A 42,583-nucleotide genomic window follows, 5' to 3' on the forward strand; every position below is an offset into this window, starting at 1 on the left:
CGGCAACTTTCGACTGGCTGGTCAAAAGGCAGAATGCTATCGCATCTGACCCTTTGACTTTTTATTCAATGTTGCTCTTCGTACTTGAATCCGCCGTATATTTTTTCATATACTCCCCTTATTTTTAAATTTACAGCAATCAATGGCTGACAAATCTACTCAAGAACATTCTCAAATCGGTACTCAGCCACTGCAAGCCTTGTTTGTACATGGGATGGGGCGCTCATCGCTGTCGGCTACACCGATGCTGCAACGTTTGCGGGCGCATGGTCTGACGACCAGCAGTTTTAATTATTTTGTGGCGCTGGAAAGCTTTGCGGGAATCCGGGACAGGCTCGTTAAAACGATCACGGCAGTTGCGGCCAAGGGCGATTATGTTTTGATTGGGCATTCGCTCGGCGGTGTGTTGTTGCGCGGTGCGATCAATGTATTGCCGGAAGATTGCCGTCAGCCCCGGCAATTGTTTTTACTCGGCTCGCCCATTACGACCTCCAGAGTGGCGGGACGGGTGCAACATCTGTTGCCATTCAGAGTGGCGACAGGAGATTGCGGACAATTGTTATCAAGTGCTGAGCGCATGGCAGCGATTGCACCTGTCAAAACACCGACGATTACGATCATCGGCACCAAAGGAATTAAGGGCAAATACAGCCCTTTCGGCGATGAAGACAATGACGGCGTGGTGTCTATATCAGAGGCGTATGCACCATGGGCAGAAAAAGAAATCTTACTACCCATCATGCACACGCTGATGCCATCAAATCGCCTCGTGAGTGAGGCGATTCTGGCCCACCTTCCAGCCTGACTAAGTCGCTAACTAAGTTGCTAACTTAGTTTACAACCTAGTTGCCAACTGAATTGATAGCAACAGTAACCGAATCTTCCTCCGCCTCACGGCGATGCACCATCCGGTACAGCAAGGGCAATACCAGCAAAGTCAGCAAAGTAGACGACAAGATTCCGCCGATCACGACCGTTGCCAATGGTCGTTGCACTTCTGCTCCCGTACCGGTCGCAATCGCCATCGGAATAAAGCCCAGCGAGGCAACCAACGCCGTCATCAATACTGGTCGCAAGCGGGTCAAAGCTCCGAGCTGAATCGCTGCATCCAGCCGCATCCCCTCCTCGCGCAAACTTCGGATAAAAGCAATCATCACCAAGCCGTTGAGTACCGCCACACCAGACAGTGCGATAAAACCAACTCCCGCCGAAATTGATAAAGGAATATCGCGCAACCAAAGTGCAACGATACCGCCAGTCAACGCAAACGGCACACCAGTAAATACCAGCAAACCATCTTTCAGATTATTGAACATCGCAAACAGCAATAGTAATACTAAGAATAAAGCGACAGGCACCACAATTTTTAATCGCTTAGCCGCTGATTCCAGCTGCTCAAAAGTGCCACCCCAAGTAGTCCAGTAGCCAGTTGGAATGGCGACTTTTTCGGCTAACTGCTGTTGTGCCTCATTGATGAAAGAGCCGATATCTCTGTCTCTGACATTCGCCGTGACGACGACACTGCGCTTTCCATTTTCCCGGCTGATCTGATTCGGTCCTGGAGCAAAATTAAAACTTGCCACATCGGCTAACTGGACAAAGGACGCATGCATTGCAGCATCTGAACGAAATGACGAAGTTGATGACAAAATTGATGACGAAGCAGAGGATGCCGCTGGCAGTCGAACAGGCAAACGCTTTAGTGCCTCGATATCACTACGGAGTGCCTCTGGCAAACGAACCACGATATCAAAACGCCGGTCTCCCTGAAACATCGTGCCCGCCTCTTTGCCGCCGACGGCAGTGGCAATTACCTCTTGCACATCTGCCACGTTCAATCCCATTCTGGCCGCTTTTTCGCGATCAATCTGTATCGTTAGCATTGGCAAACCGGTGGTTTGCTCCACCTTAACGTCGGCGGCGCCAGGAATTTTTTCCAGCACCGCAGATATCTTATCGGCTGTACTGTTCATAACCTCCATATCGTCGCCAAAGACTTTGACAGCCACGTCACTGCGCACACCAGATAGCAACTCATTAAACCGCATCTGGATAGGCTGCGTGAACTCGTAATTATTACCCGGCACTTGCGACACTGCCGCTTGCATCGCTTTGATCAGGTCTGCTTTGCTGCGTTTGGGATCTGGCCAAGCGGATGTCGGCTTTAAAATAATAAAGGTATCCGCCACGCTCGGTGGCATGGGATCGGTTGCGATTTCTGCCGTGCCGATTTTGGCAAATACCTTATCGACTTCAGGGAATTTCTTAATCGTCTTCTCCAGCTCGGCTTGCATCAGAATCGCCTGAGATAAGCTGGTGCCGGGTATTCTTAAGGCATGCAATGCAATATCGCCTTCGTTCAGACTCGGTACAAACTCGCTCCCCATGCGACTCACCAATAGCCCGCTTAAAACGACAATCACGCCAGCAATAGTCAGGACTAATGCTTTATTCATCATCGTAAAAGCCAGCATCGGTTGATATGCCTGCTTTGCCCAGACCATCAGCTTATTTTCCTTTTCGCTGACTTTGTCACCGATCAGTAAAGCGACCGCTGCTGGGATAAAAGTAATCGATAAAATCATCGCACCCAGCAAAGCAATCACCACAGTAAACGCCATCGGATGGAACATCTTGCCCTCAACACCTGTGAGCGCAAAAATCGGCAAATACACGACCATGATGATGAGCTGACCAAACAGCAATGGTCTGCGTGCTTCTTGCGCAGCAGCAAAGACTTCCTGATAACGCTCTTTGCGGGTTAATAAGCGTCCTAAGCTGGTTTGCGCATGCGCCAGACGCCGCACACAGTTTTCTACGATCACGACTGCGCCGTCAATGATGATGCCAAAATCCAGCGCGCCCAAACTCATCAGATTGGCGCTGACCTTATTGCCCACCATACCGGTAAAAGTGAACAACATCGCCAAAGGGATCACCAATGCGGTGATTAGCGCGGCGCGAATATTTCCTAAAAACAGAAATAAAATTGTGATGAGCAATAATGCACCTTCCAGTAAATTTTTCTTCACGGTGCTGATCGCTTTATCCACCAGTGTAGTGCGGTCATACACCGTTTTAGCGATCACGCCTTTGGGCAAACTGAGATTAATTTGATCCAATTTTTGATCTACAGCGCGAGCCACAGTACGGCTGTTTTCACCAAGCAGCATGAATACCGTTCCGAGCACAACCTCTTGCCCGTTTTCGGTCGCGGCACCAGTACGCAGCTCTTGCCCGATACCGACTTCGGCAATATCTTTAATGCGTACTACACCCGACTGTTGGCTGCCGACGATCATATTATTGATATCGCTGATGGAATCCACCTGACCAGGTGCGCGGATCAGATATTGCTCACCCCGCTTTTCAATATAACCTGCGCCGACGTTGGTATTGTTGCGCTCTAGTGCGGTAACCACATCTTGTAAAGTGAGACCGTAAGACCGCAACTTATCAGGACTCGGCGCCACCTGAAATTCTTTGGTAAAACCACCAATCGAGTTAATCTCCGTCACCCCGGGGACATTACGCAATTGCGGTTTGACAATCCAGTCTTGAATTTCGCGCAGATCAGTGGAGGTATAGGGCGTGCCATCGGCTTTTAAAGCACCTTCTTTGGCCTCAACCGTCCACATGTAAATCTCTCCCAAGCCGCTTGAAATTGGCCCCATGCCAGGTTCTGCATCGACCGGTAACCTGGCCTTGGCCTCCTGTATCCGCTCATTGACGAGCTGGCGCGCAAAGTAAATATCAGTACCATCTTTGAAGATCACTGTCACTTGCGACAAGCCGTAACGTGATAAAGATCTTGTCTGCTCCAGACGTGGCAAACCCGCCATTGCAGTTTCTATCGGAAACGTAATACGCTGCTCTGCCTCTAATGGTGAATATCCGGGTGCAGAAGTATTGATTTGCACCTGTACATTAGTAATGTCGGGTACCGCATCGATGGGCAGTTTTTGGTAATTATAGAATCCCAATAGCGCCATCGTTAATGTCAGCATCAGAATCACCCACCGTTGGGCGATGGAAAACTGTATGATTTTTTCAAACATATTGTTCTCCTTAATGATCGTGGCTTGCGCCGGATTTGCCAATATCGGCTTTAATCAGAAAGCTATTTTTTGCTGCATAGCGTTCACCCGCGTTGAAGCCTTTAAGTACTTCTACAAATTTGCCATCGCTACGTCCCAAGGTAACCGGGCGCGCTTCAAAATCATTGCCATATCGGCCGAATACGGTGCTTGTTTCCTTTAGGCTCTGTATCCCGTCAACGGCAACTGCGACGGGCACTTCTACCTCATCGGACACCAGGTTGATACTGACTTGTAAGCCAGGGCGCCATAATCCCTTGGTGTTAGGCAGTACGACGCGCGCAATTGCCGTACGCGATTGTTCACTGACTAACGATCCAATATAGGACAAGTTACCGTTAGCTTCCGCGACAAATGCAGTGGCAGTGACTTTGGCTTTTTGTCCTGATTTGATGAGATTAATATCTTTGGCAGGCACGGTCATTTCTACCCAGACAGTGCTTAAATCCGCAACGATAAAAATCGGCGTGTCATCTTTGAGTGATTGTCCCGGAACGATATTTTTTTCGGTCACGGTACCGGCAATCGGAGAACGTATTTCATACCTTGTCAGGTTGCCGCCAGCACTCGCAGTGGCACCGAGCGATACCAACTTTTGCTGTGCACTTTGCAGAATAATTTCTGCCTCTTGCATGGCATTACGGGCTTGCAAGTAATCCTGTTCTGCGGAGATTTTTTCTTCCCATAATTTTTTTTCACGTTCAAAATTAGTGCGGGCTAATCCCAGGCGTTTTTGCGCGGCCAGCATATCGCTGCGCTGATCTACCAGCGCCTGACTAGATATGACGGCTAATACCTGCCCTTTTTGTACTTTGTCACCGGCATTAGCCGACACCGTTTCGACAATACCGGTCAGACGTGGCACGACTTGGATCATGCGATCCTGATTGAAACGAATTTCACCAGCCAAGGTCAGCGCACTTTGTATCTTCGCAGGTCCGGCAGTGGCCAGCACTACTCCATTTTGCTGTAATTGGGATTCGCTCATACTGATACGTGCCTCCACCTGTTCATAAGCAAATTGATAGGACTGATTATTGTATTGAGCTGCGATGGTGACCTTGAAAGAATGCGGTTCATCTACGGTGGCACTCCCTTTGAAATAGTCCTTCTCCGGCACAAATGTAAAGGTTTGCGGCGCGCGCCCTAAGCGCTCTAAAACGATGTTGAGTTTGCTTGCTGCTTGTGCATCAGGTACCAGAGCTTTGCCATCTTTATAGGTGTACAGTCTGAATTCCGGCTCCACCCCAGTCTCGAAAATAGTGAGCTCCAGACCAAAGCCGTCTTTGGCAAATAATTTACCGCCGTGTGGCCCTTTTAAAAACTCACTTGGCGATGTTTTTTGTGCAGAAGAAGCGGTCGTACTTGTTACCAGATTTGCCTGATTTCCCTTAGCATTTTCAGCGACGTCAGCATGTGCTTCGTTACCATGTTCTTCGCTATGCTCGTCCGCTCCGGTACGACTTCCCTTACCCATCAAAATCAGACCAGCCAACACAGCGGCGATTACCAGCACCACGGCAATGGCGAGGCGCTGATGTCTATTTTTTTGATTATTTTTATTCATCTTGTTGTCGGTATTTAAGTCCATCTTCAGCTCCTAAAATGGGGATATGGATGCTGCCTGATCCGAGATCAGCACAGCAATCAAAGTAGCGTCACCGGTAAGACGTACCATCTCAGCAGCGGCGCGGTGGGTGTCGGATAAAGTACGCAAATACTGGGATTGTGCTTGCAGCAAAGTACGTTGTGCATCGAGTACATCCAGAAAGCTGAACTTGCCAAATTCAAAGCCTTTAAGCGATGCGTCGTACGCTGTTTGCGCTCCCGGCAACAGGTCTTTTTGCATCAATGTGGTCTCCTCGCGCGCCACACTCAGGCGCTGATGAGCTTGCATCAGTTCGCTGCCCAGACGCAGTTCTGTCGCGCTTAACTCATCACGCGCTTTATCGGTTCTGCTTAAGGCTTCTTGCAGATTGCCCTGGTTACGATCGAATAAGGGAAGCGGTATTGAGACACCAAAGATCGCCTGGTTACGCCCTAATTGCTCATCACGTTTAGCACCGGCGCTAAGGGTAATATCCGGTACCCGACGGCTGCGTTCTACCTGCGACAAGGCAAGACGTCGATCCACTTCTGTCCTTGCTCGCAGCAAAATGGGGGAGCGCTGCATACTTGCCATGATCTCCGGCAGGCTTGGAACGTTTGGCAAATTCAGCTGACTCATTAAGTTAGGCCGAGTTAGGTGACTTGTTGCGCTGGACGACTGAGCGGCTACCGTCTCAACTATGGACAAATGACTCCCCATCACGGCAGCAAGTTGCTGGCGTGCGGTGATAAGGTCGCTATTGGCTTGCGCAAGTTCAATACGAATAGCCGACTCAGCAACGCGCGCTTTAGTCTCTTCCAGCGGTGAGATTTTTCCGGTTAACACCCGCTTAGAGGCTGCTTGCGTTACCGTTTGTGCCAGTTCGGTAGAGCTACGCGCCAGACGTTGTCGCTCTTGTGCGATCAATACCTCATAAAAATACGAGACTACTGCGGCGTGAATCTCCGCACGTTTCATCGCCAGTTCAATCACAGCAATATCATATTGACGCTCTGCTGCAGTCATCCGCGCAGAGCGTTTGCCGCCCAGTTCTATTAATTGATTCAGTTGGACGGTGGTGGTTCTGGTCGCTTTTTGCGTATCTTCTACAGTCGCGGCCAGCTCAGGGTTGGGCAACATACCCGCCTGACGCCTGACGCCCTGTTGCGCTTGCACCTCACGCATTGCAGCGGCGATCTCCGGATTGGCTTTAAGAGCGCGATCAAGTGCCACTGGTAAGGTGAGTGATGAGGTTGATGAGGTAGCTGGCGAGGTAACTGCGGAAGTGACCGATAAAGTGTGTAATGGCGCAGACGGCTCTGCTGAGAATGCCTGGGTTGAAGCGATGGAAGATGTAGCCGGACACAAAATCCCGGCAGACAAGGCCAGGGGTGAAAATATTTTAAAAAATGGTGACATAGGATGATCCTGCGTATTCGATAAAACCGAAAACAGCTCGACAACGTCTCGGAAAAAATTCCGACAATCGAGCAGGGAAAATCCAGCGAAGTCGCGTCTACGACGCCATAGTCAAACTATATTTAGCGTGTAAATCAGTAAAACAAAATGGGGGACTAACGATGCGCTGGAACTAGGCAGCGATCATCCATTTGGGGCGCAGAGGCTTGCCCAGATAAGGAGCCGTTGGCTCCGTCTTTGAAGTATTAACTTGAAAAGCAATCGGTGACGGCTTGACCAGTTCGTTTTGCAATGAATACGCAGCAACCGGGCTATGTGCACACGATGCGCAATCCGGGTGGAATGCTATTTTTGAGTCAGATTTCTTTTCAGCAGAATTGCTTGGCTGATCTGCTTGTTTTTCAGCCGGATTACCTGCTTGTTCATCGGCATGATGTTGATGCGGATGATGTCCAAAATGCTGTGATGATTTGCCAGTCTCATGCATGCAATAGTCACTTGCCACCGACCAGCTGAGCTGGAGTGTGAAAGCAACGATGAGCAGGATGATGAACTTTTTTAACATTTGCGGATTATAAACCAATTTTATGGATCGTTTAAGATTACAGCCAATACTCCAAAATGGGCTGCTATATCTGTTGTCTTACTTTAACTTCACCTATCTTGTTAAGTCTTGTTAGTGAATATGACCATGATGCAAATCCGGGACATGAGCGTGACGGTGCTGCAAAATATTATGTCTGTGCGGATCGCTGTGTGGCCCTTCTGGCATGTTGTCGTGGGAATGGTTATAAAAATTATTTTAAGCTTTTATTTCTTAATCCCAGCCATCAGCACTTGATTAGCTTTTCTGTCTGCATTGATTGTTTGCATATGAGGACGTTCAGAAATCATTTTGACGTAATCGCGCACTGGCAAATCAGCTAAAAAATCACGTCCGTAAATCGCTTTAGTCGCCATTGATACTAAAGGAAAATGTACTGCTGCAGCACAATCAGCTATCGTAAATTCATCTCCGGCGACAAACGGAGCAAACTTAAGCATAGGCGTTAAAGCATTGATATTACGCGTCAATTGCTTCTCAACTCTGAGCTTAACCTCATCGGACACCTTACCGCCAAAAAACGCCTCTCCATATAACTCGCGAGCAACTAGCTCCAGATGCAACTCTAAAAAAGTAATTAACTCTTTTACTTTTGCCGCAGCAAAAACATCTTTTGGAATTAATGGATGCTCAGGATAAGTGACTTCCAGATAATCCAAAATATTTTGAGATTCGCACAATGAGCCCTGCTCAGTCTGAATAAAAGGTACTTTGCCCAATGGAGAATGGGCTAAGAGTTCTGGAGAACGATCAGTCCAGACTAAGACTTCTTCAAAAGGAATCTGTTTTTCGAGGAGGGCTAATTTGACTTTGTTGTAATAGTTACTAACTGCAAATCCACATAATTTAATCATTTGTCACCTGTCTATAGTTAAATTTTTATTAATTTTGAATGTAATTTTTAGTAATCTAAATTAAGTTTTCTTTTTAAAATCGATGGATTCAAAGTCAATGGAATTTGAATCTGGCCTGCCAAATGAATCCGCAACAGGCTTATCCAAGGTACTTACATCATGTGCACCAGTCCAACCGCTACCCATTACGCTGCCTATTGTCTTAGTACGTTCAAGTTCATTGGCTATGGCAATTAACAATAAAATATCGCGATACACAGGCAGTTCAAATCCCATGCGTTTACCGTCTCTGTCATCGACTAACAAACTTTGCAGGAACGGCAAGATATCATTATTGCCCCACATAGAACAAATGCGCTCAGTCAAATGAACGAAGTCTTCAAGCTGCCGATTCTCGCTCGCCACAGGGTCAGTTTCAAAATCTGGAATATTGGCATTAAAATGAAGAATAAAACGACTGCGCATAACATCGTATTTTTCTCTGTTATTGGTTGAGCGATATAGATCTAGCAGATATAACCAAGGTACCGGAGAGTCTGGCTGCAATATGTCAGCTTGTGGTTCTAGTATTTCAATCGCTCGCTGCGGATCGTTGACAGAAATCCAGAATTCAGCCTCCTGAGTCACATCTGAAATCTCTTCTACTTTGACAGAACTACCTCGGGTGGAGAAAAAATTAAATGTGCTGCTGTTGCTTTCTTCCAGTGTCGGTGTTCTGGCGGTATTGCTTTTAACACTCTGATCTGTTCCGGCCCAAACCGCATCACTATCACTTGAGGCTTTCTCAAATTTATTAAGATGTGAATTTTGCGGATTCATTTCATAGGTTTGGAAAGTGCCCGCATCGTTTGAGTCATAAGACGCCTGCACACTATTCACAATTTCTTCTATGTTCTTTTTCGGCTCAGCATTTTTTTGTGCGTTCTGCTCCCACCAGGAAAATTCAGCACGTTTATGCAAACGATTAATATAAATGATCAACATCGCGATGATTAGTACGCCAGCAAGAATAAATGCTGAGAGACCGATCATCCAATTACGAGAAAAGCTGCTGTCTTTCATATCATCCAGCGCTGCTTTGTCTATCTGGCTTTGCTTTTTTAGCTGGGTCGCTTCCATCTGCAAGGCTTGTATTTTTTGCTGTCTGCTTTTTAACTGCGCCTCAGACTCAACATCCGTATTATCTCCGCGCATTAAAGCCGCAAAATGAGCCTGAGCAGCCTTTAGCTCAGCCATATTGCTAGCACTTTGTTGCTCTAACGGTGCTGAGGACAAGCTATCGCTTAAATGCAAACCCTGCTGCGGCAAAACGATAGAGTCATCGGACAGCTTTAAAACGTCTTTATGTTCTTTAGGTGGTGTTTTGACAGCCTTTGTCGACAATGTACTTGTTGAGTGCAGCGATCCTTTGCTGAAAGCAGCTTCACTCTTAACCGAAGAGTCTGCCTTCACTTTTGGTTTTTTTCTTACTATGGATTGATCTGGAGCTGAATCTTTGGTGTCAGGAAAAGCTTGAACTGAGGGCAGTGTTATAGGACTGTTGCGTTCTGTCGCATTGAATTGCGGGGGATCAAGCAGCACCATATATTCACGATGGAGTTGCGCTTCGCAAGCAATATCAATCGTAATTTTTACAGCGGGCTCTGCCAGACTTTGGCGAGTAAAAATTTGCACTGATTTAGGATTACCGACCTGGTTCAGTGAAATGTTCCCCATCGCTAAAAACCCACCATCAGAGGATTCTACTTTGGCAGTGATACAAGATTGGCTGACATTATTGCTGTCTAAGCCAAGCAAACCAACATTGGCTTTGAGTGGCTGCCCTAAGCCAGACTGGACACGTAATTCACCCAAACCAAGAGCGTGAACAGGAGCCGCCGCACCAATGAGTAATGCGGCAAGCAAAAATAGAAATAACAAAAATCGGTTGGCTTGAAGAAAAATAATAATACCTCGGTCGTCATCGAACTAAAAATACAGCGAAAACTAATCAAGCTATGGATTTATATAGTCACAATCTTACTTGCTTTATAACAAACACAGAAGCAAATAGCCGAAGAAAATAAGATAAAGCGTTTCAATTTCAACTTATTTATCAATTTAAGCAACAAAAGTAATTTAATTAATTACTAATCAGAAACTTCAATTCAATCTTAAAAATTTAGTGCGCTAGCAATTCACGTAATTTGATTTCAGCCTACTTTTGATTCCAATATTTTTTTCGCAATACCTCTAAGTATATTCACTTCTTCCGCCTCTAGTTGAGCACGAGAAAATAAGCGTTTAAGTCTTGGCATCAATTTTTTAGGGTGGGCGGGATCAAGGAAATTAATTGCAATCAAAGCTTTCTCTAAATGCACGTACATACCCTCAATATCATCAGCGGACGCCATCGCACCTTGAAAACCAATATCCGTTACTGGCATCTTGTCGCCTATTTCGGCAATCCGGCACTCATAGGCAAGCAATTGCACGGCTTGCGCCAGGTTCAGTGAGGAATAATCAGGATTAGCAGGGATATTGATCAAGGCATTGCACTTAACCACGATCTCGTTAGGCAAGCCGAAACGCTCATTACCAAACACCAAGGCCACAGGTCCTGATAATTCAGCGCTCTGCGTTAAACGCTGTGCGACCTCGCGCGGCGTGCAGATCGGAGGAGAAAATTCTCGTAGTCTGGCGCTGACAGCAGCGACAAATTGGCAGCCCGACAAAGCAGCATCGATCGAATCCACGATTTGAGCAGAATCCAGAACATCTTGTGCCCCGCTGGCAAACGCGATGGCGTCAGGATTGCTTAATGCATCAGGAAAGCGTGGATTGACCAGGACAAGCTCAGCAAAGCCCATGGTTTTTATTGCACGAGCCACTGCGCCTATATTGCCAGGATGGCTAGTTTCTACCAGGACAAAGCGCAGGCGTTTGAAAAGAGATGTGTTAGTTTGGGGCAAGTTCATTTAAAATAGCGTTATTACGCGTTAATCTATGCGGTTTATTTGCCGCAGTGATATGTTTTATGGTTACACGCGACGCTCTTTAATTCATTTTTGTGTGACATCTTACTTGCAAACTTCATTACTGATGTATGCATCGACAATGCCGCCATTTTAACGGAAACCCTTATGCACCCAATGCTCAATACGGCAATTAAAGCCGCTCGCCGTGGCGCGACTATTATCAGCCGCGCTTCCTTCGACCTAGATCGCGTACAGGTCTCGGAAAAACAATATAACGATTTTGTGACCGAAGTAGATCGTGCTGCTGAAGCTGCCATCATTGAGGTGCTGACCACTGCCTATCCAGATCATGCGATTCTGGCAGAAGAGTCCGGGGCTTCCGCCAATTTACACGACGAGAATGACAACGTCTGGATCATCGATCCGCTCGACGGCACCACCAACTTCATCCACGGTTTTCCTCAATATTGCGTCTCAATCGCTCTGCAACAACGCGGCGTAATTACGCAAGCGGTTGTGTATGACCCTGTCCGCAACGAAATGTTCACTGCCAGCAAAGGCGCGGGTGCCTTTCTGAACGACAAACGTATCCGCGTTACCCGCTGCGACAAAATCGCGGATGCGCTGATCGGCACGGGCTTCCCTTCCCGCGACTTTTCCAATCTGGACGAGTATGTCGAAATGTTCAAAATCATAACGACCAAATGCCAGGGCTTGAGAAGAGCTGGTGCTGCGGCCTTGGATTTAGCCTATGTTGCATCCGGTCGTTTGGACGGCTTTTTTGAAAAAGGTCTGGCACCGTGGGATATCGCTGCCGGCTCCTTGTTAGTCACAGAAGCTGGCGGAATCGTCGGCACCTTCTCTGGCGACAGCGATTATTTGCACAAAGGCGACGTACTTGCAGGCACACCAAAAGTATTCGGCCAGATGGTCGGCGCTTTCCAACCGTTTTCAGTAAAATAAGTAAATAGCTCTTTCAATAAAGACAGAAAAAAAAGGGGAGTATTGTCATAAATACCCCTTATTGTCCAGAGAACGTATGGACAATAAAAAATACTCTAGCCGAGTATGTAAGCATAGGTAAATCACAAGCAAGAATATTGCAGCAATCATTTGCCTATGTCCATTCAGTAAAATTAAGTCGAAGTTAGATAGAAATAAATTATGTCATTCTCAGAACTCGGTTTGTCCGAGAACATCGTTCGTGCCGTCAGCGAACAAGGCTACACCACCCCTACCCCAATCCAAAAGCAAGCCATACCCGCCGTGATCAGCGGTGGTGATTTATTGGCCGGTGCGCAAACTGGCACGGGTAAGACCGCTGGTTTTACGCTACCTATTTTGCAGCGTCTGTCCACTTCGGCCGTCACACCAAAAAATAAATTAGATCGTCGCCCGATCCGCACTCTGGTGCTGACCCCGACCCGTGAACTGGCAGCGCAAGTTGAAGAAAGTGTCCGCATCTACGGTAAATATACCAACCTGAACTCCGGCGTTATTTTTGGCGGCGTGGGCATCAATCCACAAATTAAATTGCTGAAAAATGGTGTCGATATTCTGGTAGCGACACCAGGTCGCCTACTCGATCACCACCAGCAAGGTACGATCGATTTGCGCCAGGTAGAAATTTTGGTATTGGATGAAGCCGACCGTATGCTCGACATGGGCTTTATTCACGATATCAAAAAGGTGCTGGCGATTTTGCCTGCAAAGCGTCAGAACTTGTTGTTCTCTGCGACCTTCTCAGACGAGATCAAAACTCTAGCAGATCGCTTGCTGAATAACCCGGCCATGATCGAAGTCGCACGTCGCAATTCCACGGTGGAAGTCATCGCGCAAAAGGTTCATCCGGTTGACCGCGATAAAAAGCACCCTATGCTTGCACACCTGATCAAAACACATAGCTGGAATCAGGTCTTGGTGTTCACCCGTACTAAGCACGGCGCAAACAAACTGGTAGAGCAGCTCGGCAAAGATGGCATCAACGCGATGGCCATTCATGGCAACAAGAGCCAATCAGCCCGCACCAAAGCGTTGGCAGAATTTAAGGACGGTAGCTTGACCGTTTTAGTCGCCACCGATATCGCCGCGCGCGGTATTGATATCGACCAGCTGCCGCACGTTGTGAATTACGATTTACCAAATGTGCCAGAAGATTATGTTCATCGTATCGGCCGCACCGGCCGTGCCGGCGCAACTGGCGAAGCCGTATCACTGGTATGCGTGGATGAATTCAAACTCTTGGCAGATATTGAAAAACTGATCAAACGCCAATTACCACAAGAAATCATCGACGGTTTTATTCCCGATCCTCATGCCAAAGCGCAACCAATACAATTGCGCAGTGGTGGCGGAGGTCAAGGTCAATCACGCGGCGGCAATGGTGGTGGTAATGGCGGCGGCGGAAATCGCCAGCGCGCACCATCCACATCTTCCGCACCACGCAGTAGCGCCAGTAAAAGCAGCACTGGCGCAGCCCAAGGCAAACCAGCGCAACGCAGCGGCGATGCACGTCATCCATCACGACCTGTCGTCAATCAATCGACACCACGTCGCTCTGGCGGACGCGGGAATAGTAACGGCGGCGGCAACGGATAATTGTATGAAGTGATCAAATTCCTTTTCTAAAGGACTACAATGCGCTTGCTACCAAGCGCATTTTTTATTGCCCTTCCTTTCAACTAGCGAACACCATCAATGACCACTACTTCTGCGATCACAAATTCAGAAAAACATACTCCAATGATGCAGCAATATTTGCGCATCAAAGCAGATCATCCAGACACGTTGGTGTTTTATCGCATGGGTGATTTTTATGAATTATTTTTTGAAGACGCAGAAAAAGTAACCCGCTTATTGGGTATCACCTTAACCCAGCGTGGCACCTCCAATGGCGCGCCGATCAAGATGGCGGGTGTGCCTTTTCACTCACTAGAACCGTATCTCGCAAAATTAGTGAAACTGGGTGAATCCGCTGCAATCTGTGAACAGATTGGCGACCCAGCGACGAGTAAAGGTCCGGTAGAACGCAAGGTCATGCGCGTCATCACACCGGGTACGTTGACGGATACGGATCTATTGCCTGAGAAATCTGAGCGCCCTTTGTTAGCACTATGTTTGCTGCAACAACGTAAAACCGTCACTGTCGGTCTGGCATGGTTATCACTCGCCAGCGGCGTGCTGAAATTAATGGAATTCAGCACAGATGAAAAAGCACTTCTCAACCGCTTGCAGCAAGAGTTAGAACGTATCTCCCCAGCCGAGGTATTGTTGTCAGCTGGCAGTTTGTTGCTAGACCAATCGCAAGCGACCTTACCGGGCAAATTCTCTGAAGTACCTGACTGGCATTTCGATCTGAAGCAGGGTCAAAAATCGCTGCAAGATCAATTATCGACGACTTCGTTAACCGGATTTGGTGCAGAAAATTTAAGTGCGGCACTGGGCGCATCCGGTGCTTTATTACGCTATGCAGAAGCGACTCAAGGTCGTGGCCTTAAGCACATTAACAGTCTGACCGTAGAAACCGAGAACGAATTTATTGGCCTAGATACAGCAACCCGCCGCAATTTGGAATTGACTGAAACCTTACGCGGACAAGAATCCCCTACTCTGTTTTCTTTACTCGACCATTGCCGGACTGCGATGGGCTCGCGATTATTGCGTCATTGGTTGCATCATGCGCGGCGCGATCAAACCATTGCACGATCGAGACATGATGCGATCAAAGCGCTGATTCAGGCAGATTCTACGGCAGGTCTGTCCACCACTTTAACCTCAGTACCAGACATAGAACGCATCACTACCCGCATCGCTTTGCAATCAGCGCGGCCACGTGACTTAGCAGGTTTGCGTGACGGCTTGCAGCATTTGCCGACGGTAAGATCCTACGTCGCAATGTGCATCGCCGACAATCAAACCAGCTTACTCACTAAGATTTTAGTTGATCTGGCAACGCCAACGGAGTGCCTTGATTTACTGGAACGTAGCCTGATGTTGCAACCTGCGACCATGGTACGTGATGGCGGTGTGATTGCGACTGGCTTTGATGCCGAATTAGATGAACTGCGTGCCTTATCTGAGAACGCGGGTCCGTTTTTGATTGACCTGGAAACCTCAGAGCGCGCCAGAACCGGGATTGCCAACTTACGTGTTGAATACAACAAGGTACATGGCTTTTATATCGAGGTCACGAATGGCCAGACAGACAAAGTGCCGGATAACTATCGCCGTCGCCAGACCTTAAAAAATGCCGAGCGCTATATCACACCAGAGCTAAAAGCCTTTGAGGACAAAGCACTGTCAGCACAAGAACGTGCTCTGGTTCGGGAGAAAGTCTTGTACGAAAAAATGCTGCAAGATTTATTACCATACATTACGACCTTACAAGCAATCGCACATGCAGTTGCGCAGCTTGATACGCTGGTGAGTCTGGCGAAACACGCGAGCAAAAATAACTGGTGCGCGCCACAACTGGTCGCAGAACCCATGCTGCAAATCGAGCAAGGTCGCCATCCGGTGGTTGAAAATCAGATTGAGCGCTTTATCGCCAACGATTGCCAGCTATCCGACGAGCGTAAATTGCTGTTAATTACGGGTCCTAATATGGGTGGTAAGTCAACCTTTATGCGTCAGGTAGCGCTGATTACTTTGCTGGCCTATGTTGGCAGCTATGTCCCCGCAAATACAGTCGTGATTGGCCCGATTGATCGCATCTTCACGCGTATTGGTGCGGCAGATGATCTGGCTGGCGGTCGCTCCACGTTCATGGTGGAGATGACTGAATCTGCGGCAATTTTGCACGGAGCAACCGAGCAGTCACTTGTCTTGATGGATGAGGTCGGGCGTGGCACGTCGACCTTTGATGGTTTGGCACTGGCTTGGGCCATTGCACGCCATTTAATTTTGGTATCCAAAAGCTATACATTATTTGCCACCCATTATTTTGAACTGACGCAGTTACCCGAGCTACACCCCAGTGCTGAGAACGTCCACCTGTCCGCCATTGAGCATAAAGAGAATATCGTCTTCCTGCACGCGGTACAGGCAGGTCCAGCGTCACAAAGTTATGGCTTGCAGGTAGCGCAGCTAGCAGGCATTCCGCAAGGCGTAATACGCGCCGCCAGAAAGCATCTGGCGGAGCTGGAGGCACACTCTCTACAAGCGACGCCGCAGTTTGATCTGTTTAGCGTTAATACAGCCATCAAAAGCGCCGATACAGCCTATGAACATAATGAAATAGCAGCTGACACACCAATACTGGATGCTATCAGCGAGCTAGACCCCGATGCGATGACGCCGAGAGAAGCTTTAGAGGCCTTGTATGCGTTAAAGCAATTAGCAAAAGAGCACCTTTGAACCCAGATTTTCCATTGAAACAGCGACAAGTGTACCTTTGGTGGACTGACTGACTGGCTAGACGCGACGACGACGCAAGCTGCATCTTGCTAGGAGGAGCAACAACGCCAGGCGGTTCGCCAAAGGTGCAATTGTCGCTGTAGCACTCCCACTCAAATCGCGGTAGTGCTATCCCTATAAACGCCGTATTCCGTCTGCGTTTCTACGAGGTGGTAGCGGTTTAATGGAAAATCTGGGTTGAACTAACTATCAACTTGAAAAATGAACGTCCAATGTTTATCCGGCTCCCAGAGCATAATTGGCTTGTAAGGCTTATACACAATGGACAATCATTTTTGAGCATACAAATTAAAAAGCCACAGAATTCACACTCTGCGGCTTTTTTAAAATCAAAAAAACGATTAATGAATAGGATGACTGCGATATTCATCGCCAGAATCATCTTCATCTTCGTCGTGATGGTGTCCATTTGCACCGTGTACATGACCATGCGCCAATTCTTCTTCCGTCGCAGCGCGTACATCAGCCACTTCTAACGTAAACCGTAAAGCCATGCCAGCTAGCGGATGGTTACCGTCTAAAACTACTTTATCGTCAGCGACATCTGTCACAGTAAAAATCACTGCGTCATCTTCTTCATCGCCGTCTTGCATGCCTTCAAACTGCATACCGACCTCTAACGGTGTCGGTAGACGATCACGTGGTTCGACTTTAACCAGCGTCGCATCATACTCACCGAATGCATCATCTGGCTCAACCTGGAGCACTGTTTTGTAACCAACGTCTTTGCCATCCAGGGCTTCTTCAATTTTTGGCAGTGTGTTTTCGTAACCACCATGCAAATACACCATAGGCTGTTGACCATCTTCGATCAAGTTGTCTTGTGCATCTGACAGTTTATAGTTAACAGTAACAACTGTATCTTTGACAATCTTCATGATATTCCTTAAAAATAATGTGCAGCCGAATTATACCCGTCTGGCTAGTTGAACAAGCCACGACTATAATTCGGACATGAAAAATTTATCTTCCAAATTGCCCTTGCTTGGCAACATCATGCCCGATCAATTTCTTGCCGAATACTGGCATAAAAAACCTTTACTGATACGACAGGCAATTCCTGGCTTCAGCCCGCTGCTTCCCAAAGACGCTTTATTTGAACTGGCGGCGCAAGACGACGTTGAATCACGCCTGATCAGTTTTTTCGGTAAACACTGGGAAATGCAAAACGGCCCGTTCAAGCAATTGCCCGTCAAAGAAAAAAAAGACTGGACCTTGTTGGTTCAAGGTGTAAATTTACATCATAAAGATGCAGATGCTTTACTACGTGAATTCAGTTTTATTCCAGATGCGCGGCTAGACGACTTGATGATCAGCTATGCAGAAGACGGTGGAGGCGTTGGTCCCCATTTTGATTCTTACGATGTATTTTTGCTCCAGGCACACGGACAACGTCGCTGGAAGATCGGCGCGCAAAAAGATTTAAGTTTAATCGAGGGGATGCCGCTCAAAGTATTGCGCAACTTTAAACCGGATCAAGAGTTTGTACTGGAGCCAGGCGATATGCTCTACCTGCCACCACAATACGCCCATGATGGCGTTGCGATTGGTGAATGCATGACATATTCGATCGGTTTCCGTGCGCCTTCCTACCAAGAGCTAGGCGAGTCATTTTTACAGTTTATGTCCGACTCAATTGATTTGCCCGGACGCTATGCCGATCCAGATTTAAAAGCCAGCCTGCGCTCCGCAGAACTTAGCTCAGCGATGGTGGATAACATTGCAGAGCAAATCGCAAAAATCAAGTTTACTGAAGACGATATTACGATTTTTATTGGCGAATATCTAACAACGCCAAAATCAAACGTATTTTTTACTTCACCAGCCAAACCATTGACACCAAAACGATTTACACAGAGTGCACAAAAAAATGGCGTCTCACTCTCTTTGAAAACACAGATGCTTTATAAGGGCAAGCACGTATTCATCAACGGAGAATCGTTTGCCATCGGTAAAGAAGATAAAGCGAGCTTGGTGAAACTAGCAAATCAAAGACAACTTGATGGTAAGGATATGGCCGAAGTTTCTGATGATGTGATGGAAGCACTATGCATGTGGTACGAAGATGGCTGGCTAAATTTAAGTTGATAATCGACTAAAAATGACTAAAAGCCTTTGTAACAAAAGTAATCAAAAAGGCTAATTTGATGAAAATTTTTCGACTATTTAGCTAGAAATTGAATATTGCCAATAAAAAATTGTTTTTATTCCTAAATAATGAGCAAATTGAGCATAAAAGCGAATCTAAACCTATTCCATTGCATGAAAAATCATTATAATTCTGGGTTAGGAAACTTTCGTAGGGGCCGCCATTCCTTTTGGGGAATTAAGCTCTCGAATTAACCTATAGAGCGATAATTACCGGTAATTATTCATCGCAAAGTTCTGATCTTATTTTTGATCTATTTATTGAAAGTACAAACATGAAAAAATCACTCTTGCTCGTTTCTCTGTTAGCAGTTGCTTTGGCAGCTTGCGGTAAAAAAGAAGAAGCTCCAGTTGCACCAGCAGCATCAGTACCAGCAGCTTCCGCTCCAGCAGCAGCTTCCGCTCCTGCCGAAGCACCAATGCCAGCTCCAGCAGCTGATGCAGCTCCAGCATCTGGTGCAGCTCCAGCAGCTTCCGCTCCAGCAGCAGCTTCTGCAGCAGCATCCAAGTAATTTTTTTATTGCTTGAAAAAACCGACCTGCGGGTCGGTTTTTTTTGCCTGCAATTTCATCCATTTATTTATAGAACTTACACGAAATTGTCTCAGCAAAGCGTAGCGACGAGGGCAGTCTTTTAGTACGGCTAAGCACTACAACGGAGATAGGACGGTTTTGCGTAAGTCCTAATCTAATTGCGGACATAAAAAAACGGCATCATAAAAATATGATGCCGTTTCTTAATTAGATCTGATTTACTTCAGTTGTTCACTCAGTAAATTCAATATTTTATCAGCGGTGGAAGATGCTTCTAATTTACCGTCGTTACCGTAAATACTGATCTGACTGATTTCGCCTTTGCCATTCACAAGAATGCGGTATTTTTTTGTATTCTTGGCAGCGTCACTAGAGCCGAATGAGAATAACTTAGAGAAGAAGCCTTCACTAGCGCCTTTTGTTTTTGCATCAATGTCTTGGTCAATGTAACGAACATAGTACAGACCTTGCGAGCGATCACGATCTTCTACCGTAAAACCGATACGGTCTAAAGCTAAACCTACGCGACGCCATGAACGATCAAAACCTTCATCCGTCTCGATGTAAGTTGCATCAGCCGTCTTAATCAATTTTGCACGAGTTTTCGACTCTACCGGAGACGACACTGCAACTTTAGCGCGCTCGCCGTCAGCACCCAAACGTACCATTAAGCGAGACAAAAACTCTGCCTCCAAACCACTATCATTTGGACGTGGCGTCCAGACAGTACTATCTTTTTGCGAACCAACCAAAACCTCCTGGGCACCGCGATGGCTGATATAAATTTCTACATTGCCATCCGCTGTTCGCTCAAGACGGGTACGGAACTTGTCTCGCTCGCCAGTGGAATACAGCGAGTCAAGCACTTTACCCAAGGTGTTACGGATAATATCTTGTGGAATCTTGGCACGATTTTCTGCCCAATCAGTCTCCATCACACCTGCGTCCTGGGACTCAACATTAATGAGGAAGCCGGAATCTTGCCAAAAATCTTTGATCTGTGGCCACAAGACTTCAGGAGTTTGATTAACGACCAACCATCGCTGAGAACCATCTCGTTCGATACGCATGGATTTAACTTGCAAAGGCGCGATCACTGCGGCTGTAGATTGAGCAGCATTGCCCTTTTGTAAGTTGTAGCTAGAGGCTGTTGCACTGCCTTGTGTACTATTTGGAACAGAGAATCGATTATCGCGACGAATCTGTGTCAAGTCAGGAGGAACTTCCAGAGAAATAGTGGCAGCCTTGCTGGCGCTTTTGTAATCAATTTTATTTGGCTCAAGGACATTACCAACAAAAGTACAAGCACTTAAGCTGATAACACCAGCCAGCGCTAATGCACTGTTGATCCCATTTTTAGCAACAAAGCTTTTTGCCATGTGAAAATCCCTACGATTTTTAATCAATTGAATGTATATAAAACATGAATAAGACACACGCACTTTAATGTGCATCGTATCTAGGCGACGCTATTGTAATACACCTGACTCGCGCAAAGCTGCACGAACAACATCATGATATTGCACCGACATCGGCACTAGCGGCAAACGCAGTCCACTTGGTATCAGCCCCATCTCTTGCATTGCCCATTTAACAGGCAAAGGGTTAGGCTCGATAAATAATTTATTGTGTAAAGGAATTAAGCGATTATTGATCGCAATTGCCGCTTTAGTATCACCATTCATTGCCGCAACGCATAACTCATGCATAGCACGTGGTGCGATATTGGCAGTAACTGAGATATTTCCTTTACCACCGCAAAACATCAACGCCATTGCCGTTGCATCGTCACCGGAATATACGGCAAAAGAAGATGGGGCGAGGCGAATCAAATCCGTATCGCGCGCAATATTACCTGAAGCTTCTTTCACACCGACGATACCAGGCACGTCTGCCAGACGCAAAATAGTCTCATTCGACATATCGGCAACGGTACGTCCCGGCACGTTATACAGAATGACAGGTATCTCAACAGATTCAGCGATCTTTTTAAAATGCTGATACATACCTTCTTGCGTAGGACGATTGTAGTAAGGCACGACTTGCAGAGATGCGTCAGCACCGATTTCTTTAGCAAATTTGGTCAAGGCAATCGCTTCTGCCGTTGAGTTGCCGCCAGAACCAGCGATGATAGGAATACGTTTATTCGTATGTTCAACAGCAACGCGGATCAGCTCGCAATGCTCTTCTACAGTCACCGTCGGTGATTCACCAGTAGTACCAACGATCACAATGCCATCGGTACCTTCGGCAATATGCCAATCAATCAATTTGCGCAGGCATGGCAAATCCAGACTGCCGTCAGCATGCATGGGGGTCACAATAGCAACCAGACTTCCTTGAATCTTAGTCATCGTACTCGTCGTCATTGTCATGTTGGTGCGATAAAAAGTAAAACCTTGATTGTAGCGGATCGATCATCGCTATGGGCGCGAATCGTTTGAAAATCGCTTGAAATGCCATCAAATCTTGTCAAGCGACTGTATTGAGGGAGGATTACCAAGCTTCGACATTGATCGTACGCATATCCGCTGCATCATGGCGGGACGTGGATTCTCTACATAACCATGTTCATAAGCAATCACATGATTTTGTTGACCGCTCTGTGGATCAGACTCTAATTGCTGCAAAAGTTCCCCTGAGCGCAATAAAAAATCTGGATTGCGAGGTCTTCCAAAAGCAGCATTTCCCTCGCAAAAGGTTTCGTAAATCAAAATACCATTGTTGGACAAAGCAGATTTAAGAAAAGGGAAAAGTGGGCGATGCAAATAATCGCACACCACAATACCTGCAAATGAGCCTAGCGTAAAAGGCCAATAAACATTGAGCGGGGATGAATGAGGCTCCGATGGCGACACTGATGGTGGCAATGACGTCAGCGGCTCCGGCGCTGCTTCAAGATCAGCATGAAAAACACGCGCACCTGATTGAGCAAGTGGCTCTAGCAAACTAGCATCTTTGTCTAATGCCCACACCTCATATCCTGCATCAAGCAATAAGCGAGTGTGACGACCGCTGCCGCATGCAAGGTCGAGTACCGGCCCTTGATTATGAGGAATCAAAGAAGCGAAACGCTGTACCCAGGCTGAGCAGGGCGAGGACGAAAATTCATTCGATGACGGCGTATTTGCGGAGACAATCATGGATGATCAGCCGAGCAGCATAGTAATTGGTGAGATTAATACATGCAGCAACATCTCTGCGACCATCATCACCGGCGCCATCCAAAACTGTAATACGCGCAACATCACCAATACCATCACAATAAAGAATCCGTATTGCTCTAACTGAGCAAATTTAACCGCTAGCTTGTAGGGCAGCAAACTCATTAAAATACGACCGCCATCTAACGGCGGAATAGGGATTAAATTAAATGCAAAAATCAACAGATTAGTAAAAATCCCTGCATCCGCGATCAACTTTAGAAATGGCTCGCTTACGCCAAATACTTGTAAAGCAATTGCAAATAACATCCAAAAAAAAGCCATTACAAAATTAGCCGCTGGCCCGGCTAAAGCAACCCATGCCATATCTCTTTTTGGATTTCGTAAATTAGCAAAGTTCACTGGAACTGGTTTAGCGTAACCAAATAAAAACGTACCCTGAGAAATAAAGTACACCGCAATAGGAATCACAATCGTGCCGAGAGGATCGATATGATTCATAGGATTAAGTGTCATTCGCCCCTGGCTATAGGCGGTTGTATCACCGAAGTACTTAGCAGCAAAAGCATGCGCTGCCTCATGGAGGGTAATAGCGAAAATCGCTGGCAACGCATATACCGCAATAGTTTGTATCAGATCATTCATGCGAAATTTCTATTAAAAAGGGTGAAAGTCAAAACAAGAAAACCGGTAAAAGCATGAAGATTAGAATTTACAAACCAAAAATAGCAGGATCACCCCTACCCTGCCGGATCAGTTCTGGCGCATCATTGGTCATATCGATCACCGTGGTCGGGATTAAGCTGCAAGCGCCACCATCGATGATTAAATCCACTTGTTTTTCTAAGCGTTCACGAATCACTTCAGGGTCTGTCAACGGCTCTTCGTCACCAGGCAAAATCAGCGTAGTTCCCAGCAAAGCCTGACCTAATTCTTCCAACAAGGCATGGGTAATACGGTTCTCTGGCACACGTAAGCCTATCGTTTTACGTGAAGGATGGCTTAAACGGCGCGGGACTTCTTTCGTCGCTTCCAAAATCACTGTGTATGCACCCGGCGTCGCAGCTTTCAGCATACGATATTGGCGATTATCAACCTTGGCATAAACCGCAATCTCGGACAGATCACGGCATAACAAAGTCAGATGATGTTTTTCATCCACGGCACGGATACGACGCAAGCGGGTAACGGCATCTTTATCATCCAGGTGGCAGACCAACGCGTAGCAGGAGTCCGTAGGCAGCGCCACGATACCGCCCTGATGAATAATCTGCGCCGCCTGTTTGATCAAGCGTAACTGCGGATTATCTGGATGTAATTGGAAAAATTGGCTCATTCGAACTTATAGATAAAAGTAGAAAAGCGGTAGCGGGAAAATCCCCGACTACCGCCGACATGTTGATCTGTTTCAGGGTATTTAAACAGATACCCTGCCAGATCAAATTTACTTCAAATTCTGCAAATTTTGTAATGCAGCGATCCGTTGCTCCATCGGTGGATGGGTTGAAAACAAAGCACTCCAACCGGCCTTATCGCTGATACCCGCTGCTGCCATCGACTTCGGCAACTCACCCGGTTGCAAACCACCCAAGCGTGCTAAAGCGTGAATCATCGGCAATTGATTGCCCAACAATTTAGCAGAACCTGCATCAGCACGGAATTCACGCTGGCGTGAGAACCATGCCACGATCACCGATGCGGCAATACCAAACACAATCTCGCAAACAAACACAGTCACCATATAACCAATCCCAGGCCGGTCATTGTCACCATTGCGGAACACGGCCTTGTCGATTGCGTAACCGACGACACGCGCCAAAAATACGACAAAGGTATTTACCACACCTTGGATTAAAGTCATTGTCACCATATCGCCATTGGCAATATGGGCAACCTCATGTCCTAACACTGCCTCCACTTCTTCTTTGGTCATGCTTTCCAGCAAACCCGTCGACACAGCGACCAAGGCAGAGTTTTTGAAGGCACCTGTGGCGAATGCATTCGCCTCACCTTCGTAGACTGCGACTTCTGGCATTTTGATGCCAGCACGTTCTGACAGCGCTCTGACGGTGTTCACTAACCATAATTCAGTGGAATTAGATGGCGCATCAATCACGCGCGCGCCTGTGGACCATTTCGCCATGGGCTTGCTAATCAACAAGGAGAAGAAAGCACCGGTAAATCCAACAACTAATGAGAACACCATCAATGTCCCCATCTGCAAACCATTTGCTGTCAGATAGCGATTCACGCCCAACATCGACAATACTGCCGACATCACCAGCATGACAGCCAGATTAGTCGCAAAAAAAAGCAAAATACGTTTCATGCGAATTTCTCCTTTAGTTTAAGCGCCGCAAGTCCACAACAGCACTGTAAATGTGGCTTAACCGAAGAAATTCAAGATGGCAACATCCAACTCGACCAGACTGGTTTGAGACTGGCTGAAAGAGATGGCAGTTGCCCTAGGTCAATGCCTGCAGGATCTGGGGCATGGAAATCTGACCCGCGTGAGGCCATAAAGCCATGGCGCTGAGCGATTTTGGTGTATTCATCATATTGATCAACGGTATGACTACCGGTAACAACTTCAATCGCGTTACCGCCATAAGATTTAAATTCACCGAAAAAAGCATCAAACGCAATCGGACTTAGATCATAGCGACCCGGATGCGCAACCACTGCCACGCCGCCAGCGCCTTGTATCCAGTTAACCGCCTCTGCCAACGTCGCCCAGCGATGTGGCACGTAACCTGGCTTACCTTCGATCAAGTAGCGCTTAAACACATCGTTGACCGTTTCAGCCGCGCCGATTTCCACCAGATAGCGGGCAAAATGCGAGCGTGAAATCAAATCAGGATTGCCGACATATTTAAGCGCACCTTCAAATGTATTCGGGATGCCGACCTTAGCCAGACCTGCTGCCATATCCTCTGCCCTGCGCTCGCGGCCAGAACGCGTCATTGCTAGTCCACGCACCAGATTTTCGTTCGTCTCATCGATATTTAATCCAACGATATGGATGGTCTTATTTGCCCATGTAATAGAAATTTCTACCCCAGTAACATACGACAAACCGATATCCAAGGCAGCAGAACGAGCTTGTGCAATACCACTGATCTCATCATGGTCCGTCAATGCCCAAACATCCACCCCATTGGTTTTAGCACGCAAAGCAACCTCGGCTGGCGCAAGTACACCGTCAGAAATCGTGGAGTGGCAGTGAAGATCAACGTTAAGCGTATTCAGATCGGGATGGGAGAGCATGATTGGGCTAACAAGTGTGAGGACGTGCGAATGTGCGGATATCCGATTGTACTCTGCCAAATCAGACTGTGCTGCACTGCACAGCGGCAAACATTGCGGTACGACTAAAACGTCCTGTCTGGGCCGACTGGGCGAGCAGACCAAGCATAAAATCAAATGCCAAGCTCTTTAGTCAAAAATTGAAAATCACAAAAGAATTCCTTCCATTCTTAGGCTACCAAATAAACCTGAAATGAATATACTCCCCATTATTTTTATGAAAATATCTCTATTGTCCAATTAATACTTGGACAACTCAAATATACTCACCACGAGTATTAATTAGGACTTACAAGAAATTAACCTGCTATGTCTCACTTATTAGCAGGCCAAATAAACAGTTCGAACTCTGTAACGAAATAGCAGATTTAAATTTTCAACTCCAACCTCAGAGTCAAGGTTGTATACGTTTTGGCATTTACATTATCAGAATGATTAATGCCACCCGTCGTCACCGTACTCGAAGTAAAGTAATCATCAGCCAGCAAGTTATTAGCGGACAAACGTAGCTGGGTCGTTGGCGATACTTTCCATAAACCGTACATATCAATTTGACGTTTGACACCGGTACCGTTAATTTGTGTGTCACTAGACTGGATGACATACGCTGGAGTCCAGTTAATATTGCCACCGACTGTGACGGGCAATTTAGCAAGCCTGTAATCCAGCCCCATATTCGCCGTTTGTTTTGGCTGTTGATCAAGGCGATTATTCGGCCCCTGGATATCATCCACCTTGGACCAGAAGCGACTGTAATTACTGCGGAAATCAATCGCCGGGCCTTCAGGGAAAATCTCTTGCATCTGGAACTTTGCTTCCAGCTCTATCCCCTCAGTTGTCGCATGCCCGATATTCACCGGTGACGATACCCAACGCGCCCCTGTTGGCGTACTAACCAGCACGGTGCGGCGGCGTATTAGATCGTTGATGTCACGTGCGAACAGGTTAGCACTGACAATCCCGGCGCGATTGAGATAACGCTCAAACGCCAGATCGATCCCTTTGGATAATTCTGGCCGCAATGACGGATTACCCGTGCGATCCGGTTTGGTTGGGCTATTCAGCGTAGAGATTGAGGGCAAAGCGATCAAGTCGTTTAAGGCTGGTGCGCGATAACTATTGGTAAAGCTCATCCGTATCTGATCTTTACTATCTGGAATACGCCACACGGCGTGCAGCACCGGGCTCCATACACTGCTGGTATTTTGTACTTGCGTGTTGGTAGAAGTGGTGCTGGTCGTGCGTGTGCCCTCCCAACGCAAACCGGCGTAGGCAGACCATTGCTGATTAATATCAAACTCATCTTGTATAAATGCCGCCAGATTGCGCGTGGTCGCGTTCAGGTTGTCGCCAGAGTCCGTAAATTGGGGCAAACCGTTATCCAGATAGACACGGGTCTGCTCACGCTTACCGGATTCGGCATCAACTCCGACTGCCAGGGTGTGGCTGCCACCCAATGGTTGGGTGTATTTACCGCCGACTTTAAGACTGCTGTCGCGAGTGTTATTGATGTCAATAATATTATCGACCAGCTTACCGCTGGCATCGAACTGAGTGCGCAGAGTTGAGCTGTCCATCGTGCCAAGGCCGCCGCCAAATTTGATATTCAGTTTGGCATTGTCTGCAAATTTATGCTGCCAGTTTCCGAAGCCTCGTGCGAAGGATGTGTCCGCAGTCGAATTCGCGCTGGCAGTTGCATACTGCGCTGGCAATCCTAAGCTTTGATCAACCTGGCTGGTGCTAAAAGAATTGCTCCGCGATTTGGTCAAAAACGGTTGCAACATCAGCGTGTCACCATTATCAAAACGGTAGTTTACTCTTGGCGTTAATTGAATACCGGTAGTGCGACGACTGGTTTCATCCGCTTGATTCTGAATCAAGCTAGGCTGTCCGGCGGGATCAAATTCTTGTGTCAGGGTGGTAGTCTGATCATGCTGCTGATTCTGGAAAATGGTTCCACTCAGCGCATAAGACATATTGCCGATCTGCCCCGGGTAGGTGATAGAAAGATTCGGCGCAGAACGACCTTGTTCAAAACTTTCAGATAATTTGATCTCAGTATCTTTTTGCTTATAGTCTTCACGCAAAACAATATTAATGGTGCCAGCAATTGCCTGGGTACTGTATTCGGCAACAGGACCTCGAATAATCTCAATCCGCTCAACCTGATCTGGCGACAAGGTATCCATCGAAAATCCACGCGGCGGCCGATCGCCATTCAATAAAATTTGTGTATAGCCGTTGCCCATACCGCGCATGCGGATATCACCACCACGACCAGGACGACCACCAACGGTCACACCGGGCAAGCGCTTTAAAATTTCACCGATCGTTGAGTCGCCGTTACGATCCAGCTCCTCACGACCAAAAATCATTTTTGCCGCAGTCGACATGCGACGCTCTTCCATATCCGACTGGCGAGTGCCGTCAATCGTGACGGTTTGGGCATCTTTCAGATTGGGGTCTTTAGTAGCGTTATCTGTTTTTTTATCAGACTTAGGGTCGACTTTAGGGTCGACTTTTTTCAGTAATCGATTTTGATCAGGCAAAGGTTTTTTGACTGGAACAGGCTCTTTATTATTTTCATCAGGCGCAGTCAGAGGATCAGCCTGAGCGAAGGCAATACCAGGGACAACGACATACGCCGCAAAGGCGCTGGCTAACGCCAACGATACGGCGCGTAAAGGAAATTTTTTGGACATGGTGCGGAGAGTTTTTAGGAATAAATTGCTGCCAAATCATTGATCAACTTTATTCATTCCTGACGGAATAACGCGGAGTAAACCCACGTCTAAACATGTTGATCAACTTATAAACTTGCAGCCACCTACGATTAATACTGGGTTGCTCGCATTGTATTTTCAAATACGAGCAACAAGCCAGCAAATCACCTCTTTGATTTGTATAGTATTGAAACAAGCGTCGTTAAGTCACAACGAGATGAAGCCTTATTAAAAAACTCACCAGATCATCTGGATAAAATCGTCCTGACCAACATCAGGATTTAGCGATCAGATAAAATATACTACTAATGAGTATATTTTAATCGTCCATATAAAGTCTGGACGATAAGCCATTTTCAATAAAAATAAAGGGGAGTATATTGAATCAACACCAACTAATCAGATGCGAATATAAAATTAAATGCTATTTTGCTGACGGCGAAATTGCCACAAAGCCAAGGAGCTGAACAACACCATAAATCCCAATTGCACAACAATTGGCAAAACCGCAGCTTGCAAGCCAAGGCCGCGCCAGGTCATCGCATCAAAACCATCTAGCGCCCAACGCGTCGGCACAATCAGCGTCAAATTTTGCAACCATTGCGGAAACAAAAATGAAGGAATCCACGCACCGCCCAGCATCACCATAATCAGCGTAGCAAACACGGCAATACCGCGCGCTGCCTCAGGCGTCTTACCAAAGGCGGCAATCAACAAGCCAAAACTAGCCGTCATCAAAGAAAAACTCAATGCGACTCCGACAAACCCGATATAGCTACCGGCAATTTGCACTTTAAAAACCACGCCAGCAACAGCAAAAATAACCCCCGTTAAAGCAAACGCAATCAGTGCACAAGAAAAGGCTCTGGCGGCTAGCAAGGTATTTAATCCCACTGGAGCGGCCAGCAAGCGATTCCATAAACCCAGACGGCGCGCAGCTAGCACACTGATGCCCGCGTCAATCGCCATAAAGAGGATAAATTGCACTGTCATCCCGGCAAATGAATGTGCATAGCCATTGTAATGTGCGACGACAGGATCACCTGCGACCATTGCCTGGTCTTTGGTGGTGAATGGCATAGACAAACCTGCTTCAGTTGCTGGTTTATCTACGGTGTTTGGCGATAAAGCAGCGGAGTCAGATGCCGCACTCGCAGTAGCAACCGTGCTGGTGTTTTTATCGCTACTCTTATCAGTATTTACATCTGTGGTTGCAGTTGTTGCGGTGGTTGCGGTGGTCGCAGCTGACCGGGTTTTGCTCTGAAATTTTTTCACACTACCTAAAAACTCACGCAGCTCTGGCTGACCGGCAGCCCGTTCTGGATCAGCATCTAGCTCTGTAATACTTTTATCTACCAGCGACAAACCCGATGCACCGCCAAACATTTCGGCACTGACATGCTGCATGACTTGCTGCGTCAACATCCCTTTGACCATTGCCAGAACAGCCGCTTGTGAAGGATCATAAAAAATCGGCAGTTCCGGTTTTTTACCAGCCCCAAATAAAGCAGCGCCTGCGGATTGACCAAAGCCAGCAGGGATCACGATCGCCACATTTAATTTACCTTTACGCACCAGGTCCTGAGCTGGCTCTAAAGCAAGCTCAGTCACTTGCAAATTCGGTTCGGTAATCAAGCCTTGAGCAATCTTCTGGCTAATGGGATGGTTGTCCTGCATCACCAGCGCGATCGGGATTTTGGCGGTTTCTTTATCGGAATTTCCGCCGGAGACAAAACCAAAAAATGCCCCCAGCACTATTGGCATCACCAGGGTCAACAACATCGTACGGCGATCAGACAAAAACAGAATCAGATCTTTGCGGATAAGGGCAATCAGAGCAGTCATGTTAGTTCTTTCAGAGCTTAGAGTATGTGCAGATCAACAAGCTTTAATTGCAAGCGGCTTGGCTTAGTGATGTACTTAGTGATGTAAATTTGTGGCTTAACTGAGTGAACGCAATTAGTCGCGCAAACTACGGCCTGTCAGCGTTAAAAAAATGTCTTCTAACTTCGTTTTAGCCGTAGCAAAATGCAAAGGCGCATAGCCTTGCGCATTCAACCAATCCAACACAGGCAAAGCAAAGCTAGGGTTGATCAAAGCGATGTCTACATGTTCGTTATCCCTTGCATGCTGAACATGGCTGACGCCTGTTTGCTGACCAAGAGCGGCCAGAGTATCTGCCGACAACGGACGATCTAAATCAACTTGCAAAGCGGCTTGTGCTGGCAAGCGCTGGAACAAGGCTTGCGGGCTTTCGTCCGCAATGACTTTGCCATGATCGATAATCACAATATGGTCCGCAAGACGCTCAACCTCCTCCATATAGTGGCTGGTATAAATCAAGGCTCTGCCCTGTTTTTTGAGGACTTCTAAGCTATCAAAAATCGCGTTCCTGCTTTGCGGATCAACGCCGACCGTCGGCTCATCCAGAATTAATAATTGCGGGTCATGCAGTAATGCTGCAGCGATATTCAAACGACGTTTCATACCACCAGAGAAGGTAGAGCACTTATCGCTGGCTCTATCTTTTAAATTGACTAAATCCAGCACGATGTCGCAGCGAGATTTAAGAGCACTGCCAGACAAGCCGTACAAGGCACCAAATAATTTGAGATTTTCTAGCGCCGACAAATCGTCATATAAAGCCAGGTCTTGTGGCACCAGACCAATCTTATGCTTGACCGCATTATTGCCAGCACCAACTAATTGCCCATCCACTCTGACCTCGCCCTGATCCGACTTAAGCAAGCCACAAATCATGCTAACCGTGGTTGATTTGCCAGCACCATTTGGGCCAAGTAAACCCAAGGTCTGACCATGCTGCAAAGAGAAGGAAACTGTATCGACAACCTTACGTTGACCAAAAGACTTACTGAGGTTTTTGACTTCTAACAATAATGGATGCATATGTTTGCCCGTTTGATTAACTGCAAATTTAACTGCAAATAATACAACAAATTATACTTGATCGATACTGGAATTTGCTTAATTTGACAATAACTCATCCGTTGTAGCAACTGATGAGCCGATCAGTATCATCACGCTCAAGTTCAGACCTGTTAAGATTCTCGCCTTGATTAATTTTATAAAAATTATGAAACGCATCCACTTCATTCTTGCTCTGTTGCTAACTAGCTTACTCTCGACCTATGCTTTGGCCCAGTCCAACCCATGTGCGGGCGAAACCAATGGTGGTAATAAGACAGCAAGCACTCCTTGTACACAGAGCACTCCAAAGACGACATCGGTAGCGCCAGCAATATCTCCAACAACCTCGTCAACGAACGCGATGTTGATATCAATCCAAGATGATGCGCAGACAGTCGCCACAGCAATTGCAGCAAACGCCCCACCCGAACCACGTAGAGTTACCATAAGAGACAACATTTATTTTAATGCAATATTCTGGCTGCTGGCAACCCTGGCACCCTTAGGTGCCCTGATGATGATCGTGCTGAATCTGATGGAGTATCGTCAAAGACGTGCGGATGAAATTGAACAGTGAGTGAACTAGATTTAACCTGGTTTTAACTGAGATTTCCGATCAAGCGTGCCAAAGATAAAAAAGCCCGACACCATCATGATGTCGGGCTTTTTTTATATATTAACGCTAAAAAATTAATCTGCGCGTTCAGCTAAATTCAAATTTAACTGAGAACGCATTACATCCTCGGTATCTGGACGCGGATTATTTCGCGCCGTTTCTAAGCGATTAAGATAATCTGGACTGACGTCACCGGTAACATAATATCCATCAAAGCAAGATGCCTCGATGTTGCGCAGATAAGGATTAACGTCAGAGATAGAACGCTTCATGGCGGCTACATCTTGGTACACCAGGGCATCTGCGGTAATTTCACGACAGACTTCATCTTCGCTACGACCGTAGGCGATTAACTCACTGCGGGTCGGCATGTCGATTCCATACACGTTAGGGAATTTTACTGGTGGTGCCGCAGAAGCAAAAATCACCCGCTTGGCACCGGACTCGCGTGCCATCTGGACGATCTCACGGCTGGTGGTACCACGGACGATAGAATCATCGACCAGCAATACACTCTTACCAGCAAATTCCTGCTTGATCGCATTCAATTTCTGGCGCACCGACTTTCTACGAATCGCCTGACCTGGCATCATAAAAGTACGGCCAATGTAACGATTTTTGATGAAGCCTTCGCGGTAATCCAGATTCAATTTCATTGCCAGTTCCATCGCTGATGGACGGGAAGAATCGGGAATAGGCATGACAACATCAATCTCACCATCGCGGAATTGGTTGCGTACTTTGTCTGCCAGATATTCACCCATTTTTAAGCGTGTCAGGTACACCGATGCACCGTCGATAATGGAGTCCGGGCGGGCCAGATAAACGTATTCAAACGCGCAAGGATTGAGGGTGGGATTATCAGCACATTGTTCGTTGTACATTTTGCCGTCGAGATCAATAAAAATCGCCTCGCCCGGCTCAACATCACGTAGGAACTTAAAACCCAAACCATCTAAAGCAACCGACTCGCTGGCGATCATGTATTCGACACCATTTTCGGTATGCGACAACCCGATACACAAAGGGCGAATCCCGAACGGATCGCGAAATGCCAACAAGCCATACCCCGCGATTTGTGCAACTACCGCGTAAGAACCACGCACCCGGCGATGCAACATAGATACCGCGCGGAACATGGATTGAGGATCAAGCGAATAACCACTGGTCACTTCCTGGATCTGGTGCGCCAGAATATTGAGTAATACTTCTGAATCAGAATCGGTATTCAAATGACGCATATCATTTTTGAATAACTCAATTTTGAGTTCATCAGCATTGGTCAAATTACCGTTATGTGCCAGCACAATACCAAAAGGCGCGTTCACATAAAACGGTTGTGCCTCTTCTTCGCTGGTTGAGCCTGCGGTTGGGTAGCGCACCTGACCGATACCGATATTGCCTGGTAAAGAACGCATATTGCGGGTACGAAATACATCTCGTACCAAGCCGTTTGCTTTATGCATTGCAAATTTATTGCCATGGCCCGTTGCAATACCAGCTGCGTCCTGACCACGATGCTGTAACAACAGCAAGGCGTCATACAGCAATTGATTGACGGGACTATTTGAAACTACACCGACGATGCCACACATGGTGGACTCCTAAAGAACAAATTAAAATCTAAAAGCTGACATGCCGCGTAATCGACGCAGGCAAAAATGGCATCACAGTTTGCGCCGACGTCACGACAATCGGACTGAGCAGCGCGTTGCGCCAGAATGGCTGTTGCGGAATCGATGTCATGCCACAAACCATCACTGCTGCAAGTACCAGAATACAGCCACGCGCCAAGCCAAACAAACCGCCTAAACCACGATCAGCCAGGCTCAGACCACTGGCTTTCAGCACGGCGTCTACCGCCATCATTAATAAGGACATTAGCAAACGTACGCCAATAAACAAGGCAATAAATGCCACGATTAAACGCAACATCTGCCCAGGGAACAGATCTGGCAAATAGCCAGCAACGGTTGCACTAAACGTATTGGCAACGACAAATGCCACTACCCAACTGACCAGTGACAACATCTCTTTTACCAGGCCGCGCATGGTGCTGATAACGATGGAGCAAATCAGTATAAACAACACCAGGTAATCAAATAAGGTCACAGCACATTCCTACTACCATCAATATGGGGTTCATCAGTTGGGAATCAACTTAGGGCTTAATCCAAGCTTGACCAGATTCGCAGTAGCCTTATCCGCTTCTTCCTTGCTTTCAAACGGACCTACGCGTATGCGCGTCACTGATTTGTCGCCATTAGGTGAAGTCGCCACTTTTTGTGTGTACGATTTAATCCCTGCAGCCTTCAACTTGTCTTGTACTTCGCTGATTTTTTCTGGGGTAGAAAAGGCACCTGCCTGAACCACGTATCCGCTATGTTCTTTGGTTTGAACTTCTGCTTTTGCCGCAGGTTTAACAGTTTTTCCTTCGAGTATTGCTAAAGCACGCGCAGCATCATCGTTTTGTTCAGAGGATTTTACCGGGGGTTTTATGACTGGTATTTTTGCCTCAACTTTAGTTTCTGGCTTAGTGTCGGCTTTAGTATCCGACTTCGTATCTATTTTTGTTTCAACTCTAGCTGATTTGGTTTCCGGCTTGAATTCTGGCTTGGCGTCTGTGGACACTTTCGGGTCGGACTTTGATTCAGGCTTGACCTCTGGCTTCGTAGACACTTTACTATCTGCAAGCGCAACGGCAGGCAAGGCAGCTACATCTTTGCTTGAAGCTTTAACTTGCGGCTTTTGTTGCGTCTGGGGCGGATCGATAATTTCTTCCAGAGGCTCAGCTGACTTGCTAGCTACTTTAGGCACTGCTATCTGCTCGGTTGCTGGCAATTTATCTTTAGAAGGAATCTGAATCGCGATGTCGTCAGCCAGCGGTTTTGGTTCTGAATCCAGAATCATTGGCAAGCCAATCACAGCGGCTAATACCAAAGCGATGGCACCAATCAAGCGACGGCGGGCACGTTTTTTTTCTGGCAATACAGGATCGGCAACTTTGCTTTTACGCGCATTATCTGAACGATCAGCGCGTTTGCTGCCACGTACGGGCTTGGTGTCGTCCTCTGCACGAGAACGGTATTCGCCATTATCCTGATCGGATGTTGTTTCTTGCTTTTGTTTAAAACGTGATAGCAAGCTCATGTGCAAGTATCTAAGTGAGTCGTGATCAAAAGCGAACTTCTAAAAATCCCATAATCGAGCGCATTGCGCTGTTGCAAAGCCTCGCAATACCGACGTATTGCTGCGGCTTGCGCCTAGCACCGCATCTCGATTAAAGGTTTTTAGAAATTCTCCCAAAAGATCACTAGTGGTTATTCTGCTTCCTCGCCCTCATCACACCAGCTACTGTGAGAAAAGAACCGAAGACCGCTATTCTATCATTTTCCCCTGCCTTACCGAGTGCAAAGGCATAGGCATCCTCTGGACTTGTGAAAGTTTGGATACTATGTTCCGCATCTTGCAAGGCACCTACTGCCAATAATCGTTCCTTTAAATGGTCAGCGCTGGCAGCGCGTGGCAAAGGCAAATCGGTGACACACCAGTGATCAATCTTGCCTTTAATCTGGGCAATAACGCCATCAATATCCTTATCCAGCATCGAGCCAAACACGGCATAGGTGTAGGCGTGAAATCCCATATTGTCGAAATTTTGCGACAGTGTCGCGGCCGCATGCGGGTTGTGCGCCACATCCAGCACGACCACCGGACGACCAGGCATGACCTGGAAACGTCCCGGCAAATCTACCATCACCAGCCCATTACGTACTTCTTGCGCGCCCACGGGCAAGCGATTTCTTAACGCCTCCAGCGCGGCTAATACAGCGGATGCATTCAGCAACTGATTCGCGCCGCGCAAACTCGGATAACCAAGCGAATTGCGACGTTGTACGCGACCACCAAAATTCCATTGTTGCTTATCGCCGGAATAATTGAAATCACGACCAAACAACCACAGATCTGCACCGATCGCGGTCGCATGCTCAATCAAGGATTGTGGCGGCACAGGGTCGCCGCAAATGGCAGTTCTGCCGGTACGGAAAATTCCAGCCTTTTCAAATCCAATTTTTTCGCGGGTATCCCCCAGATAATCCACATGATCAATATCGACGCTGGTGACTATTGAGACATCGGCATCAATCACATTGACCGCATCGAGACGACCACCCAGACCAACTTCCAGAATCACGGCATCTAATTTGGCATCTGCCAGCAATTTACAAATTGCCAGCGTGGTAAATTCAAAATAAGTTAACGAGATCGCAGGCTCCATCAACCTTGCTGCTTCTACCTCGGCAAACACATCGACAAACACCTGATCTTTGACTGATTCGCCGTGGATACGGGCACGCTCATTAAAATCTAAAAAATGGGGCTTGCTGTATAAACCGACACGATATCCAGCTTGCAATAAAATCGATTCCAGCATGGCGCAGGTGGACCCTTTGCCGTTGGTGCCACCGACAACGACGACTGGGCATTCGTAGCGAATATCCAAACGTTCCTTCACCGCGGCGACACGATCCAGGCCCATGTCGATTTCTTTGGAGTGACGAGTTTCTAGCAATGCCAGCCAATCCAGCAGATTGTCAGGCGTCGTCATAGAAGTAGAAGAATTAAGCGAATTGGTCATAAGATAAAAAAAGCCCGACAGAATCGGGCTCGTATTTAGATTTCTTTGAAATTTTAGTATGAAAAATAGACAAAAATTTACGATACCGCTTCTGCAGACTGGTTCTGCAACAAAGCCAGCAAACGAGCGATTTCTTCGCGCATTTTGCGACGGTCAACAATCATGTCGACTGCGCCTTTTTGCAACAGAAACTCCGAGCGCTGGAAGCCTTCTGGCAATTTTTCTCGGACTGTATTTTCGATCACGCGCGGACCGGCAAAACCGATCAGTGCCTTAGGTTCTGCAATTACAACGTCACCCATAAAGGCAAAAGAAGCAGAGACGCCACCGGTGGTCGGATCGGTCAATACAGAGATAAACGGTAATTTCTTTTCTGACAATTTCGTCAGCATCATTGTGGTTTTTGCCATTTGCATCAGGGACAAAACACCTTCTTGCATACGCGCACCGCCACTGGCAGTAATACAAATGAACGGAACTTTTTGGTCCAGTGCCGCTTGTGCGCCGCGCACAAAACGCTCGCCCAATACAGAGCCCATGGTACCGGCCATAAAGTCAAATACAAAGCAAGAGACTACGACAGGAACGGTCATAATAGAACCGCCCATGACGATCATAGAATCTGTCTCGCCAGTCGACTCTAAGGCATCTTTTAGGCGATCGGTGTATTTTTTGCTATCTTTGAATTTGAGGGTATCAATCGGTAAAACTTCCTGACCGATTTCATACCGTCCGCCAGCGTCGAGCAAAGCGTCAAGGCGTTCGCGTGCGCCAATACGCATGTGGTGGCTGCATTTTGGGCAAACATGGATATTTGCTTCCAGATCGGAGCGATACAGTACGGCTTCGCAGGAAGGGCACTTAACCCACAGCCCTTCGGGCATGGATTTACGGTGCGCAGATTCCGAGCGCTGAATGCGCGGTGGTAGTAATTTTTCTAGCCAACTCATAATTTCTCCTGAATTCGGCTTGCGATCACATAGATAACCATGTAGACATCGCAAGCATCATGTTCATTCTGGTGGAACAAACGCGGGGGACAAACAATCGTCAGCGCGTATTTTACTCGTCCAACGCCTGTCTGACACCAGAAATAAAGCTTTTTACTGCCGCGACAGCATTTTCACGCGGCGTCGTTTCTAGCTCTTGAATAATCCGAGAGCCTATCACAACCGCGTCGGAAACGGACGCAATTGCTCTTGCCGTTGCACCGTCACGTATGCCAAAACCCACGCCCACAGGGACTTTGACGTGTTTTTTGATGCGTGGAATCATGGCGGCGACAGCGTCTAAATCCAAGCTTCCCGACCCGGTTACGCCTTTAAGCGAGACATAATAAACATAACCAGTGGCAATTTTACCAACCTGAGCGATGCGCTCATCGGTCGAAGTGGGTGCCAGCAAGAAAATAGTATCCATGCCATTTTGCTGCATCTTATTGGCAAAATCTTCACATTCCTCTGGCGGATAATCGACGACCAAAACGCCGTCCACCCCAACTTCTGTTGCCGAGGCAATAAAGGCGTCTATGCCCATACGCTCAATCGGATTGGCGTATCCCATCAGCACAACTGGCGTGGTTTGATTGCTCAATCGAAATTCGCGGACGAATTGTAATACATCACGCAATCCAACTCCATGCAACAGTGCTCGCTCAGATGCGCGCTGTATCACCGGGCCATCCGCCATCGGATCAGAAAACGGCACGCCAAGTTCGATAATATCCGCACCGCCCTCAACCAGGGCATGCATCAACGGCACAGTCAGTGCAGGATCGGGATCGCCTGCGGTGATAAACGGGATCAAGCCTTTTTTGTTATTGGCAGCCAGCGCCGCTAAGGTCGTTTGTATTCTTGGCATGGTATTTTTCCTGCTAAATTTATAGTATGAATATGTAGCATGAGGGACAGCTAAGGTGCAGCTAAGGTGCAGCTAAGGTGCAACTAAGGTGCAACTAAGGTGCAGCCTAAAGTACTGCCTGAGCGTGTAACGAAAGCATTAGCACACTACACTTACACTGATCAAATCAATATACTCCACCTAGGTATTTATTAGCTGTCCAGAGATTATCTGGACAATAAGCCGATTTATCAAATATTTTAGGGGAGTATATTAAAATCCAGAGCAAACCCTGATCACTTAGAAGCGCTCTGGATGCAACATTACTGAACTTTCAATAAGGCTGTTAATAAAACTTCAGCCCAGCCTTTTCGGCCACCGTATGCATGTCCTTATCGCCACGACCCGACAAATTCACCAAAATGATTTTATCTTTAGGCAACGTCGCAGCGAGTTTGGCGGCGTAAGCGAGCGCGTGGCTCGATTCCAGGGCCGGGATAATGCCTTCAATCCGGCAGCAATCATGGAACGCCTGCAGCGCCTCGACGTCAGTAATCGTCACGTATTGAGCACGCCCCATATCCTTCAACCATGCGTGCTCTGGCCCCACGCCCGGATAATCCAGACCAGCCGATACCGAATGCGTCTCGATGACTTGGCCATTCGCGTCTTGCAGCAGATACGTGCGATTGCCGTGTAGCACGCCAGGTGAACCCGCCGTCAGCGACGCCGAGTGCTTGCCTGTTTCCATGCCCTCGCCTGCTGCCTCTACGCCGATTAATTGCACATTTTTTTGATCAATGTACGGATAGAAAATCCCAATCGCATTCGAGCCACCGCCGACACAAGCCAGCACAGCATCCGGCTGACGACCAGTCATTTCCGGCATCTGCCATAAGCATTCCTCACCGATCACAGACTGGAAGTCACGCACCATCATAGGATATGGGTGCGGACCAGCGACGGTACCAATGATGTAAAACGTGTTGTCAACATTGGCAACCCAGTCGCGCATCGCCTCATTCAGCGCGTCTTTTAAGGTCTTGGAACCCGACTCAACTGGCACTACGGTCGCGCCAAGCAGCTTCATGCGGTAGACGTTTTGCGCCTGGCGCTTGACATCTTCCGACCCCATATAGACCACACATTCCAGGCCAAAACGTGCGCAGATTGTGGCGGTTGCCACACCATGCTGCCCTGCCCCGGTTTCGGCAATCACACGCGGCTTGCCCATCCGTCTGGCGAGTAAAGCCTGGCCGATGACATTGTTGATTTTGTGCGCGCCGGTATGGTTTAAGTCTTCGCGCTTGAAATAGATTTGCGCACCGCCATTGATTTCCGACATGCGCTTGGCGTGATACACCGGTGACGGACGACCGACAAAGTGATGCAGCTCATCGCGGAATTCGGCTAAAAATTCCGGATCGTTTTGATAGCGTGCGTAATTTTCTTTTAAGTCAGTCAGCGCATGGGTCAGAGTTTCTGACACGAAGGTGCCGCCATATTGGCCAAAATGACCACGCGCATCAGGAAAATTGTATTCAGCCGCGTGGAAAATTGCTTGCGGATTAGTTTGCAAACCCGGCTGGGTTGGCGACAAAGGATTGATCGTGCTCATGATTTTACTTTCAGTGGCAATTAGCTCAGCACATTAACCAAGTTTAGGGTCTAGGCTCATAGAGTCTAAACTCATAGTACCTAAACTGATTAACAAAGCTGTTTTGCTAGTTTTCATTGTCTGCCAAGCGCACGGCCTCAATAAAAGCACGTACCTTGACATCATCTTTAATCCCTTTGCTTAGCTCGACACCACTACTGATGTCGACCGCAAACGGACGAACCTGACACACTGCGTCAGTCGCGTTTTGCACGCTCAAGCCACCACTTAAAACGACCCGAGGCGCGAGTTCTTTTGGGATGAGAGACCAATCAAAAACCTTTCCACTACCTCCGTAAGCATCGACGAAGGTATCAAGCAATAATCCGGCAAACAAAGGGCTTGCCGCACGATATTCTGATTCACATTCTAGCAAATCAGCTGCGCTTGTGGTGGGCTTGACCCGAAAAGCTTTAATAAATGGGCGGTTCACAGCGCTGGCAAGGGCGTGACATTGCGCAGCCGTCTCATCACCGTGGAACTGCAATAACTGCAGCGGCACCACAGCCACCGTCGCCTGCAACTCCTCAATCGTCGCATTCACAAACAAACCGACCGACATCACAAATGGCGAAATCTCCTTAACCAAACTCGCCGCCACTGCGGGCGTGACATATCGCGGACTAGGTAGATAAAACACAAAGCCCAAGGCATCCGCACCCGCGGCGACCACACGCCGCACATCGTCTGCCTGCGTCAAGCCGCAAATTTTTATTCTGGTTTTACAGTTTTTATGAAACATGTTGATACTTTCGAATACAGAAACACGGCGATAGCTGAGATAATCAATTTTCTGACACGCTAACCTTCTTGCGAATATTACCCCATGCCCTCAGCCAACGACCATTTGCCAAGCGACCCAGCGCTACAGATCAGTAATTTATTCGGACTAGATATTCGAGCCTGTACATTTGATGAGGCAACGATACATTTGCTAGAGGTAGCCAGCCAGCGCAATCATGCCAGCCGCATCGTCGTCACGCCCAATGTCGATCACGTCGTCAAGCTAGATAGTGACCCGACATTTAAAGCGCAATACGCCGAAGCCGACTATATTTTTGCCGACGGCATGCCAATTATCTGGGCCAGCAAAATGGCCGTAACACCGCTGCCAGAACGCGTTACCGGTGCCGATTTATTTGTCTCGCTGTGCCAAGGCGCAATACAAAAACAACTATCGATTTTTGTCATAGGAGGACAACCGGGACAAGAAGCCGCGCTATTAGCATCGTTCGCACAAACCTACCCCGGCTTAAAAGTCAGTATTTTTTGTCCATCGATGCAATTCTCCGCAGACGGTGAAGAAGGCGCAGAAGCCATGCGCCTGGTCCAGCAAGCACAACCCAACATCGTCTTTGTTTGTCTAGGTATGCCAAAACAAGAACGCTGGTGCCTGCGCTATCGCAAAGAATTTACGGAGAACAATGCACCGCTGCTACTCTGCGTCGGCGCCGCCATGGAATTCGCTTTAGGGCAAAAAAAACGCGCCCCGCAATGGATGCAAAAAATCGGCATGGAATGGTTCTGGCGCCTAGCCAGCGAACCGCGTCGTCTGTGGCAACGTTATACGACGCAGGGGGTGAAATTTATTGGGGTGCTTCAGCGCGAGCGGCAGCGGGAGCAGCGTCGGTCTAAATAAATGTGGCGTTTGTTGTTAAATTGCTGCGATTTTCAGATGAAAAAATGGAAGAAATTGACGTGACATCTAATGGAAACAAAAATACGTTAGGAAACAATTTGCGTAATTCATTGATCCTATTTTTGCTAGGTACAGTTTCGACATTGGTTACGGCGACCGGTATTCAGTACTCGAACTTATCTGGCACTTCTTCCGTTTGGGGTGCAACACCTTACGATAATGAACAATCGGCTCAAGAACGGCATGACACTCATTATTACATGTATATAAAAGGTAGCTCAGCCCAAGATTTATACAACACTATGAAGGTAAAGTCGTCACAAGAAGAATGTCACGGTGAGGGATCAAGGACTAAACGCATAGGCGATGAATCGGAAATTTGGCAACGTGCAACTGATAACGGATCGAACGCATCGCTCGATCCGTCGATTCCGCTTCTAACAAGTGTTGAATGAGC

General features: G+C 47.4%; 34 protein-coding genes and 1 pseudogene. 8 read left to right on the forward strand and 27 right to left on the reverse strand.

Annotated elements, in window-relative coordinates; translation table 11 throughout:
- Nucleotides 1–142: 142 nt before the first annotated feature.
- Nucleotides 143–805 (forward strand): esterase/lipase family protein, encoded by a 663-nt coding sequence (locus AAKU61_RS16900; protein WP_354334143.1) that lies wholly within the window; start codon nucleotides 143–145, stop codon nucleotides 803–805.
- A gap of 37 nt (nucleotides 806–842) precedes the next feature.
- On the opposite strand, the gene AAKU61_RS16905 is transcribed toward AAKU61_RS16900, so the two are convergent.
- From AAKU61_RS16905 to AAKU61_RS16935, 7 genes are all read right to left on the reverse strand, one after another.
- Entirely contained in the window at nucleotides 843–4,058 is a 3,216-nt protein-coding gene (locus AAKU61_RS16905; RefSeq protein ID WP_354334145.1) for an efflux RND transporter permease subunit, read from the reverse strand.
- Nucleotides 4,059–4,068: 10 nt separating this feature from the next.
- Nucleotides 4,069–5,688 (reverse strand): efflux RND transporter periplasmic adaptor subunit, encoded by a 1,620-nt coding sequence (locus AAKU61_RS16910; RefSeq protein ID WP_354334147.1) that lies wholly within the window; start codon nucleotides 5,686–5,688, stop codon nucleotides 4,069–4,071.
- Nucleotides 5,689–5,697: 9 nt separating this feature from the next.
- Entirely contained in the window at nucleotides 5,698–7,104 is a 1,407-nt protein-coding gene (locus tag AAKU61_RS16915) for a TolC family protein (RefSeq protein ID WP_354334148.1), read from the reverse strand.
- Nucleotides 7,105–7,276: 172 nt separating this feature from the next.
- Nucleotides 7,277–7,669: a hypothetical protein gene (locus AAKU61_RS16920; protein WP_354334150.1), complete on the reverse strand. Its 393-nt coding sequence runs from the start codon at nucleotides 7,667–7,669 to the stop codon at nucleotides 7,277–7,279.
- A gap of 245 nt (nucleotides 7,670–7,914) precedes the next feature.
- Nucleotides 7,915–8,562 (reverse strand): glutathione S-transferase family protein, encoded by a 648-nt coding sequence (locus tag AAKU61_RS16925; protein WP_354334152.1) that lies wholly within the window; start codon nucleotides 8,560–8,562, stop codon nucleotides 7,915–7,917.
- 60 nt (nucleotides 8,563–8,622) lie between these two features.
- Nucleotides 8,623–10,482 (reverse strand): type IV pilus assembly protein FimV, encoded by a 1,860-nt coding sequence (locus AAKU61_RS16930; protein WP_354334153.1) that lies wholly within the window; start codon nucleotides 10,480–10,482, stop codon nucleotides 8,623–8,625.
- A gap of 272 nt (nucleotides 10,483–10,754) precedes the next feature.
- Nucleotides 10,755–11,519: an RNA methyltransferase gene (locus AAKU61_RS16935; RefSeq protein ID WP_354334155.1), complete on the reverse strand. Its 765-nt coding sequence runs from the start codon at nucleotides 11,517–11,519 to the stop codon at nucleotides 10,755–10,757.
- A gap of 174 nt (nucleotides 11,520–11,693) precedes the next feature.
- Here AAKU61_RS16935 and AAKU61_RS16940 point away from each other — a divergent pair, with 174 nt between their 5' ends.
- The 3 genes from AAKU61_RS16940 to mutS all read left to right on the forward strand — a co-directional run bounded on the left by AAKU61_RS16940 (nucleotide 11,694) and on the right by mutS (nucleotide 16,874).
- On the forward strand, nucleotides 11,694–12,482 hold the full coding sequence (locus AAKU61_RS16940) for an inositol monophosphatase family protein (protein ID WP_354334200.1): 789 nt from the start codon (nucleotides 11,694–11,696) through the stop codon (nucleotides 12,480–12,482).
- Nucleotides 12,483–12,683: 201 nt separating this feature from the next.
- Complete coding sequence (locus AAKU61_RS16945) at nucleotides 12,684–14,117, forward strand: DEAD/DEAH box helicase (protein ID WP_354334156.1); 1,434 nt, start codon at nucleotides 12,684–12,686, stop codon at nucleotides 14,115–14,117.
- Between the two features lie 99 nt (nucleotides 14,118–14,216).
- Nucleotides 14,217–16,874 (forward strand): DNA mismatch repair protein MutS, encoded by a 2,658-nt coding sequence (gene mutS / locus AAKU61_RS16950; protein ID WP_354334158.1) that lies wholly within the window; start codon nucleotides 14,217–14,219, stop codon nucleotides 16,872–16,874.
- A gap of 401 nt (nucleotides 16,875–17,275) precedes the next feature.
- On the opposite strand, the gene AAKU61_RS16955 is transcribed toward mutS, so the two are convergent.
- Nucleotides 17,276–17,812, reverse strand: a complete 537-nt coding sequence (locus tag AAKU61_RS16955) for an FKBP-type peptidyl-prolyl cis-trans isomerase (protein ID WP_354334160.1) — start codon at nucleotides 17,810–17,812, stop codon at nucleotides 17,276–17,278.
- Between the two features lie 76 nt (nucleotides 17,813–17,888).
- Between AAKU61_RS16955 and AAKU61_RS16960 the strand changes: the two genes are divergently transcribed.
- A complete protein-coding gene (locus AAKU61_RS16960; RefSeq protein ID WP_354334161.1) occupies nucleotides 17,889–19,022 on the forward strand; it encodes a JmjC domain-containing protein in 1,134 nt (377 codons plus the stop codon).
- 335 nt (nucleotides 19,023–19,357) lie between these two features.
- Nucleotides 19,358–19,594 (forward strand): hypothetical protein, encoded by a 237-nt coding sequence (locus tag AAKU61_RS16965; RefSeq protein WP_354334163.1) that lies wholly within the window; start codon nucleotides 19,358–19,360, stop codon nucleotides 19,592–19,594.
- 239 nt (nucleotides 19,595–19,833) lie between these two features.
- Here the strand turns inward: AAKU61_RS16965 and bamC are convergent, their stop codons facing one another.
- The 10 genes from bamC to AAKU61_RS17015 all read right to left on the reverse strand — a co-directional run bounded on the left by bamC (nucleotide 19,834) and on the right by AAKU61_RS17015 (nucleotide 31,715).
- The gene (gene bamC / locus AAKU61_RS16970; protein WP_354334165.1) at nucleotides 19,834–20,994 is read right to left on the reverse strand and encodes an NlpB/DapX family lipoprotein; all 1,161 of its coding nucleotides are present in this window, start codon (nucleotides 20,992–20,994) and stop codon (nucleotides 19,834–19,836) included.
- A gap of 90 nt (nucleotides 20,995–21,084) precedes the next feature.
- On the reverse strand, nucleotides 21,085–21,969 hold the full coding sequence (gene dapA / locus AAKU61_RS16975) for a 4-hydroxy-tetrahydrodipicolinate synthase (RefSeq protein ID WP_354334167.1): 885 nt from the start codon (nucleotides 21,967–21,969) through the stop codon (nucleotides 21,085–21,087).
- A 108-nt stretch (nucleotides 21,970–22,077) separates the two neighbouring features.
- A complete protein-coding gene (locus tag AAKU61_RS16980) occupies nucleotides 22,078–22,758 on the reverse strand; it encodes a class I SAM-dependent methyltransferase (protein ID WP_354334169.1) in 681 nt (226 codons plus the stop codon).
- Between the two features lie 6 nt (nucleotides 22,759–22,764).
- A complete protein-coding gene (locus AAKU61_RS16985) occupies nucleotides 22,765–23,424 on the reverse strand; it encodes a site-2 protease family protein (protein WP_354334171.1) in 660 nt (219 codons plus the stop codon).
- Between the two features lie 67 nt (nucleotides 23,425–23,491).
- A complete protein-coding gene (locus AAKU61_RS16990) occupies nucleotides 23,492–24,115 on the reverse strand; it encodes an L-threonylcarbamoyladenylate synthase (protein WP_322119227.1) in 624 nt (207 codons plus the stop codon).
- A 108-nt stretch (nucleotides 24,116–24,223) separates the two neighbouring features.
- Nucleotides 24,224–25,108: a protease HtpX gene (htpX, locus tag AAKU61_RS16995; protein WP_354334173.1), complete on the reverse strand. Its 885-nt coding sequence runs from the start codon at nucleotides 25,106–25,108 to the stop codon at nucleotides 24,224–24,226.
- 71 nt (nucleotides 25,109–25,179) lie between these two features.
- A complete protein-coding gene (locus AAKU61_RS17000; RefSeq protein WP_354334175.1) occupies nucleotides 25,180–26,046 on the reverse strand; it encodes a 3',5'-nucleoside bisphosphate phosphatase in 867 nt (288 codons plus the stop codon).
- Nucleotides 26,047–26,453: 407 nt separating this feature from the next.
- The gene (locus AAKU61_RS17005; RefSeq protein ID WP_354334177.1) at nucleotides 26,454–28,787 is read right to left on the reverse strand and encodes a TonB-dependent receptor plug domain-containing protein; all 2,334 of its coding nucleotides are present in this window, start codon (nucleotides 28,785–28,787) and stop codon (nucleotides 26,454–26,456) included.
- 438 nt (nucleotides 28,788–29,225) lie between these two features.
- Nucleotides 29,226–30,653, reverse strand: coding sequence for an ABC transporter permease (locus AAKU61_RS17010; protein WP_354334179.1), 1,428 nt, complete (start codon nucleotides 30,651–30,653; stop codon nucleotides 29,226–29,228).
- 114 nt (nucleotides 30,654–30,767) lie between these two features.
- Nucleotides 30,768–31,715: an ABC transporter ATP-binding protein gene (locus AAKU61_RS17015; protein ID WP_354334181.1), complete on the reverse strand. Its 948-nt coding sequence runs from the start codon at nucleotides 31,713–31,715 to the stop codon at nucleotides 30,768–30,770.
- 187 nt (nucleotides 31,716–31,902) lie between these two features.
- Between AAKU61_RS17015 and AAKU61_RS17020 the strand changes: the two genes are divergently transcribed.
- Nucleotides 31,903–32,313: a hypothetical protein gene (locus tag AAKU61_RS17020; protein ID WP_354334182.1), complete on the forward strand. Its 411-nt coding sequence runs from the start codon at nucleotides 31,903–31,905 to the stop codon at nucleotides 32,311–32,313.
- Nucleotides 32,314–32,426: 113 nt separating this feature from the next.
- Here AAKU61_RS17020 and purF read toward each other — a convergent pair whose 3' ends face one another.
- From purF to AAKU61_RS17060, 8 genes are all read right to left on the reverse strand, one after another.
- The gene (purF, locus tag AAKU61_RS17025) at nucleotides 32,427–33,947 is read right to left on the reverse strand and encodes an amidophosphoribosyltransferase (RefSeq protein WP_354334184.1); all 1,521 of its coding nucleotides are present in this window, start codon (nucleotides 33,945–33,947) and stop codon (nucleotides 32,427–32,429) included.
- Nucleotides 33,948–33,975: 28 nt separating this feature from the next.
- Nucleotides 33,976–34,464, reverse strand: coding sequence for a CvpA family protein (locus AAKU61_RS17030; protein WP_354334186.1), 489 nt, complete (start codon nucleotides 34,462–34,464; stop codon nucleotides 33,976–33,978).
- Nucleotides 34,465–34,497: 33 nt separating this feature from the next.
- Complete coding sequence (locus tag AAKU61_RS17035; protein ID WP_354334188.1) at nucleotides 34,498–35,502, reverse strand: SPOR domain-containing protein; 1,005 nt, start codon at nucleotides 35,500–35,502, stop codon at nucleotides 34,498–34,500.
- Between the two features lie 163 nt (nucleotides 35,503–35,665).
- Nucleotides 35,666–36,961 (reverse strand): bifunctional tetrahydrofolate synthase/dihydrofolate synthase, encoded by a 1,296-nt coding sequence (folC, locus tag AAKU61_RS17040; RefSeq protein WP_354334190.1) that lies wholly within the window; start codon nucleotides 36,959–36,961, stop codon nucleotides 35,666–35,668.
- A 107-nt stretch (nucleotides 36,962–37,068) separates the two neighbouring features.
- Nucleotides 37,069–37,941: an acetyl-CoA carboxylase, carboxyltransferase subunit beta gene (gene accD / locus AAKU61_RS17045; RefSeq protein WP_354334192.1), complete on the reverse strand. Its 873-nt coding sequence runs from the start codon at nucleotides 37,939–37,941 to the stop codon at nucleotides 37,069–37,071.
- 112 nt (nucleotides 37,942–38,053) lie between these two features.
- Complete coding sequence (gene trpA / locus AAKU61_RS17050) at nucleotides 38,054–38,851, reverse strand: tryptophan synthase subunit alpha (protein WP_322119238.1); 798 nt, start codon at nucleotides 38,849–38,851, stop codon at nucleotides 38,054–38,056.
- A 325-nt stretch (nucleotides 38,852–39,176) separates the two neighbouring features.
- A complete protein-coding gene (trpB, locus tag AAKU61_RS17055) occupies nucleotides 39,177–40,448 on the reverse strand; it encodes a tryptophan synthase subunit beta (protein ID WP_354334194.1) in 1,272 nt (423 codons plus the stop codon).
- 106 nt (nucleotides 40,449–40,554) lie between these two features.
- Nucleotides 40,555–41,229 (reverse strand): phosphoribosylanthranilate isomerase, encoded by a 675-nt coding sequence (locus AAKU61_RS17060; RefSeq protein WP_354334196.1) that lies wholly within the window; start codon nucleotides 41,227–41,229, stop codon nucleotides 40,555–40,557.
- Between the two features lie 84 nt (nucleotides 41,230–41,313).
- Here AAKU61_RS17060 and AAKU61_RS17065 point away from each other — a divergent pair, with 84 nt between their 5' ends.
- Nucleotides 41,314–42,126: a WecB/TagA/CpsF family glycosyltransferase gene (locus tag AAKU61_RS17065; protein WP_354334198.1), complete on the forward strand. Its 813-nt coding sequence runs from the start codon at nucleotides 41,314–41,316 to the stop codon at nucleotides 42,124–42,126.
- Nucleotides 42,127–42,489: 363 nt separating this feature from the next.
- Here AAKU61_RS17065 and AAKU61_RS17070 read toward each other — a convergent pair.
- Nucleotides 42,490–42,583: pseudogene (locus AAKU61_RS17070) on the reverse strand (AAA family ATPase); the annotation flags it as partial.

This window comes from Undibacterium sp. GrIS 1.2, from assembly GCF_040544435.1.
Classification (GTDB): Bacteria; Pseudomonadota; Gammaproteobacteria; order Burkholderiales; family Burkholderiaceae_D; genus Undibacterium.

Coding starts and splice junctions, on each gene's coding strand:
- AAKU61_RS16915 (WP_354334148.1), bottom strand. CDS start 7,104: ATGTCACCATTTTTTAAAATATTTTCACCCCTGGCCTTGTCTGCCGGG.
- dapA (WP_354334167.1), bottom strand. CDS start 21,969: ATGACTAAGATTCAAGGAAGTCTGGTTGCTATTGTGACCCCCATGCAT.
- AAKU61_RS17035 (WP_354334188.1), bottom strand. CDS start 35,502: ATGAGCTTGCTATCACGTTTTAAACAAAAGCAAGAAACAACATCCGAT.
- bamC (WP_354334165.1), bottom strand. CDS start 20,994: ATGGCAAAAAGCTTTGTTGCTAAAAATGGGATCAACAGTGCATTAGCG.
- AAKU61_RS16905 (WP_354334145.1), bottom strand. CDS start 4,058: ATGTTTGAAAAAATCATACAGTTTTCCATCGCCCAACGGTGGGTGATT.
- htpX (WP_354334173.1), bottom strand. CDS start 25,108: ATGAAACGTATTTTGCTTTTTTTTGCGACTAATCTGGCTGTCATGCTG.
- trpB (WP_354334194.1), bottom strand. CDS start 40,448: ATGAGCACGATCAATCCTTTGTCGCCAACCCAGCCGGGTTTGCAAACT.
- AAKU61_RS17065 (WP_354334198.1), top strand. CDS start 41,314: ATGCCCTCAGCCAACGACCATTTGCCAAGCGACCCAGCGCTACAGATC.
- AAKU61_RS17000 (WP_354334175.1), bottom strand. CDS start 26,046: ATGCTCTCCCATCCCGATCTGAATACGCTTAACGTTGATCTTCACTGC.
- purF (WP_354334184.1), bottom strand. CDS start 33,947: ATGTGTGGCATCGTCGGTGTAGTTTCAAATAGTCCCGTCAATCAATTG.
- AAKU61_RS16910 (WP_354334147.1), bottom strand. CDS start 5,688: ATGGACTTAAATACCGACAACAAGATGAATAAAAATAATCAAAAAAAT.
- AAKU61_RS16955 (WP_354334160.1), bottom strand. CDS start 17,812: ATGAAGATTGTCAAAGATACAGTTGTTACTGTTAACTATAAACTGTCA.
- AAKU61_RS16925 (WP_354334152.1), bottom strand. CDS start 8,562: ATGATTAAATTATGTGGATTTGCAGTTAGTAACTATTACAACAAAGTC.
- AAKU61_RS16965 (WP_354334163.1), top strand. CDS start 19,358: ATGAAAAAATCACTCTTGCTCGTTTCTCTGTTAGCAGTTGCTTTGGCA.
- AAKU61_RS16985 (WP_354334171.1), bottom strand. CDS start 23,424: ATGAATGATCTGATACAAACTATTGCGGTATATGCGTTGCCAGCGATT.
- AAKU61_RS17005 (WP_354334177.1), bottom strand. CDS start 28,787: ATGTCCAAAAAATTTCCTTTACGCGCCGTATCGTTGGCGTTAGCCAGC.
- AAKU61_RS16900 (WP_354334143.1), top strand. CDS start 143: ATGGCTGACAAATCTACTCAAGAACATTCTCAAATCGGTACTCAGCCA.
- AAKU61_RS16940 (WP_354334200.1), top strand. CDS start 11,694: ATGCTCAATACGGCAATTAAAGCCGCTCGCCGTGGCGCGACTATTATC.
- AAKU61_RS16990 (WP_322119227.1), bottom strand. CDS start 24,115: ATGAGCCAATTTTTCCAATTACATCCAGATAATCCGCAGTTACGCTTG.
- AAKU61_RS17010 (WP_354334179.1), bottom strand. CDS start 30,653: ATGACTGCTCTGATTGCCCTTATCCGCAAAGATCTGATTCTGTTTTTG.
- AAKU61_RS17015 (WP_354334181.1), bottom strand. CDS start 31,715: ATGCATCCATTATTGTTAGAAGTCAAAAACCTCAGTAAGTCTTTTGGT.
- AAKU61_RS17060 (WP_354334196.1), bottom strand. CDS start 41,229: ATGTTTCATAAAAACTGTAAAACCAGAATAAAAATTTGCGGCTTGACG.
- mutS (WP_354334158.1), top strand. CDS start 14,217: ATGACCACTACTTCTGCGATCACAAATTCAGAAAAACATACTCCAATG.
- AAKU61_RS17020 (WP_354334182.1), top strand. CDS start 31,903: ATGAAACGCATCCACTTCATTCTTGCTCTGTTGCTAACTAGCTTACTC.
- AAKU61_RS16945 (WP_354334156.1), top strand. CDS start 12,684: ATGTCATTCTCAGAACTCGGTTTGTCCGAGAACATCGTTCGTGCCGTC.
- folC (WP_354334190.1), bottom strand. CDS start 36,961: ATGACGACGCCTGACAATCTGCTGGATTGGCTGGCATTGCTAGAAACT.
- AAKU61_RS16960 (WP_354334161.1), top strand. CDS start 17,889: ATGAAAAATTTATCTTCCAAATTGCCCTTGCTTGGCAACATCATGCCC.
- accD (WP_354334192.1), bottom strand. CDS start 37,941: ATGAGTTGGCTAGAAAAATTACTACCACCGCGCATTCAGCGCTCGGAA.
- AAKU61_RS16935 (WP_354334155.1), bottom strand. CDS start 11,519: ATGAACTTGCCCCAAACTAACACATCTCTTTTCAAACGCCTGCGCTTT.
- trpA (WP_322119238.1), bottom strand. CDS start 38,851: ATGCCAAGAATACAAACGACCTTAGCGGCGCTGGCTGCCAATAACAAA.
- AAKU61_RS16980 (WP_354334169.1), bottom strand. CDS start 22,758: ATGATTGTCTCCGCAAATACGCCGTCATCGAATGAATTTTCGTCCTCG.
- AAKU61_RS16920 (WP_354334150.1), bottom strand. CDS start 7,669: ATGTTAAAAAAGTTCATCATCCTGCTCATCGTTGCTTTCACACTCCAG.